Consider the following 57,671-nt stretch of genomic DNA (forward strand, 5'->3'; position numbering starts at 1 on the left):
CAGATCTTCGCTGAATGAACTTATGAAGTCCAAACTAACCGATCTTGAAGTTTCCGGGGCCAGGGTGTTATACAAAAAAACGGATATTACCGACCGTGAGGCAGTCCGTGTTTTGATGGAAAGTATACAAGATGAGTTTGGGGCTCTAAATGGGATTATCCACAGCGCAGGTGTGATCCACGATAGCTTCATCCTGAACAAGCAGACGGAAGAAGTAAGGAAGGTGATGGCCCCCAAGGTTGCTGGCACATTGTATTTGGATGAAGAAAGCCGGGAGTTTGACCTGGACTTCTTTGTCCTTTTCTCATCTGCTGCAGGCATTCTGGGAAATACTGGACAGGCTGATTATGCGATGGCCAACTTGTTTATGGACAGCTACGCTGAGTATCGGTCCACACTGGAAAATACTCGTCAGCGTAAAGGACACACATTGGTGATGGATTGGCCTTTATGGCAAGACGGAGGTATGCGTATGGATACGGATACCGAGAAGACCATGCTACAAAATACTGGCATGCAGCCAATTAGTATTCAAACCGGATTGAATATTTTTTATCAAGGTATGTCTTCAGGAAAAAAACGAATTATGGGCATTCATGGTCAGGCTTCGAAAATGAGGGCTAAACTGTTTACCTTAAAAAAAGCGAAGGCCAAGCCGATTCAGCGACTTACGCCTGCTGCTGATAGTACGGAACAACTGCTGCATAAGATACTGATGATTTTGGCGGAAGCGGTATCCAGCGTTTTGAATGTGAAAGCCCAGGATATTGATGATGACGCTGAATGGGGAGAGTATGGATTTGACTCTATTACATTAACTCAACTGGCTAATCGTCTCAACCAGGCTTATGAATTGGATATAACGCCAGCTCTCTTTTTTGAATATTCAGGCATTAGGGAATTTGCAATGTATTTGTTGCTGGAAAACCGAGATTCGTTTAAATGGCAGGCATCAGTGCAGCCGGAGCATGAAGAGGAATTGACAGAACCAGAGGAAATGAAAAATAGCGTGGAAGATTGGAAACGGGAAGAAACAGCGAGCTTCCGATCCAGACGTATACATTCCAGATTGGTTACTCATCCCTTGCAAGAGCACGCTGTTCTGGAACCAGTGGCCATCATAGGAATAAGCGGGATTTTCCCTATGGCAGAAAATGTGGATGAACTATGGAAAAATCTGATCCAAGGCAAAGACTGTATTACAAAAATTCCTCCTGAACGACGGGAGTGGGGCACGTATGATCCGGATTCGAATACGGAGGTGCCGTGGGGTGGTTTTATAAATGGAGTGGACGAATTTGATGCTCTGTTCTTTGGGATCACTCCCCGGGAAGCTGAACTTATGGATCCGCAGCAGCGTTTGTTAATGACCTACGTGTGGAAGGTTTTGGAGGATGCTGGGTATTCGGCTGGAGCGATATCGGGAACCGGTATGGGATTGTTTGTGGGAACCGGAAGAACTGGCTACAGTGAATTGCTTACAAAGTCCGGTACAGTCGTCGAAGGATACTCATCCACAGGAAAGGTGCCCTCCGTGGGACCTAACAGAATGAGTTATTTTCTTAATATTCATGGACCTAGTGAACCCATTGAAACTGCTTGTTCCAGTTCTTTGGTTGCAGTTCACAGAGCAGTTCAGGCGATCAGAAATGGGGAATGCGAAACAGCTGTGGCAGGCGGAGTTAATACGCTGCTCGGTCCGGAAGATTATAAGAGCTTTCATAAGGCAGGAATGCTCAGCAAGGATGGAAGATGTAAGACTTTTTCAGATCAAGCGAATGGTTACGTTAGAAGTGAAGGCGTCGGCATGGTGCTCCTCAAAAACCTGAAGGATGCTGAACTGGACGGTGACCATATCTACGTAGTCATACGAGGAACGGGAGAAAATCATGGAGGCCGGGCTAACTCTTTGACTGCGCCTAATCCAAAATCACAGGCGGAATTACTGAAATCTGTATATCAAAGAGCTGGGATCAGGGCTGATACAGTCGGTTATATCGAAACTCACGGCAGTGGTACTCCGTTAGGAGATCCTATTGAAGTCAATGCTCTGAAACTAGCCTTCCAAGAATTAAAGGATCAAGGTCATAACGCTAGTAAAAAATCCGGTTATTGCGGATTGGGGACTGTGAAAACCAATATCGGACATTTGGAATTGGCGGCGGGCATCGTAGGTTTAATTAAAGTCGTACTGCAGATGAAGCATCAAATGCTTGTGAAGAACCTGCATCTGGAAACTGTGAATCCGTATATCGAACTGAAGGACAGCCCCTTCTATATCGTCCAGGAGACCCGTAAGTGGGAGCCGCTGCTGGATGATGAAGGTAAGGAGTTGCCAAGAAGAGCAGGAATAAGTTCCTTTGGTTTTGGAGGAGCAAATGCACATGTACTGGTGGAGGAATACGTTCCGCAGGAGAAAAGCATGGAACATCCCACCTCTGCACCGCGCACACCCGTGATGGTGGTTCTGTCAGGCAAGGATGAGCAGCGGCTGCAAGAGCAAGTGCTCCAATTGCTTGCAGCGATGGAAAAGGGAGACTACGGTGATGACAGACTGGAGTCCATCGCGTACACCCTTCAGGTCGGGCGGGAAGCGATGGAAGAGCGGCTGGGACTGATCGTGGAATCCATCTCGGATTTAGCAGTACAGTTGAGGGAATATGCAGAGCATCCGAAAGCTGGCAGATGGTTTCGTGGAAATGTTAAACGCTTCAAGGAAACGATATCTGCCCTGGAGACGGATGAGGATATGCAGGAGACGATCCGCCAGTGGATTTATAAAGGCAAATATGCCAAGCTGCTGGATTTATGGGTTAAGGGCTTGAGCATGAACTGGCAGGCGCTGTATGGAGAGAACTTGCCGCGCCGTATCAGTTTACCCACCTATCCATTTGCGCGGAACCGGTATTGGGTTCCACAGCCGGAAGGCATGGAAGCGGCTGAACCGGGCCGGGATAACACGTATCCTCGTTTGCATCCGTTGTTGCACCGAAATACGTCGGTGCTGTCGGAGCAGCGGTACTGTTCCACCTTCACTGGGGAGGAATTTTTCCTGACGGATCACAGAGTACAAGGACATAAGATGCTACCGGGGGTAGCTTATCTGGAAATGGCACGAACAGCAGTGGAGCAGGCACTGGAGGTGAAACCGGGGGATCGGTGTATCCTTCAACTGCAGCAAGTGACGTGGATGAAACCGATCACGGTCGAAGAGCATTCGGCAGAGGTAAGTCTCCGGCTGATCCCAGGAGAAGAAGGTGACATCGGTTATGAAATATACAAGGGGCCTACGGGAGCAACGGAAGATGTGGTATACAGCCAAGGAATCGCCCGTGTGATAGCACACGTGGAAAGGGATAGCCTGCGGGAGGATATAGCGAAGCAGATGGCGGAGCACCAGGCCGCGGGCGCCCAAAAGGTGCCGATTACCGCCTGTTACGAAGCGTTTGCGGCGATGGGGATTGAATACGGAGCAGGCCACCGATCGCTAGAAAGCGTGCAGACCGGAGCGGGTCAGGTATGGGCGAGCGTGTCTTTACCTTCTAGTTTGTCGGCAACAGCCAACGATTATGTGCTTCATCCCAGCTTAATGGATGGGGCATTGCAAGCGGCCATCGGGCTGAAAATGGCAGTTCCGCAAGAGCGAACAGAGGATGCTCCGGCCCTGCCATTCAGCCTGCGGGAGCTGACCGTGTATGGACCCTGCACAAGCCGAATGTGGGTACACATTCGTGAAGAAGGGGAGCGAGCGCAGAAAGAGCGCGTGCAGAAGCTGAATCTGGACGTCTACGACGAAACGGGTAGGTTGTGTGTCCGTTTGCAGGGATTTACCTCGCGTTTGCAGGGAGGGGATTTGCGGGGTTCACATTCTTTAGCGGAGGTAGACAGGGTGAAGCCGGAAGCAGCATCTGCGGAAACTGTGATAGTAGCCCCTGTCTGGGAGCCGTATATGATCACCAAAGAAGTGAGTCCTGCTTTGTCTTCTGAGAGCGGTGTGGTTCTGATTGGAGGAACCCGGGAGCGACGGGAAGCCGTGATGGCATACTACCCGCAGGCGCAGGTTGTACCTATTCAGGCAGGAGAGCTGATGGAGGATATTCGGGGGAAACTGGAAGCTTGCGGAAGCATCCGCCATGTGATCTGGATCGGCCCGGAAGCGGGCATTCCGGCCATGGATGAGGAGCGGATTATTGAGGGACAAGAAAGCGGGGTAATCCAGTTATTCCGACTCGTAAAAAGCATGTTGCAACTGGGGTACGGGCACCGGACGCTGGAGTGGACGGTTATCACGGTGCAGGCTCAACCAGTGAACAAGTACGACGAGATTGATCCTACCCATGCCAGTGTACATGGTTTTATCGGTTCGATGGCGAAGGAATACAGCAACTGGGCGGTACGGTTAACGGATTTGGAAGCGGGAGTGGACTGGCCCTGGTCTGCGCTGCTGGCCCTGCCACCCAACGGGGAGGGAGACGCACTTGTGTACCGGGAAGGAGAATGGTACCAACAGGAGCTGGTTCCTGTCACGATGGAGGCAGGACGTCCGACGCGCTACCGCCATGGAGGCGTGTATGTGGTTATTGGCGGAGCAGGCGGATTGGGGGCGACCTGGAGTGAATATATGATCCGCACCTATCAAGCGCAGATCGTATGGATCGGGCGGAGGGGAGAGGACGAAGCCATTCGAGCCAAGCGGGAACAGTTAGCGGGGATTGGACCTGAGCCGATGTATATCGCAGGGGATGCGTCGGATGAGGTCGCCTTAGGAGAAGCGTACCGATTAGTACGTCAGGCATATGGAGATATCCATGGTGTGGTGCACTCGGCAATCGTGCTGTCAGATCGGAGTTTGGGACAGATGGAGGAGGGGGAATTCCGTCAATCGTTGCAGGCGAAGGTAGATGTGAGCGTGCACCTGGCGAGAGCATTTCAAGGAGAAGCGATGGATTTTGTATTGTTCTTCTCTTCCTTTAACGCATTCACCAAGGCAGCGGGGCAAAGCAACTATGTGTCAGGGTGTACCTTTAAGGATGCATTCGCGCACCAACTGTCAGTGGAGTGGCCCTGCGAGGTGAAGGTAGTGAACTGGGGGTATTGGGGTCAGGTCGGAGTGGTATCGGGAGAGCGATACCGCAAACAAATGGAGCGGCTAGGAATCCAATCTATACGGACGGAAGAGGGAATGCGAATACTGGAAGAGCTGATGTCGGGACAGTTAAACCAACTGGGAGTCATGCGAACGACAGATCCGCAGGGAATCAAGGAAGTGAACTGGGGCGAGTTTATTACTTTGTAGTATTGTATTGCGCGTACTGATATTTTAGCTCCTTTGGATAATTTTATGTAAATGATGAGCGGTATATTTGTGAAGTCCGTCATGCCCCACTGGCTCAGCGGAAATAAGCAGATGGAGAGATGGTCATGAAAATAACGGAACGTCTGGATTCATTTAACGAGTCGATGAACTTGATGAACACATTTCTTCTGAGATGGTTAGGCAGTCAGCTAAAACAATTAGGAGTGTACACAGACGGTAATCTGGAAACCAACGAAATATGTGCGAAGGAGAGAATCAGTGGTCTGTACACCAAGTGGCTGAACGAAAGTCTGGCTACACTGGAAAGAAACGAAGAGTACAGCTTTATTCCACTGAATGAGATTGTAAAAGAGTGGGACAAAAAAAAGAAGGAATGGATTTTGCACAATCCGGATTTGCAATCCAGAATTCATCTAGTAGAGCCGATGATGTTTCATTTGTCTGATATCCTGGTCGGGGCTTGTCCTGCTACCGATATTATGTTTCCGAATGGATCTATGAAGCTGGTGGAGAATGTTTACCAGAACAATCCTGTTGCCGACTATTTTAACGATATTTTGTCTGATCAAGTTGTTGCATATGTTACGGGGTGTATCGAACAAAACTTGTCTGCACGTATTCGTATATTGGAAATCGGGGCGGGGACAGGGGGGACCAGCGAGGCGGTGTTAAGCAGACTGGAACCTTATCAAGAATATATTCAGGAATATTGCTATACGGACATATCCAGAGCCTTCCTAATCCATGCGCAGGAGAAGTACAACTCACGAAAAATACCGATGACATACAAGCTGCTGAATATTGAAGAGCCTGTTGCAGCACAGAACATTGATGAAGGCGGTTTTGATTTGGTGATCGCCACCAATGTGCTGCACGCCACTCATAATATAAGACGGACATTGCGGAATGTAAAAGCATGCATGTCTCGGAATGGATTGCTTCTTTTAAATGAGATTACAGCTAATACCCTGTTTACGCATTTGACCTTTGGCCTGTTGGAAGGGTGGTGGATGTATGAGGATACGGCAGTACGCATTCCGGGTTGTCCTGGGCTGTATCCTGAAATGTGGGAAAAAGTGCTACATCATGAGGGGTTTCATTCGCTAGCTTTTCCTGCAGCAGGGGAGCATCGATGGGGACAACAAATTATACGGGCAGAAAGTGATGGCATTATTCGTCAAAAGAAGCGAGTGGATACATCGCTTGAGGTCAAGCAACGCGAAGAGACAGAGAACCCCGGACGGCGATTTTATCAGGAAGGGGTGGATACATCGTTGCCCCAAATTAAGGTTGACCAGTTGCGTCAAAAAAGTGAACAGTTCTTCAAAACAATAATCAGCAGGGTATTTAAAATTCCCCCTCAGCAGCTGGACAGTCATAAACCTTTGGCCGACTATGGTTTGGATTCTATTCTGGTGGTTCAGTTGACAAGTGAATTCAAAAAAATAATGAAGAATGTAAACAGCACTTTGTTTTTTGAGTACTCAACGATCCATGAATTGGCGGATCATTTTATCTGTACAAGAAAAGAAGATTTAATAGCACTTGTAGGGTTTGCAGAGGAAACGAAGGGGGAGCGGGCTATACAGAATTCTGCAACTCCAAGTTCCCTTAATGTACGAAAACGGGCAAACCCGTTTGAGAATCAACGTTTTTTACTTGGTGATTCTGATTATAAGCCGGATGACAATCCCAATCCCAATCGCAGCCGTGAAGTGGCTGTAATTGGTCTGTCTGGGCGTTACGCTCAGGCTAAAAATATTAATGATTTTTGGAGCAATATCCAAAAAGGGAAAAATTGTATTCAGAAGATTCCACAGAACCGATGGAATTGGGCGGATTATTTCAAGGGCGCGAAAGGCACGAAAGGATCAATTTATACGAAATGGGGTGGATTTATTGAAGATGCTGATAAATTCGACCCTTTATTTTTTCGTATTTCGCCTCGTGAAGCAGAATTAATGGACCCGCAGGAGCGTGTTTTTTTGGAAACCGTTTATGCCACAATCGAAGATGCGGGGTATACTCCTGCTTCACTTAGCGATCATCAAAGAGTCGGAGTGTTCGTGGGGATTATGAATGCACATTATCCGACAGGAACTTCCTACTGGTCTGTCGCAAATCGAATCTCGTATACTCTAAATTTTCGTGGACCAAGTTTAGCTGTGGATACGGCCTGCTCATCTTCGCTGACGGCCATTCATTTGGCAATAGAAAGTTTGCAAAGCGAAACGAGTGATTGTGCCATTGCAGGGGGAGTCAATTTGATTGTGAATCCCGCACATTACCTGAAGTTAACCGACATGTCCATGCTGAGCAAAGGCAACCAATGCAAGTCATTTGGTGATGAGGCAGATGGTTTTGTTGATGGTGAAGGCGTGGGTGCCGTCATTCTGAAACCTCTCCACAAAGCGGTAGCCGACGGTGATCATATTTATGGAATTATCCGAGGAAGCATGTTGAACGCCGGAGGGAAAACTAACGGCTACACGGTGCCTAATCCTAGTGCACAGTCGCAGGTTGTTTCCGATGCGTTGGAGCGCGCGGGAATTCATCCGAGGGCCGTCAGTTATGTGGAGGCGCATGGTACGGGTACAGCACTGGGTGATCCTATTGAAATAGAAGGCTTGAAGCAAGCCTATGAAAAATATACCTTTGACAAGCAATTTTGTTCTCTTGGCTCTGTCAAGTCCAACATCGGACATTGCGAAAGTGCGGCAGGTATTGCCGCTTTAACCAAAGTGTTAATGCAGATGAAGTATGGTCAATTGGCTCCAACGCTGCATTCAAAGATGCAAAACCGGGAGATTCCATTTCAGGACACTCCCTTCATACTTCAGCAGGAATTGGCAGAATGGAAACGACCTCATGTTGAAATAAATGGCATGGTAAAGGAATACCCACGTATCGCAGGCATTTCATCTTTTGGAGCCGGAGGAGCCAATGCACATGTACTGGTGGAGGAATACATTCCGCAGGAGAACAGTATGACACACCTCACCTCTGCACCGCGACCGCCCGTAATGGTTGTTCTGTCAGGCAAGGATGAGCAGCGGTTGCAGGAGCAAGTGCTCCAATTGCTTGCAGTGATGGAAAAGGGAGACTACAGTGACGACAGACTGGAGTCCATCGCCTACACCCTTCAGGTCGGGCGGGAAGCGATGGAAGAGCGGCTGGGACTGATTGCAGAATCGATATCGGATGTGGAAGCGCAGTTGAGGGAGTATGCCGAGCATCCGGATGCTGGCAAGTGGTTCCGTGGAAACGTCAAACGCTACAAGGAAACGATATCCGCTCTGGAGGCGGACGAGGATATGCAAGAGACGATTCGCCAGTGGACCCTCAAGGGGAAATATGCCAAGCTACTGGATTTATGGGTTAAGGGTCTGAGTATGAACTGGCAGGCGCTGTACCGGGAAAACAAACCGCGCCGTATCAGTTTGCCGACGTATCCATTTGCGCGGGACCGGTATTGGGTTCCACAGCCAGAAGGCACGGAAACGGCTGGTCCGGGCCTGGATAACACGTATTCCCGTTTGCATCCGTTGCTGCACCGGAATACCTCGGTGTTGTCGGAGCAGCGGTACCGTTCCACCTTCACCGGCGAGGAGTTTTTCCTGACCGATCATAGGGTGCAGGGACATAAGATGCTGCCCGGGGTAGCCTCTCTGGAAATGGCACGGGCAGCAGTGGAACAGGCGCTGGAGGTGAAACCGGGGGACCGATTCACCCTTCAGCTGCAGCAAGTGACGTGGATGAAGCCGATCACGGTCGAAGGGCAGCCGATAGAGGTAGGGATCCGGCTGATCCCGGGAGAAGAAGGTGACATCGGTTATGAAATATACGGGGGGTCTGCGGAGGCCTCAGCAGATGTGGTGTACAGTCAAGGAATGGCCCGTGTAATCGCAAACGGGGAAAGCGTGCGGGAGGATATAGTGAAGCAGACTGCGGCGCACCGGGCTGCGGGTGCGCAAGAGGTAGCCATTTCCGTCTGTTACGAGGCATTTTCAGCGATGGGGATTGAATATGGAGCAGGCCACCGATCGCTGAAAAGCGTACAGGCCGGAGCGGGTCAGGTATGGGCGAGCCTGACTCTACCATCTGGACTGTCGGGAACAGCCCACGACTATGTGCTTCATCCCAGCCTGATGGATGGGGCATTGCAAGCGGTCATCGGGCTGGAAATGGCAGTGCCGCAAGAGCGCAAAGCGGGTGCTGTGGCCCTGCCATTTAGCCTGCGGGAGCTGACCGTGTACGGTCCCTGCACAAACCGAATGTGGGTACACATTCGCGAAGAAGGAGAGGACGTGCAGGAAGAGCGCGTGCAGAAGCTGAATATGGACATCTACGACGAAACGGGTAGAATGTGCGTCCGTTTGCAGGGATTCACCTCGCGTTTGCAGGGAGGGGATTCACGGGGTTCACATTCTTCAGCGCAGGTAGACAGGGTGCAGCCGGAAGCGGAAGTGGCAGCTGCAGAGACTGTGATAGTAGCTCCCGTCTGGGAGCCGTATATGATCACCGAAGAAGTGACCTCTCCTTTGTCTGCTGAGAGCGGCATGGTTCTGATTGGAGGAACCCGGGAGCAACGGGAAGCCATGATGGAATACTACCCGCAGGGACAGGTCATGTCGGTCCAAGCCGGAGAGTCCGTGGAGGAGATCCGGCGGAAACTGGAAGCTTGCGGAAACATCAGCCACCTGATCTGGATCGGCCCGGAAGAGGGAATCCCTGGTGTGGACGAGGAGCGGATCATTGAGGGACAAGGAGCAGGAGTGATCCAGCTGTTCCGACTGGTGAAAAGCATGCTGCACCTGGGGTACGGTCATCGAACGCTGGAGTGGACGGTTATCACGGTGCAGGCCCAGCCTGTGAACAAGTACGACGAGATCGATCCGACCCATGCCAGTGTACATGGTTTTATTGGCTCGATGGCGAAGGAATACAGTAACTGGGCCGTGCGGTTAACGGATCTGGAAGCGGGAGTGGACTGGCCGTGGTCTGCGCTGCTGTCCCTGCCACCAAATGCGGAGGGAGACGCACTTGTGTACCGGGAAGGAGAATGGTACCGACAGGAGCTGGTCCCCGTCACGATGGAGGCAGGCCGTCCAACGCGCTACCGCCATGGAGGCGTGTATGTGGTCATTGGCGGAGCTGGTGGATTGGGAGCCACCTGGAGTGAATATATGATCCGCACCTATCAGGCGCAGATCGTTTGGATCGGACGGCGGGCCGAGGACGAAGTCATCCGGGCAAAACGGAAGCGGCTGGCGGAGAATGGACCCAAGCCAGTCTATATCGCGGCGGATGCGTCAGATGAACCCTCCTTGGTGGAAGCGTGCCGGGCTGTACGAGAGGAGTATGGGAATATCCATGGTGTGGTACACTCGGCGATCGTGCTGTCAGACCGGAGTTTGGGACAGATGGAGGAGGAAGAATTCCGTAAATCGTTGCAGGCGAAGGTAGATGTGAGTGTACGTCTGGCCAGAGCCTTTGATGGAGAGGCACTGGATTTTGTGTTGTTCTTTTCTTCCTTTAACGCATTCACCAAGGCAGCGGGACAAAGCAACTATGTGTCAGGCTGTACCTTTAAGGATGCATTCGCGCACCAACTGTCAGTGGAGTGGCCATGCGAGGTGAAGGTGGTGAACTGGGGGTATTGGGGTCAGGTAGGCATCGTATCGGGAGAGCGATATCGTAAGCAGATGGAGCGGATGGGAATCCAATCCATTCGGACGGAAGAGGGAATGCGAATATTGGAAGAGCTGATGTCGGGACAGCTAAACCAACTAGGAGTCATGCGAACGACAGATCCGCTGGGGATTAGAGAAATGAATTGGGAGAAGCAAATTGTATGCACTCATTAACAAGGAGGACAACCATGAAGAATGGTGGGCAATTTGACGTTTACTGTGAACAAATGAAAGCCGTAGATACACTTTTAATTCAAATATTACATGCTCAGTTACACGCCATGGGGTTACTGAACACAAAGCCAGAAGATGATCGTTCGTGGGCAGAATCCAGAGTAAAGAAGCTGTACAGGTTATGGATGAAAGAAAGTTTGGATGTCTTTGCACGTAATCCCGAGATTATTTCTAATGTACCCGATATTGTTAAACTGTGGGAGGAATGGGAACGAAATAAACGGAGTTGGACTGAAGATACTAATTTGAGAGCCCAGGTTCTACTTGTTGAAGTTACGTTAAGAGCACTGCCGGAGATTTTAACTGGTAAAATTCCCGCAACTGATATTATGTTTCCCAAAGGCTCCATGCACCTTGTCGAAGGTATTTATAAGCATAACAAGGTCGCTGACTATTTTAATGAAGTTCTCTCCGATAAGGTAGCTACTTTTTTGGAACATAGACTGAAGCAACATGGAGGGACAAGGGTACGCATTCTGGAAATTGGCGCGGGAACAGGTGGAACAACATCTATAGTCCTCGATAAACTAAAGTCATTTCAACAGGATATTGAGGAGTATTGTTACACAGATATTTCCAAGGCTTTTCTAAAGCACGGGGAACGGGTTTATGGAGACCGGTATCCTTTTCTGAAATTCGAAGTTTTAAATATTGAAGAGGCTGTAATCGAACAGGGGATCGATGTGGGGAAATACGACATCGTCATTGCAGCCAACGTACTGCATGCTACCCGTAATATTCGTCGTACCCTGCGGAACGCTAAAAGCTTGCTCTCTAATAACGGTCTAATTCTGTTAAATGAAATTTCAGACAAATCCATCTTTACCCATCTGACATTCGGTTTGTTGGAGGGATGGTGGATGTATGAGGATCCGGCGGTGCGTATTCAGGGATGTCCGGGTTTATATCCATCTAAGTGGAAGAAACTATTGGAAATCGAAGGGTATCACCATGTTAGCTTTTTGGCGGCGGAAGATACTGAGCTGGGGCAGCAGATTATTAGTGCGCAAAGTGATGGTATTGTTCAGGTCACTCGAAATATAAAGCGGGACAAAGGGAGAACAGTTTCAAGTCAACCTTCATCAGGTATCCCGTTGCAAGCCATTCCTAAATCCAATGGAACGGACATCGAAACTTATGTGAAAGAATGCATTACCAGCACATTATCAGAGTCTTTAAAAGTAATGGCTCACCTAGTTGACTATGATGATTCGTTCTCCGATTTTGGTGTCGATTCTATTACGGGGACACAACTGGTGCAGAGTATTAATCGCTTATTGCACATTGAGCTTGAAAGCACTGATTTGTTCGATTACAGCTCGGTTAACCAGCTTACAGCGTATATCCTGTCACAGTATAAGGGAGTTTTATCGGCCTCAGTCCCTTCTCGGCTATTACCTTCTTCAGAACAGGGTGTGGAGCAATTTGTAAAAGAAAATTTGCTTCAGCATTTGTCCAGTACTCTTAAAGTAGAAGTTAATATGATAGATTCTGGGGAATCTTTTTCTGATTACGGTATTGACTCTATTACGGGTGTCCAATTTATTCAAGCGATTAACGTAGCACTCGGCATTGAATTGGAAACAACTGATTTGTTTGATTACAGTTCCATCCGTCAACTGTCCGCCTACATTTTGTCGCGGCATCAGAATGCAGTCGCACGTACACGGTCTAGACAGATTCAATCTGACGGCTTGTCTCCAAAAGGGATTTCCGGCAACGTAAAAACAACAAGAGCAATGGACTATGTACAGCCACTTGCAGGAAGGAGCTCTACTTTAGAGAAAAAGACTCCTGAAGGCAGAAATCCAGTACAAGATAAAAAGTATGACATCGCCATTATTGGTATAAGCGGACGCTTTGCCGAATCGGCATCAGTTGAGGAATTGTGGGAGCACTTGGTTCATGGAAATGACTTGATTCGAGAGGTATCCCGGTGGGATCTGTCTCGTTATTATGATCAAGGGAAAGAATACTGCAACTATGGTAGCTTTATAGAAGATATTGATCAATTCGACCCTAGATTTTTTAACATTACAGGACTGGAAGCTGCATACATGGACCCGCAGCAACGGATTTTCCTGGAAGAATCGTGGAAAGCATTGGAGGATGCCGGTTATGCGGGCTCCGGGATACGTGGTAAAGACTGTGGCGTCTATGTAGGCTGTGGTCCGTCCGATTATACACAATGGATAGACGATAATCCTCCGGCTCAAGCCTTTTGGGGAAACGCAAGCTCTATTCTTCCTGCCAGAATATCCTACTACCTGGACTTGCATGGACCGGCGATTGCAGTGGATACGGCTTGTTCCAGTTCGTTGGTGGCGATTCACATGGCTTGTCAGGGGCTGTGGACGAGAGAAATAGATATGGCCTTGGCGGGCGGCATATTTATTCAGACTACTCCAAATTTTTATGTGTATTCCAACCGTGCTAATATGTTGTCCCCAACCGGTCGCTGCCACGCTTTTGATGATAGAGCGGACGGATTTGTACCGGGAGAAGGAGCAGGCGTAGTTATTCTGAAGCGTTTAGAAGAGGCCGTTGCCGATGGTGACTACATCTATGGCGTCATTAAAGGTACTGCGGTCAATCAGGATGGTTTTACTAATGGAATCACGGCACCGAGCGCAAAATCGCAGGAACGTCTGGAACAAACTGTATTCGATCGTTTTGGTATCCATCCAGAAAATATACAAATGGTTGAGGCGCATGGGACGGGCACCCAGTTAGGCGATCCTATAGAATATAAGGCCTTGAACCGGGCATTTGCTAATTATACTGATAAAAAGAGCTATTGTGCATTGGGTACTATTAAATCGAATCTTGGTCATACCCAATATGCTTCTGGTGTAGCCGGGTTGCTGAAAATCCTGCTTTCCTTGCAGCACCGACAAATGGTTCCTTCGCTCCATTATGAACATGGAAATATGAATATTAAAATGGACGATAGCCCCTTCTATGTAAATACAAGCTTCAAGGAGTGGTCTGTTCCCCAGAATATAAAACGTTGCGCTGCGATAAGTTCTTTTGGATTTAGTGGCACTAACGCTCATATGGTTATTGAGGAAGCCCCGGAAATGAAACGGCGATCAGCACCCGCTTCCGGTTATTTGATCGTTCTGTCTGCACGGACGGAAGAACAGTTGCAGCAGCAAGCCCGTCAATTGAGCGCTTATTGCAAGAAGAAGAGCGATCCGGATTTAGGAAATATGAGTTACACACTGCTGTTGGGCCGCAAGCACCTTGATTATCGGTTGGCATGCATTGTAAGTCATCCCCATGAGCTTACTACTATACTGGATCATTGGTTGGAAACGGGAAGAACAGCGCATATGTACGTTTCCGTACTCAATGGAGCTGAGGTTAAGGATGATCAGGAGTTAAAACGGCATGGAAATGAATGCATCGCGAAGTGTATAGACGAAAATAACAAGACTCTTTTTGTGAGAAATCTGTCCACTGTGGCTGAGTTGTATGTGCAGGGATATGGGCTGGATTACCATCAAATATTTGCAAATGGTGGATATTCCAGAATTCCATTGCCTACCTATCCTTTTGGAAAGGAAAGATTTTGGGTTCCTCAAAAACAGCCTGTCTCTCATGTGGTGGATACTGTTGTTCCATCATCGCTGAAAGATGGTATGAACGATCATCTCAGAACAGTGAGCCGGAAATTGGCATATACAACAAAGCAATGGGCAGAAATCCCGCTTAACGAAAGAAATGATACCGTTGGTACGGTGGCTATATTGTCTGCTCATGATACGGGAGAACTTGCAGCTTGCTTAGCAGCTTACTTTACAGATGTTCAAATTTTAGGCAAAGATGAAATTAAAGCTGATCTGTTAATGAATGACCGAATATGGAGCAAATATACAGGATGTATTGATCTGATTGGCTGTGGTCATGCTCAGGAGCCGGAAGTTGAGTACATTTCTTGGCTGCAAAAGCTTATTGAGTATGGGAATAGAGAGAATTTGATGTTGCTTTGTGTTACAAAAGACCTGGAGTCTTATCAGAATGAGAATATCAATCTATCAGGAGCTTTGAACGTTGGTTTGTATCGCATGCTGCAAAGTGAATACAGCTATATCCGTTCACGTCATATGGATGGAGAGTCTGGAATGGATGATGGATCGTTTGCAGAGCAAATTGCTGGCGAATACATGGACAATAATGAGGATACTGAAGTATCCTACCGCGGCGGACGGAGATATCGTGCGTTTTTGAGTGAAGTGAACATTCAGCAGAATCCGACTCATGAACGTAAATTCCCCGAAGATCATGTTTTATGGGTGACAGGGGGAACGAAGGGACTGGGCTTACTCTGTGCACGTCATTTTGTTCAGCATTACGGAGTGAAGAAGTTAATGCTATCGGGCAGGGAACAGTTGCCTCCGAAGGAGCAGTGGGATTCGCTTGAGACTGTTGATAGCACAACTGCTGCAAAGATACGGGCGATTCAAAGTATCGAGCGCCTTGGAGTAGAGGTATTTGTGCTGTCCGTTGAATTATCCGACGCAGAGGCTATGCGAATTACAGTGGAAACTGTCAAGCGTTTTATGGGGCCTATTGGAGGCGTCATTCATTGTGCGGGTCTGGCCGATCTGGAAAATTTGGCTTTTATAAGAAAATCCCCCGGGGTGATCGGGCAGGTATTAAATCCCAAAGTGCTTGGTTTAAATGTTATGTATCAAAGTTTCAGAAATGAGCCACTGCGCTTTTTTGTACTATTTTCTTCAGTGTCTGCTATTATTCCGGCGCTTGGCGCAGGGATAAGCGACTATGCAATGGCCAATGCATATATGGATTACTTTGCTGAGTCGGTTACGGGACCTTGTTCTGTAATGAGCATCCAGTGGCCCAGTTGGAGGGAAGTTGGCATGGGGGAAGTCACCAGCAAACCATATAAGCAGGCTGGTTTGCTCAGTATGTCTAACGAAGAGGGTTTGAATATGTTAGACAGCCTTTTGGCGAATTCTCGTCATCGAGTCATTCTTCCTGCATGGGTGAATCCGGCAGTATGGGAACCCACTCAGTTAATGAACCGTAGGCTTTCGATAGCAGAGTCCGTGAAAATGGAGAGAGAGCTTATACATGCTCCGATACAAAACCAAAAAAGTGAGCAGTTGGATAACGTTGACCTTGTAGGAAAGACACAGACATGGCTAGTTTCACTTTTCGCTAAAGAATTGAGAATTGACGAAGACGAATTTAAACCGAATACTCCATTCCAACAATATGGAATGGATTCAATTTTGCTGGCGCAAGTCATCACAAAAATGGACTATGAATTAAAAGAAGTCTCACTCGATCCGTCCATTATTTTGGAATATCCGACGATGACAAGCTTGACAGCCTATTTGACAGAGAACCACGCCGATATACTTCAGTCTTATTTTAAGATAGGAATTGAAGCTCAGAGAGTAACGAACACGGAATGTGAGCAGAATTCTGTTACTTCCTTCCCGAAAGAAAATATAAGGCCTATAGGTAAGGAAGATAATGATTTTGCTAAAAAAGATAAAATAGCGATAGTAGGATTGGATTGCCAATTTCCTGACGCGCATAACAAATATGAGTTTTGGCTTAATTTAAAAAATGGTACGGACAGTATACGTGAAGCTCCCATCTCTCGGGTGGGCCATGTTACACAAACGGTTGCAGGAAAGGCAATCAAGAGTGTGGGCGGATTTATGGATCATATTGAGGATTTTGATCCTGATTATTTTAACATTCCTCCCTCTCTTGCCATGCAAATTGATCCGTTGCAGCGTAAAATTCTCGAGTGTGGAGCAGGTGCGATTGCAGATGCTGGATATACGAAGGAAGCTTTGTGGAATAAGCAAGTGGGTGTTTTTGTAGGCGCGAGAACTAATAAATATTATCAGAAGCTGAGAGGAAACGATAAAGATACGATTATCGGCGTCGGTCAAAATTTTATAGCTGCTCATTTGGCTCATGTGTATAATCTGAAAGGCCCTAATATGATCGTCGATACGGCTTGCTCCAGTTCTTTAACTGCAATACATGTAGCCGTCAAGAGCATATTGAGCGGTGAAAGCGAGATTGCGCTGGCTGGAGGGGTGGACATTATATTGGATGGAACGATCTACCAGCTTCTAGGAGCGGCTAATATCATATCTCCTGAAGGGCGTTCCAAGGCATTCAGTGCCGATGCCAATGGTATCGGTGTAGGCGAAGGGTGTGGGGTAGTTGTTCTGAAGCGCCTTCAACAAGCCATCAAGGATAACAATAAAATCTACGGGGTTATTGATGGGTCAGCATTAAATAATGATGGGAATACCATGGGCATTACAACACCGAACCCAGAGGCCCAGAAGGAGCTTATTGAAAAGGCGATTACCGATGCTCGTATTCATCCTGAGACTATTAGTTATGTGGAAGCTCATGGAACGGGTACCCTTATTGGTGATCCTATTGAGCTAAAAGCGTTGACAACTGTGTTCTCACAGTTTACGGGGAACAAACAGTTTTGCGGAATCGGCAGTGTTAAAAGTAATATTGGGCATTTGATTAGTGCAGCCGGGGTAGCAAGCTTTATTAAGGTTTTGCTGTCCATGATTAGTGGGGAGTTGCCAGCATCACTGCATTGCAGTAATCCTAATCCTCGGTTTAATTTTAATGACTCTCCGTTCTATATTGTAAAGCAGCATTCCAAGTGGACAGGTACTGCCGGAATTTTGCGTGCAGGTATCAGTTCGTTTGGACTTGGGGGAAATAACGCCCATATCATCGTAAGTAATGAGGGGGTGCCACTTGCACTTAAGGCTGTGCTGTGTGCGGATGATGAGGGGATTCGTTTTAACCGCCGACGTTATTGGCCGGAGCCAGCCGATATTCAGGAATCTATAAAGCCGATGATACGAAAAACGGAAGAATGGAAGAAGGATTTTTTTGAGCCGATTGAGATTTATGGGAGGGGGAACGGCAATGAGTAAAGGAACAACTCCCAAAACTTATGCACAGCGGCTGACACATAATAATTTAATTGTACGGGATCATCAAGTGCACGAAATACGTACGCTCCCAGGAGTTGCTCTGCTTGATATGATCTACAGACTTGCGGATTATTATATAGGGACCCAAGCGATTGAATTGCGTAATGTCCTGTTCATGCAACCTATCATCACCTCCGAGCATTTTGACCAGCAGATTCTAGTTACTTTTATTCCGAAAAAATGGTATTGGGAAGTGAAAGTGACCAGTACAAAAGTGAAGAATGAAGAAGCTATCGATGCATCTGCTGTTAATAACATGAGTTGTTTGTTGTATGCAACTGAAAATATTTCCGTAAAACCATGGCCGGATATTGCTGACTTTGCGAATGATGCCGCAGAGCGGTGGGACATGGAGGACATGTACGAGTTGGCCCGCAGATGTAAAATTCAGCATTTCACTTTTATGAAAACACTGGGAAGCGTCTACCAGCGGGGCAACCAGGAAGTGATGAAGTTGCAGCTAAGTGAGCTGGCGAGAAATGATGCTGATTATTTTTATGCGCATGTTGCATTACTGGATGGGGCATCAATGGCAGGAATGTCTTTCTCCAAAAATGGAACGCAACATTGGGTGAACCAGGACGGTTCGCCCTATATGCCTATTTCAATTGAAAGGTTTTGCATTTATCAAAGGCTTCCGAGTACCATTTATACGTATACGGAGGAACGGGAAATTACAGATGCTCTCCTGATCAATCCGGATCTGGTCTCTCGAGATATCACTGTGTATAGCGAGACAGGAGAGGTAGCTGTTGAATTCCGCAATTTTTCGGTTAAACGTATCCGAGATGCTCAGCTGATTCAAAAACTGATGGGATCTGGATTTTCTCGGTCGGTGGAGAAAGATGAGGAGCAATTTGCTAAACAACAGCAACCTGTTTCGGAAGAGAAATATGCAGAAACAGTAGAGAGTGAATGTTCTCCTTTAACGATTAAAAACATCATTGAGAACTTTCTTCGGCAAGAGATTGCCAAGGTACTCAAGATTAATGCGGATACGATTGAAGTCTACGCAGGATTTTACGAAATTGGACTAGATTCTATCGAACTGCTTCGTCTAGTCAAGATATTGGAAGAAAAAATAAAAACAGAAATGTATCCCACTTTGTTATTCGAATTTACTACAATCGACAGCCTGACCGGGTATTTACTTGAAAATCATGCTCAAGCGTTTAATGGGGATGGAAATGTGGATGTAGGGGACGATTCCGATGTGTTCTGTGCACAGGATGAACATGCCCTTAAGGCTACTATTGAACATTATTTGCAAGAGGAAATTTCCAAGGTCATTCAAATACCTATCAATCATATTGGAATACAACAGGGGTTTTATGAGCTTGGACTTGATTCCATTGAACTTTTGAAGCTGGTAAAGGTTTTAGAAGAGAAAGTGAAAGAACCATTATACCCCACACTCTTGTTTGAGTATCCTAACATTATAGCATTAACTGAATTTTTGTTTGACCACAGCAGGACTGCATTCATAGAGGGGGAAGAGAAGCATGTAGAGCTACAAGATGCGCAAACTGCCCCTCCCCAACTGTTACTCTTTGAGCGTGTCTGGAGCCGTGAATCGATGTCAGAAATCCAAGTGCCATGCCCTGAATGCCTTCATAAGACGTTAATGTATAACGGCAATAAAAAGCTGTTATCTTGGTTCGAACAGCAAAATAACGAAGCATGGGAAATATTGGACCTAACTTCTGTTCATACACGGTCCACCGACCAATTCGAGGATTGTTTTGAACAAGTTTTGCGTATTATTCAGTCATACATTAAGCAATCGGGAAATTCGAAAATTCTGATTCAGCTTACTGCAGATGCGGATCAAGATCATAAAGCCGTATATGCACTGGAAGGCTTATTGAAAACAGCTTCTTTAGAGAATCACAAAGTACATGGCCAAATTATTATGATTAGGCATATGAATATACGGCAGGCAGAGGAGATTGAGTCTATTTTAAAAACGGAAGCCTGTCATCTCGAAGATGGTACCCGGATAGTTTTGTATCCAAACGATTCTACTGAACGCTTTGTCAATAAAATGTATGAAAAAAAGGTGCAGGAAGTAGCTCCACCGTTTAAAGAGCATGGTGTGTATGTGATTACTGGTGGTCTAGGCGGAATAGGATTTCTTGTCGCTAATCATCTTGCTAAGTGCAAGGCTAAGATAGGATTGATTGGGAGATCCGGATTAGCTGAACCACAGTACAAGAAGATACGCCAGCTGGTTCAAATGGGAGCAGAAGTCCAGTATTATCAGGTGGATGTTGGTGATCAGGACGAAACCGAAAAGATAATGGAAAATATTCGTAATCATTGGGGTTATGTAACAGGTGTGTTTCACGCGGCGGGTATCGTAAAAGATCAGTTCATAATCAATAAACCTATGCATGAAGTGCATGAGGTATTTCGACCCAAAATCAGCGGAGTCTGGAATCTGGATCAGGCAACAAAGCGAGATGCGCTGGAATGCTTCATTATTTTTTCATCTGCATCAGCCGTTACCGGAAATTTAGGGCAAGCTGATTATGCGAGCGCAAATGCATGGATGGATGCATTCGCATGGGAACGGCAAGGAAGGGTAGAACGTGGGGAGCGTTGCGGACAAACGGTAACGATAAATTGGCCATTGTGGTCTGAAGGTGGTATGCGGATCAGTGAAGATATGCAGAATCTGCTGTACACAGCCGGTGGAAGCCAAGCATTGCCCACGGCTGATGGGCTCCGTATACTGGATGCTATATTGGCAAGCAGAAGTACTCATACAGTGGTTCTATATGGCGATGCTCAAGCAATCAAAGAGCAGATGAATTCACAGATAACGATAGATCAAGGTATTTCTATTGGGCTGACTGAAATAAATGCGGGTCGGGAAAATGAAGCTGCTGCACCAGCGATTGAGCAGCAGAGTCAAGATGAAGACATCGCTATTGTAGGGTTATCCGGTAAATACCCTATGGCAGATAACTTGGAACAATTATATCTCAATTTAAAAGAGGGAAAGGATTGCATTTCCGACATTCCTGTTGAGCGTTGGCAGGATAATAAACTGTCCTATGATGTTACAGAGTTATATAATTACGGCGGTTTCATGAGTCGAATTGATGAGTTTGATCCTTTGTTTTTCAATATTTCCGCTGCGCAAGCAGAGATGATGGACCCTCAGGCAAGACTATTTTTACAGACGGCTTGGGAAGCCTGTGAAGACGCGGGATTTTCGCTTGATAAAAATCATCATCAATATCCTTCCACCAGTGATCAGAGCGTGGGTGTATTTGCAGGCGTATTTTGGAATAACTATGAGCTGTTTAGTGCGGAGATGACACAGCGCGGAACGCCGATGGCATTTGGGATTGCCGCTTCATCGATAGCCAATATGGTTTCGTATTGCCTAAATTTTCATGGGCCATCTATAGCTATAGATTCGATGTGTTCTTCTTCTCTAACAGCTATTCACTTAGCCTGTGAAAGTATTAGACAGGGGGAATGTCACTATGCTGTTGCAGGTGGTGTTAATTTAGTCACTCATCCGCAAAAATACCTTTTTTTGAAGCAAGCGAAGTTTCTCTCAACAGATGGAAGATGCCGGAGCTTCGGCAAGGATGGGGACGGGTACGTTCCCGGTGAAGGGGTTGGAGCGGTTCTTTTAACAAGTCTGTCCAAAGCGGAAAAAGAAGGTTATCCCATCTATGGAATCATTAAAGGTTCTGCAGTCAACCATGTTGGTAAAACCTCAGGAGCTACGGTACCGGATCCTGTAGCCCAATCGGAAGTCATAACAAACGCTATTATGAAATCGGGAATTGACCCTCGAACTATTGGTTATGTGGAGGCCCACGGCACAGGAACCTCATTGGGAGATCCAATAGAAATGCGTGGTCTTGAACGGGCCTTTAGCAAGTGGGGGCTTAACAAGCAACAATGTGCTATAGGGTCCATTAAATCGAATATCGGGCATCTTGAAGCTGCTTCGGGTATTGCTGGACTCACTAAGATTCTGCTCCAATTTAAACACAAGGAGCTGTTTCCGTCCCTGCATGCTGAGGAAATTAACCCCTATATTGATTTTGAAAATTCATTTTTTCGAATCCAGCAGCAACACGAAACATGGGTAGCACCCGAAATCGAAGTGAACGGAGATTACTCTTCTTTCCCTAGACGGGCTGGTATTAGTTCATTTGGCGCAAGTGGGAGCAATGCGCATCTTATTCTCGAAGAATATGCACCCTTAGTAACCAAGGGTATAAGCATGCTTTCAAACATGGGCACGTCTGTTATTGTTCCGCTGTCAGCCAAGAAAGAAGAAAATCTTAAGTGTATTGTGCAAAATTTGCTCCACTTTCTTAAGGTCCATAGCCCTACAGGGAGCGAAACAAGTTATGAAAGACTTAGGCAACTGGCCTATACGCTACAGGTTGGGCGCGAGTCCATGCCTGTACGAGTTTCTTTTGTTGCTTCTTCTATGGATGAGCTGCTTCAAAAGCTGGAGCAATTTATCATTGGAGCAGAGACTATACCAGAGAGAATATGGACTCACGCTTCAGCCGAGTTGGATCTTACTTTGGAGACATACATCAGCTCAGGTGATGTAGAAGGTATAGCTGGGTTGTGGGCAGGCGGTTTACATGTCGATTGGAACAAGTTATACGGCGAGGACAAGCCTCACCGACTTCATCTACCGACATATCCTTTTTCCAAGGAACGTTACTGGGTTCCACGAGAGACTGCCGGTTCGGCTATAGAAGCGCCTTTATCCATTTCTGCTGCCACTGCAGGCACACAATCACATCCTTTACTAAGATCCCGTTCCATGAATGTAAGACGTGGAGGCATACCAGAGAATTGCTGGAATTTCGTTGAACAGAGATGGATTTAGTTTTTTAATAAAATAAAACACAAAAAAAGCAATCTTGGGCTTCAAACCCTGATTGCTTTTTTTTGTTTGCATGGGGCTATCATACCTGCCGATCGTTCGAAACCCTGCCTGTTCTATTCAAATAACAAGGTGAAGTTTGAGAGAAACTATGGAATGTCTTGACTTTGTCGAAGCGGTTCATTAAAATCATAAAATAATGAAAATGATTTGATGACGGGACCAAGTACTCCGAACCCACAAGCGCAGAGAGGAATTTCCAGGCTGTAAAAATTCCCTTGATGAGCGGACGAATGACCTCCCCGAGAACAGGCGGCGAACAATTGAGGAATACCTACTGAAGTACATTGCAACTGTGCTGACAGTGGATAATCCTGCATAATAGCCGTACTGCGCGTTACGGGCGTTATACGTATGAGCGGAGTCAGTGTAATGCTGACGGGCAATGAGTGATTCTTACGCTGGTTGTCTGGGTAACTCCGGAATGTGGGTGGTACCACGGGTGATTTGTAAACGACAATCCCTCGTCCCTGTTAATGCTAACAGGACGAGGGATTTTTTGTTTTATATTGAAAAGTGGAGCAAGAGGAAAGCGCACAATAAGAAATACAACGACGGGGGGATACGTTAATGGCCTTTCAAAAACCGACGGGAACACAGGATTTGCTGCCGGGCAGTGTAGAAAAATGGCAATTTGTCGAGGAAAAAGCCCGTGAGATTAGCCGCCGCTTTAATTATCGTGAAATCCGTACACCGATGTTTGAGCAAACGAATTTGTTCGTTCGAGGTGTGGGTGAAACGACGGATGTGGTGGAAAAGGAAATGTACACCTTTGAGGACAAAGGGAAGCGCAGTATGACTTTACGTCCGGAAGGGACAGCAGGCGTGGTTCGCTCCTATGTGGAGAACAAGCTATACGGGGAGCCGGATGTAACGAAGCTGTATTATATCGGTCCAATGTTCCGCTATGAGCGCCCACAGGCTGGACGTCAGCGCCAGTTTCACCAATTCGGTATTGAGGCTTTTGGTGCGGTAGATCCTGCACTGGACGCAGAGGTTATCGCTTTCGGGTATCAGTTCTGCCGTGAGCTGGGTCTGAAAGGGGTAAAGGTGGAAATTAACTCAGTCGGCAATGCAGCCAGTCGTGCAGCCTACCGCCAGCATCTGGTGGACTTCCTGTTGCCGATCAAGGATACATTGACCAAGGAGAGCCAAGCGCGTATTGAGCGTAATCCGTTGCGAGTGCTGGATAGCAAGGATGACCAGGACAAATTTGGCGGTGCGCCTTCCATTTTGGATAGCTTGGACGAGGAATCCCGCACACACTTTGAGAAGGTGAAGCAAAATTTGGACGCTATGGGTGTGGAATATACAGTCAACCCGCGCTTGGTACGGGGACTGGATTATTATACGCTGACCGCGTTCGAATTCAAAGCTGAAGGGATTGGAGCCATTGACACCATCGGTGGAGGCGGACGCTATAACGGACTGGTTGGCGATCTGGGCGGACCAGATCAGCCGGGTATTGGCTTCGGTATCGGACTGGAGCGGATTCAGCTAATCTTGGAGCATCAGGGTATCGAATTGAACGAAGCCAAGCCGCTGGATGTATATATGGTGGCATTGGGTGAAGCGGCAGAAACGGAAGTGACCAGACAGCTGTTCAAGCTGCGTCAAGCCGGATTTTCCGCAGAGCGAGATTATCTGGGTCGCAAAATGAAGGCACAGATGAAATCAGCAGATCGTTTTAAAGCACGGTATACTGCGATTTTGGGCGAGGATGAGCTGGTACGTGGTGAAATTGCACTGAAAAACATGGAAACTGGCGAGCAGCGTACCGTCAAGCTGGATCAACTGGTGGAAGAGCTGGGTTAAAACCCAGACCATCTTTTATTATCATCTGTGATGCAGTAAGCACGAGAGACAACAAATATGTATTGAAGTAACCGAGTAACATTCAGTCGGGTGGAACTTCCCTCGGCTGGTCAGATAGCATCAACCACTAAAACATAAACAGGAGTGTGTATTATGAAAAGGAGTCATCAATGCGGCGCATTAACCCATGCGCATATCGGAGAAACAGTTACATTGAACGGTTGGGTACAAACCCGTCGTGACCTGGGAGGCGTACTTTTTATCGACCTGCGTGACCGCAGCGGAATTGTACAAATCGTGTTTAACCCGGCATATTCCGGTGATGCGCTGCAAATTGCGGACCGTGTTCGTAGTGAATACGTACTGGAGGTTACGGGTACAGTGGTCAAGCGTGATGCCGAAACCATTAACGCGAACCTGCCTACAGGTGAAATTGAAGTACGTATTACGGAAATTGAAGTATTGAATGCAGCCAAAACACCTCCGTTCTTTATTGAGGATGGCGTCGAAGTGGACGAGTCGCTGCGTTTGAAATACCGTTATCTGGACCTGCGTCGTCCGGAAATGCACCAGACGTTGAAACTGCGTTCCAAAGCAGCAAAAGTATTCCGTGACTTCCTGGACGGTGAAGATTTCATCGAGGTAGAAACGCCAATTTTGACGAAAAGTTCGCCGGAGGGTGCACGTGACTATTTGGTGCCAAGCCGTGTGCATGAGGGTGAGTTTTTTGCATTGCCGCAATCGCCACAACTTTACAAGCAATTGCTGATGGTGGGTGGTGTAGAACGCTACTACCAAATTGCACGTTGCTTCCGCGATGAAGACCTGCGTGCCGACCGCCAGCCTGAATTTACACAGGTCGACATTGAGACCTCCTTCATGCAACAGGATGACTTGCTGCCCATGATGGAGCAACTGATGGTGAAACTGTTCAGAGAGACGGTTGGTGTTGAACTGGAAACTCCGTTCCAACGGATTACACATGCCGATGCAATGGACAAGTACGGCTCTGACAAGCCGGATCTGCGTTTTGGCCTTGAGTTGATTCATGTCAATGATATCGTGGCAAGTAGCGGTGTGAAGGTATTTGCTTCTGTAATTGAAAAAGGCGGCGAGGTTAAGGTCCTCAATGCTAAGGGATGTGGCACATGGAGCCGCAAGGATATTGACGATCTGGGTCCTTATGCTGCACGTTACGGTGCCAAAGGTCTGGCTTGGATTCAAGTGAAAGAAGGCGAATTCAAGGGGCCTATCGTTAAATTCTTTACACCGGAAGAAATCGAAGCTCTGAGAGAGCGTACGGGAGCTGAAGAAGGCGACTTGCTGCTCTTCTCTGCGGATAATAAAAAAGTAGTCGCTGATGTATTGGGCGCGCTTCGTCTGAAAATTGGCCGTCAACTGGGTCTGATTGACGACAACGTATACAAATTTGCATGGGTTGTAGACTTCCCGCTGCTTGGCTATGATGAAGAACAAAAACGTTATGTAGCAGAACACCATCCGTTCACTCGTCCGAAGGACGAAGACCTTGCCGTCTTGGACACAGACCCAGGTCAAGTTCGTGCTCAGGCCTATGACATCGTACTGAACGGCTACGAAGTGGGCGGCGGCTCGATGCGGATTTACAAACGTGATGTTCAGGAGAAAATGTTCAAAGCTCTTGGCCTGTCGCCAGAAGTAGCTAATGAAAAATTCGGCTATCTGTTGGATGCGTTCGAATATGGTACGCCTCCACATGGTGGTATTGCCTTCGGTTTTGACCGTCTTGTGATGCTGCTTGCGGGTCGTACAAACCTGCGCGAAACCATTGCATTCCCGAAAACAGCCAATGCAACAGATTTGCTGATGGACGCACCGTCCGAAGTGGATCAAGGTCAATTGGAGCAGCTTCATATCCGTCTTGCTCCGAAGCCAGTTACTCCTAAAGCTTAAGACGAACGTTTGCTTTTACAATTGCCCTACATGGGCTTGTGAATAGTTTATAAAATGCCATGAACCCGTTACCCTCTTATGGATAATGGGTTCGTGGTTTGTATGCATGAAGTTCAAGCATAGTGTCTAAATCAGTGAGGGAGGATATATACCATATGCTGCATCAATTTTCACGAACAGAGCTGGCTATCGGGACTGAGGGTCTGGAGGTTATGAAAAATAGCACGGTAGCCGTGCTGGGTATCGGCGGCGTCGGCTCCATTGCGGTAGAAGCGCTGGCGCGGACCGGTGTTGGACGCATCATTTTGATTGATAAAGACGTCGTGGATATTACCAACATTAATCGCCAGATTCATGCGCTGACGACAACGGTAGGTCAAAAAAAGGCCGATCTGATGGTAGAGCGTGTGAAGCTGATTAACCCTGAATGTGAAGCGATTGCACTGAACATGTTTTATACGGAAGAAACGTATGAGGAGCTGTTCAAGTACGATCTGGATTATGTGCTGGATGCCTCGGATACGATTATTTATAAAATTCATTTGATCAAGGAATGTCTGAAACGAGGGATTCCGATGATCTCCAGTATGGGCGCTGCCAATAAAATGGACCCAAGCCGTTTTCAGGTGGCGGATATCTCCCAAACGAAAATGGACCCGATTGCCCGTGTAATCCGTACCAAGCTGCGTAAGGAAGGCATTACAAAAGGTGTCAAGGTCGTATACTCCGATGAGGAACCGATGAAGCCGCGTGAAGAGATTACGAAAAAAATCGTACCTGCGAACGCACCTGAGATCCGGAAGGCGAAGCAGCCGCCTGCGAGCAATGCTTTTGTACCCCCTGTGGCAGGATTGATCATGGTTAGTGTAGCTGTCAAGGATTTGTTAAACAAGGCTGGAGTGTAAGTCTGAAAATAGTAGGTACAGATCGAACAACTTGCTGGAGGGTTTTGGTATGAAGGGTGGACTATGGTCCAGAAGTCTCGGTTTCAAACCCGAGCATCATTGGAAAAAGGAAGTGGCCGCTGGTGCCATTTCCTATTTTTCCGTTGTATATATTGTAATGGTCAATGCCACCATTTTGGCAGATGCCGGGATTCCATTACAAGGGGCAATGCTGGGTACACTGCTCACGTCGATTATCGGCTGTCTGCTTATGGCCTTTGGCGGAAAGTCGCCAATGGTTGTTGTACCAGGGATGGGGATTAATGCTTTTTTCACTTATACGCTCGTACATTCTATGAAGCTGAGCTGGCAGGAAGCATTGATGGTGGTCACCATTACAGGTATTATATTCGCCGTTGTTGCATTTACGTCCTTGTACAAGCTGATTAGTCAGGCGATTCCTCATAATTTACAGCACGGAATTACGGTAGGAATTGGTTTGTTTTTGACCTTTATCGGATTGCAAAAAAGCGGCATTGTAATTGCTCATCAAACGACTTTTGTCGCGATCGGCCATTTTAATGACCCGAAGGTGATCACGGCTTGCGTAACATTGCTGCTCGCTATTGTGTTATTTGTGCGCAACGTTCAGGGAGGACTGCTAATTAGTATTTTGGCAGGAACAGGACTTGCCTACGTACTGGGGGCTGTAGAACCGACAAGTGGAGTGCGAACCTCCGAAACAGTACGGCAGTATGGGCAACTGTTTGGCGAGTTATCCTTTTCAGGTATTGTTTCGTTAGCCTTCTGGATTGCTGTTTTTTTGCTGCTGCTCATTGTTCTGTTCGAAAACATTGGGATGATTGCTGCGCAGACCAACATGATCGGAAGACCGGATACGTTCAAGAACAGCTTGCGAGTGCTGGCGGTAACCAATATTTTCGCCGGTATTTTAGGGAGCAGTCCGGCGGTAGCGGCGGCGGAATCCACGGCGGGTATTGCAGCAGGAGGCCGCTCAGGGGCTACGCCGCTGGTCACTGCCATTTTATTCGGGGCAACCTTCTTTTTCATTCCGTTACTTGCTTACATTCCTGATAGTGCCATTGCGCCCGTGCTCATCATCATTGGCGGTCTGATGGTACAAAATGTCCGTGAGATGGATTTTAGTGATTTTACCGAGGCGTTTCCTGCATTTCTGGTCATGGTGATGATGCCCTTTACGTATAGCATTGTAGACGGAATGGCATTTGGCTTTATTGCTTACCCCGTAGCCAAATTGGCAGCAGGGCGTGGCAAGGAAGTGCCTGTCGCATTGTATATCATTTCCGTATTGTTTGTGGCTAACTTTGTGCTTCATTCTCTGGTGTAGTAAACTCAAATTTAGGCTGTACTGTTCATACCCGCGCTCAGCGCGGGTGTTGTTGTTTGGACAAGAATGGTCAGACAGGAAGCGAGGTAAATGGTTTATGGAAAAGGAACATCATCTACAGCAAGATGAACAGCAGAACAGTATGAAGGAAAAGCCGGGTAAAAAACCCGATAGGGCTGGTATGGGCCGGTTTATCAAATTGATTGCAAGCGCACACCCTCCCAAGGCCATTCTCGTTATCGCCCTGATTCTGACCTTGATTCAGACAATTGCCGGTTTAATTGTACCGCTGATGACCAAGGGACTGATCGACGGTTTGACCTTTTCTTCATTGAACCGAATGGTCATTCTTGGCTTGCTTGGGGCCTTCGTGCTCCAGGCTGTGGCTTCAGCGGTGTCCATTTATATGCTGAACTATGCCGGACACAAAATTGTGGCTAATTTGCGCAAACGCTTATGGCATAAAATTTTGTCTCTTCCCATTCCGTATTTTGACCGGAATCGTTCCGGGGATACGATGAGTCGTGTCACCAATGATACAAGTCTGATTATGAACCTGATTACGGAGTATCTTGTGAATCTGATTTCTAACGTAATTGCCATTATTGGCGGTATTGCCTTGCTTTTTTATCTGGATTGGGTCATGACACTCATTATTATGGCTATCGTTCCATTAACAGCGCTGATTTTATTTCCCGTGGGCAGGAAAATGTACCGTATCTCCAAAAAGCAGCAGGATGAGATGGCTGATCTGACCTCGGTACTGAGTCAGGTTATCGGAGAGATCAGGCTGGTAAAGGCGTACGGGACGGAAAGCAGGGAAGCACAGGCCGGAGAGGATCGGATTTACCGGATGTTCCGTTTTGGCTTGCAGGAATCTCGTATTTTGGCGTTGGTAGGTCCCATTTCTACTTTCTTGCTGACCGCTGTACTGGTTATTATTTTGGGTGTAGGTGGTGTTCGCGTCGCATCGGGTGTGCTGACCGCGGGGGATTTGGTAGCTTTTATTTTGCTGCTGTTTCAGGTGATTACACCGATGGCCCAGTTCACGACCTTATATTCACGTCTGCAAAAGGTGGTAGGTGCCACGGAACGAATTCAGACTATTTTGGATCATGAAGAGGAGCCGCTGGAATTGAAGCAGGAAGCAACAAAAGAAAGCAGGGATATCGTGCTGCGTGATGTTGTCTTTTCCTATACTGAAGGTGAAGAGGTTCTTCATCATGCCAGTTTGGTCATTCCGGCTAACCGGACAACTGCATTTGTTGGACCGAGCGGAAGCGGCAAGTCCACGCTGTTTTCGTTGCTGGAGCGTTTTTATGTACCGGATACGGGAGAGATTCGTTATGGAGATGAACCGATATCGTTGTATACACTATCCTCCTGGCGCTCCAAAATTGGCTATGTGTCGCAGGAAAGCTCGATGATGACCGGAACGGTCAGAGATAATATCACGTATGGCTTGGGACGGGAAGCTGATCTGGAGGAAGTGAGACAGGCAGCCACGATGGCGTACGCGGATGCGTTTATTATGGATTTACCGCAAGGCTATGAGACTGAAGTGGGTGAGCGGGGAATGAAGCTCTCCGGCGGGCAACGTCAACGGATTGCCATTGCTCGTGCGCTTCTACGTAGCCCGGATATTCTTATGCTGGACGAGGCTACATCCAGTCTGGACAGTTCATCCGAGCATGAGGTGCAAAAAGCGCTGGCGAAATTGATGGAAGGTCGTACAACGATTGTTATCGCTCACCGTTTGTCTACTGTGGTTCATTCCGATCAAATTATTGTGTTGGACAAAGGTAAGGTAACCGGTGCAGGAACCCACGCGGAGCTGATTGAATCCCATGAGGTGTACCGAGAGCTGGCTCAGAAGCAGTTTGTGGAGATGGGGGAGAGGAGTATGGAGCATTAGTGGCCGCTCCGCGTGTGATTTGATCCTCCGATCGCTGTTGCCTCTGAATTCCTCTGATAGTAATGAGAACAGGGGGGGAATTCAGAGGCAAAGGCGAACGCTCCGCTTCTTCGGATTCAAATCACCCGCTTCGCTGATGCCGCAAAGGTTCATACTTTTATGGAAGGGCAGGGAAGGTCAATTTCACTGAACCATGAGGGGAGATGTTCACTTACAGCAGCAAGTGGAGTAGAATTTATTTTTCCAAAATCTTGATTAAAAGGTTTTATAAAGATATTCAACAAGTAATCAGGGAGTTTTTTGAAGTTGTATGACATACAACATATAGAGTTGGCTAAAATGATGCTAGACTAAAAAGTAGACACCGAGAAGCGAGAATAAAATCAATTCATTTAGCAACTGTAGCCAAGGTATGTGTCTTGATTGAGTCTGCTCACAATGGCTATACTTGAAGTACCATAAGCGTTTCGACCCATAGGGTGCGTTTTGTTTTTTGTATTGTTAAAAAGGGTTTTCGTAAGAGGACTTTTAGAAAGGAATGGGGTCAAGAATGAGCAAACCGAGAGTATTGGTTGTTGATGATGAAAACGCTGTCAGAAAATTGATTAAAACGGTTCTTGAAGGCGATGGAATGGTTGTGCTTCAGGCTGAAAACGGTATGGAAGCCATGCGGATGATTAGCGAGGAGCCATTCGATCTCGTCCTCCTGGACATTATGATGGAGAATGTTGATGGCTATGATGTGCTTGGTCAAACGCGTAATATGGGCATCCATACGCCAATCATTTTTCTGAGCGGGAAAAAAGAAGACACAGATCAGATTATTGGACTTGGACTTGGGGCAGATGCCTATATTACCAAGCCATTTAGTCCTCTTGTGCTTTGTGCTCAGGTAAAGAACCAGATTAAAAGATATCGCCAGCTTCAGGAATCAAAACAACAAGCCTTACACATTGCGTTGGGACCATTTCTATTCAATCATCATACCTATACGTTTCAAAAAAATAATCAGGAAATCGCGTTGTCATCAAAAGAATTACAACTCATGAAATTTTTTATGGAGCACCCCAATCAGGTCTTCTCGAAAGAACAGCTATATCAAAACATCTGGAAAGATACGGTTGTCGATAATAATACGATTATGGTCTATATCAGACACCTGCGGACCAAAATTGAGGAAAATCCCACTAATCCGAAATATATCAAAACCGTCTGGGGAATCGGGTATCGTTTTTCCGTTGAAAGATAGATTAACTATATACTTCTATCCAATTGTATACGTTCTCTTGAAAGCACGCCGATGGACCCGGGGGGCTTTTTTTCTACGGCTGATTATTTCTCTGGCCATCCTTAATTTAGTAATAAAAGGGAATACATAACTTTGGAGGGCGGCATCACAATGCCTCTAATAAACTTGTAGCGACTCCGCCTTAAACATACCTCGTTTGCCTACGACGTGCTCGCTTTTGTCGGAGAAATGCGGTTTAAACGGCATCTGACCGTGACGGAGATCCCCCGCACGAATAATGACCATGAACGTTTTTTAGTCAAACCAGGACGATGCACCGACGAACCAAGGGACACCGCAGTGGGAACGAACACATTCTCCGCTGCGGTGAGTTTGTCGTGTTCGTCGAGATCTTTTAGCCTACCTCAAACACGTTTGGAAACAGAGCATTTTGCATAAATCCCAAGAGCGATTTCAAATCAGCAATATATAGATCGAAACGGTTTAGTTCGTCTATATATTGTACTTACGAGCGTTGGGAATCGAATTATGCAAAATGCTGAACAAGCTGTGTTAGTAAAATGAGTCAACCGTAGTTTTTTGCATTGAAAACGCTGACATATTTTTGTCACGTGGTTCTTAAAAACATTTAAGGATTAGTCAGAATACTTTAAGATTTGCTTTTTACAATTTAGTTATCTCGAATCATCCCATGAGTGAAAACGTTTTACTATAAAGTCTTGTGAACACCTGGGCTAGCGATTGATTCGAGGATAAAACGCAGATTGATCATCTAGGAGGCGATCAAGTGGTCACTAATAATCTACAAGAAGCCGCAGAGCTTAAGCTACAGCCACGAACAGAGTCCAAATGGCAAAAGGTGTTGAATTACAAGATTGGAGGGGTCATTCCTGTAGGCCTTTACATCCCGTTTATGGCTGTTGTCTACATGCTGATGAACTCCGGAAAGCTCGGTAGTGATATGCCTGGGGCTGTATCTGTCATGGTATTGTATGGTTTTATTCTGGCGGAGATTGGAAAGCGCATCCCTATTCTGAAGGATATCGGCGGCGCTGCAATTATGGCAACGTTTGTTCCTTCTTACATGGTGTATGCTCATCTTCTCCCACAGTCAGCAATTGATTCCGTTACTGTCTTTATGGATAATACCAATTTCCTGTATGTGTACATCGCAATTGTTATCGCTGGTAGCATCCTTGGTATGAACCGGGAACTCATGATAAAAGCGGTCGTTCGATTGGCTGTCCCTTTGACGATCGGATCTATTCTCGGAACAGGCGTCGGTTTGCTTACAGGTGTGGCTTTGGGAATCCCTGCGTATGATACCTTGTTTTACATCCTTGTTCCTATCATGGCGGGAGGCGTTGGTGAAGGTGCGATTCCACTCTCTATCGGCTACGCCCAAATTTTGGGTTCGACCCAAGGTGAACAATTTGCCATGGTTATTCCTGCGGTCATGTTGGGTAGCTTGTGCGCTATTATCTTGTCCGGCTTGTTGAAAAAACTGGGGGATAGAAAACCAGAACTTACCGGTAACGGCACGCTGCTCAAAACAGGGGATAGCGATGTTTTGGGACTTGCAGAGGATAAAAACAAAAAACCGCTTGATCTTTATCAAATGGCTGCCGGAGCAATTTTAGCTATCGGATTCTTCATGGTAGGTACCTTAGCCGCTGAGTTAGTTGGTCTGCCTGGTCCGATCGTCATGCTCTTTGCGGCATTCCTGGCAAAATATTTTGGTTGGTTGCCAAAATTCCTTGAAGACGGAGCGCAACAGATGCAACGTTTCTTTGTTATCGCCGTAACGTACCCGCTCCTGCTTGCGGTAGGTGTTGCTAAAACACCATGGGAGGCACTGATTTCTGTAATTAGCCCTGCTTATTTCATCACCATTTTTGTAACTGTATTAACCGTGGTTGGGAGTGGATATTTTGCTGGTAAGTGGATGAAAATGTATCCGGTTGAAGCTGCGATTATTACTTCTACTCGATGCAGCCAAGGTGGAACAGGGGATGTTGCGATTCTTTCTGCAGCCGATAGAATGGTACTCATGCCATTTGCCCAGGTATCCACACGTCTCGGTGGTGCAGCAACGGTAACACTTGCTATTTTCCTGCTGCGATACCTTACACACTAAGATAGTGAAATCTTAAAAAAAATTAATAATTTGCCAGGATACTTTAAGATCTTGTCATTACAATGAAGTTGTCTTGAGACACCATTTAGTAGACGAACGTGAATGACTGATATAATCGGAAGCGAACTAGCCCTAGCATTAGGGCTAGGGAATGATGGGCTACTAGCTCGATGGAGATGGTAAAGCAGGATGAGATTTCAACGAGAGATACTATTTCATTATCGAAGCCATTTTTCATTCATCATTATGCTAGCGCTTCCGATTTCTTTTCTAGTTCTGCTGTGGATGGCCTACGGCTCGTATATGGACGGAGAACGTACCGTAATTGAACAGCAGCAGCAGCAATTGCTAACGATTGCCAGGTTAAACAGTACGTCTATTGAATCCTTTTTCGACGAACAAATGCACACGCTGCAAATATTGACAGGCAACCGGCAGATGTCGCTCGCCATAGCAAATAAGAATGAAGCTGTGATTGACGAAAACCTATCTGCTTATTATGCCGCCAAAAAAGATAGCATCTATCGGATTAGCCAGGTGAACCTGGAAGGGAGAGTGGTACACACTTTTCCCAAGCGCAATCGTACGGATGCGATGAAAGCCTATGAATTAATCAAGGATGATATACAAAGGGTGCTGCGAGAAAAAAAACCGTTCATCGCAAGTGCCAAGCTGGAGAAGCAAGGCCATTATATTGTGCATCTGTTTCAGCCTGTTTATCTCGATGGGAAATTTCAAGGTGCGCTTATCAGTGTGGTAAATCTAAACGCTGTGTATGAGAAGCTGTTGAAGCCGATTCGTGTGGGGACCAAGGGTTATATCCATGTCAAGGATCAGCAAGGTTACTATCTCATGCACCCGAGCGAAGCAAATATCGGGTTATCGCTCTCAGCGATTAAGGCCAAATACCCGGGGCTTGATTACCGCGACCTGGAGAAACTGTTCAAAATGCAGCTTACCCAGGAGCAGGGCTCAGCTTTCTACCATTCGTACTGGTGGGGTGACGAATTCTATACCAAGACGAAAAAAATCGAGGCATTTTCCCGTGTTCATCTCGGTGACTCGTTTTGGGTGGTTGCCGCCGCCATGAACTACGATGATGTGAGAGAACCGATTGCACAAAATCGAATTAAAACCATTGAGATTTTTTCAATGATCGTCCTGACGTTGGCTTGTGCCGTTTATATCATCATGAGGACGAAGAAAAATAAAGAGGCTCTGGAATACGAGACGAGGTATTTGCGGGAACTGAATAACAAAAACGAGCTGTTGAGAAAAAAGGATCTACAATTGCAGCACTCGCAGAAGCTGCAGTTGATCGGCACACTATCAGGGGAAATCGCCCACGATTTCAATAATTTTCTAACTCCCATCAGAGGCTACGCAGAAATCATGCTTAGCAGTATAGAACCTACTGAAGAAATTTATGATTACGTCAGTGAGATTTATGATGCTTCCGAGAAAGCAAGAGTGATAATCGAGGAAATCCTGCTATTGAGCCGGCTGGAGAGTGGGAAGGTCAAGAAAAACGCTCCGGTCAAAGTTGAAGAGCAGGTCGAAGAGGCACTGGGACTCATAAAATCCTTCCTCTCGCCCAAAGTGAATGCTGTGTTCGAAAAACGGGTAGATTCAGCCGTTATTTTTGCAAATAAAGTACAGATTCATCAAGTCATTATGAACCTGTGTAACAATGCCTATCAAGCAATGAAAACAGCCGGTGGCGAACTAAAAATCATATTGGATACCATTCCCTTGCAAGAGGTAAAAAAAATCCGCGAGAACGTCTTGGAAGTCAGCGATTACGTTACTTTATCTGTCTCGGATACGGGTAGAGGGATGAGTGACGATACCTTGCAGAAAATCTTTGATCCTTTTTTCACAACCAAACCGGCAGGAGAGGGTACGGGGCTTGGATTGTATATCGTCCAAAGCATTCTCGAAAAACATCAAGGATTTATTACCGTGGATTCGGAGCTGGGCAAGGGTAGTACGTTTACGGTATATCTGCCGAAAACGGAGTTTGTAGCAAAAGAGACAGAGATAAATATGAATCCTGTGTTTTCGGAACAAAAGCGCATTCTTTTGGTCGATGATAAACAGCGCGTATTGAAAGCGATGAGAAGAGGACTGGAATCGTATGGTTTCCACGTGGAGACAGAATCAGACAGTGTGGAAGCATTGCAGCGGTTTGAAAAGTCTCCAAACCATTACGATCTGGTCATTACGGATCAGGCAATGCCTTATCTGACTGGTACGGAATTGGCTGAACGTATCAAGGTAATCAATCCAAGTATGAAGATCATCCTGATTACCGGTTATGTCGAAGATCACGTGGTGGCATACAAGGAGAGATTGATCATTGATGAATACATGTGTAAGCCTGTAGCAGGTTCAGATATGGCACAAATGATCTATAAGGTTCTGCAATCCTGAAGATGGAGAGTATCTACCATCCAATTGGCAAAAGAGGTGTAGACATTGATTATTCAGCAAGTAGGCATGGCCGGTACACTGGAATCAAGCGATATTACGATTTCCATCGAGCCGAACGGGACGAAAGGTATTGAAATCGAGTTGAAAAGTACCGTAGAGAACCAGTTCGGGAATCAGATTCGTAAAGTGATTCTCGAAACATTACAAGGAATGGGCATTGAACATGCATATGTCCGCGCGAATGATAAAGGCGCACTGGATTGCGCCATTAGGGCTAGAGTAATGACAGCCGTAAGCAGAGTGGTCGAGGGCGACTGCCGACCATGGGAGGCGGAATAGATGCAGAAACTGAGAAGGACCATGTTGTATGTTCCAGGGAATAACCCAGGGATGATCCGGGACGCCCATATCTATGGGGCAGATTCGATTATGATCGACCTTGAGGATTCCGTTTCCCTATATGAAAAAGATGCGGCACGTTTGCTGGTTTACCAGGCTTTGAAAACCTTTGATTTCGGGGGCATCGAGGTGCTGGTCAGGGTAAACCCACTCAATACGCCGTATGGCAGAGACGATTTTGAAGCGATTGTACGAGCGAAGCCAACTGCCATTCGATTGCCGAAAACGGAGACCGCCGATGACGTGATTGAGGCGGATGAACTGATTACCGAAATTGAACAAAAGATCGGCATGGAGCATGGGACAATCAAGCTTTTTGCAGCGGTTGAGAGTGGCAAGGGCGCATTGAATGCGGCGCAAATTGCGGTTGCCAGCAAGCGGCTTATCGGCATCGCCATCGGAGCGGAGGATTTTGTCACAGACCTGAAGACAACGCGCTCGCCAGAAGGCATTGAGCTATTGACAGCACGAAGCCTTATATTATTTGCGGCAAGAGCTGCTGGCATTGCTGCTGTCGATACAGTCTACTCGGATGTAAATAATGAGGAAGGCTTTGCGAGCGAGGTAAAGCTGATCAAACAGCTAGGCTTTGATGGCAAATCCATTATTAATCCACGTCAGATCGAGATTGTAAACCGCATCTATACGCCAACAGAAGCAGAGATCAAAAAATCAAAGCGGATCATTGAGGCCAGTCTCGAAGCGGAGGCAAAAGGCTCAGGTGTGATCAGTCTCGACGGTAAAATGATTGACCGTCCGATTGTAGAACGTGCACGTAGAGTGCTTGACCTGGCGGAAGCGGCAAAAATAAACGTAGAGTAAGGTGAATGTTATGCTAAACGGTGCTGGGAGAGAAATTCCTCTAGCTATTGAGGGACTTGATGCGATAACTCCCTTTGATTGCAAATCAACTTACGGGCAATTTAAAAATATAGAGCGGTTAAAAGACCGCCAGCAAAATCCTGCCAAAAACAAAATCATGGATTCGATGGAGAAAGCCATTGAAGCTACAGGCTTGCGTAATGGGATGACGATCTCGTTCCACCACCATTTCCGCAACGGGGACTTTATCGTGAATATGGTTATGGATAAAATCGCCAAAATGGGTATTCGTGATCTTGTCCTGGCGGCCAGCTCCTTGACGGATATTCATGCTCCGTTGGTAGAGCATGTGCGAAACGGTGTCATCCGCAGAATCGAGACCAGTGGCCTTAGAGGCGAGCTGGCTCAGGCATATTCCTACGGATGGTTTGATATTCCGGTGACGATTAACTCTCACGGTGGTCGCGCAAGAGCGATTGCATCAGGGGAATGCCCGATTGACGTAGCCTTTTTGGGCGCTCCTTCTTGCGATGCATACGGCAATGCAAACGGAACTTCCAGCGTAAACGAAGCTCCATCGGCATGCGGCTCCCTGGGTTATGCCATGGTAGATGCACAGTATGCGCGCAATGTTGTGATGATCACTGACCATTTGGTCTCCTATCCGAACACTCCATTCGCCATTCCTGAAACCCAGGTGGATTATGTGGTCGTCGTGGATCGCATCGGTGATCAGAAGGGGATTGTCTCAGGGGCTACCCGTTACACGAAGAATCCGAAGGAACTGTTAATTGCCAAAAACGCGGCAGATGTGATTGAAGCATCCGGATATTTCGTGGATGGATTCTCATTGCAAACCGGCTCCGGGGGTGCTGCGCTTGCAACTACCAGATTTCTGCGGGAAAAAATGCTTGCCGCCAATATCAAAGCAAGCTTTGCGCTGGGTGGTATTACCCAACAAATCGTTGACCTGCATGAAGAAGGATTGATTGAAAAGCTTTTGGACGTGCAGAGCTTCGACCTGCGCGCCGTAGAATCGCTGAGAAAGAACAAATTCCATCAACAAATTTGTGCGGAATATTACGCAAGCCCTGAAAATATAGGCTGCGCTGCCCACCAACTGGATGTTGTTGTGCTGAGTGCGCTGGAGATTGATCTGAATTTTAATGTGAACGTAATTACCGGGTCCGATGGGGTCATCCGTGGAGCTTCCGGTGGACACTGCGACACTGCCGCAGGCGCTGCAGTATCCATCATCGTCGCTCCGCTGATTCGCGGAAGAATGCCTGCCATTCTTGATCATGTAAATACCATTATCACACCAGGTCATACGGTTGACGTACTGGTTACCGATCAGGGCATCGCTGTGAACCCTCTCCGCCAAGATCTCCTGGCTAGCTTCAAAGCCGCCAAGCTCCCTGTCTTCACGATCGAAGAGTTGCAAGAGAAGGCTACGCGGATTGTCGGCAAACCAGAGCCGATTCAATGGGAAGATAAAATTGTGGGTGTTATCAAATATCGTGATGGTTCCGTAATTGATGTAATTCGTCAAGTGAAACAAGGACGCTAAAATTATAAACCAAGAGGAGGAAGTATTGAGCAGTTGCTCAGTACAAACAAACTTATGAGTATAAAAGAAGCCGCCTTACAGGCACACCGCGTAAGAAACGGTAAGCTGGAGATTGCAGGGACAGTACCGGTCGTAAGTAAAGAGGATTTAGCGATAGCTTATACACCTGGCGTTGCCGAGCCATGCAAGGAAATCGCCAAAGATAAGAGCAAAGCCTATGAATACACGATTAAAGGGAGCACCGTGGCGATTCTGACGAATGGGACAGCAGTGCTGGGTCTGGGGGATATTGGCCCTGAGGCAGGGCTGCCTGTCATTGAGGGCAAGGCCTTGTTGCTCAAAGAATTTGGTGGGGTGAATGCGTACCCTATCTGTATCGACAGCACTGATCCAGACGAGTTTGTGCGCACGGTTGAAGTGATCGCCCCAGGTTTTGGAGGCATTCATCTTGAAGACATCAAGGCGCCAGAATGCTTCTATATTGAAGACAAATTAAAAGAAAAACTGAACATTCCGGTTTATCATGATGATCAGCATGGAACGGCAGTTGCTGTGCTTGCAGGGTTATGTAATGCCTTGAAACTTGTGGGCAAAAAAATGGAGGATGTGCGCATCCTCATCAATGGAGCAGGAGCTTCGGGTATTGCCACCGCCAAGCTATTGCTTGCTGCAGGAGCGAAGCATATGGTTCTCTGCGATATTAATGGTGCCTTGGTCGAAGGCGACACCTCTCTGAATGAACCTCAGCAGCAGATCGCCAAGCTGACGAATCGTGATAAAGAAACAGGCAGCCTTGCAGAAGTCATCAAAGGCAAGGACATCTTTATTGGCTTATCGGTTGCAGATGTGATGACAAAAGAAATGGTGCAAACCATGAGCAGTGAAAACATCATTTTTGCCCTTGCCAATCCGATTCCGGAAATTTTTCCGGAGGAAGCACACAAAGGCGGAGCAAGAATTGTTGCAACCGGCAGATCGGATTTTCACAACCAAATCAATAACCTGCTGGCATTCCCCGGTATTTTCAGAGGCGCGTTTGATGCCAAAGCCACGGACATCACGATGGAAATGAAATTAGCGGCAGCCAGAAGCATAGCAGATCTGGTAACAGACGAGGAGCTTGATGATACCTACATCGTTCCAGATGCGATTGACAAAAGAGTAAGTGCAGCAGTTAGTAAAGCAGTAAAAATCGTCGCAGAACAAAGCGGTGTTGTAAGAAAATAAAGACATTGTCTTTTCAGAACAAATAAACAGGATGCGCATCCTATCCTTTCGCTTGCAGAGTGTGGGATGCGTCATTCTACTTATTCTGACTTCCATGCAGAAAAACGGTGATAAATTATGGCTATGTGGATGGAACATTTGCGTGAAGAGATTTTAAATCCAACCTCTGAAGACGCTCAAAGAAAGCTTCGCGATTTCCTCAAGCGCCAAGGTCTTGGAATAGACGATCAAATAGAATATACGATGGAAATTGTAGATGGCAGCGACATTGCCGCTACGGGTTCCTTTTCAGGCAGTGTATTGAAGTGCATTGCTGTGGATGAAGCTTATAAAGACCAGGGGCTATCGGCACAAATTGTCAGCCATTTAGTAAATGAAGAATACAGGCGGGGAAGGGCTCACCTGTTTATTTATACAAAACCAGTAAATAAACAAATTTTCAAGGATCTTGGCTTTTATCCAATCGTGGAGGAATCCTCCAAAGCTGTCTTGTTGGAAAACCGATGGGATGGTGTCAGGCAGTATCAGCAAGAGCTTTTGCAGGAATCGGGCGATCTCGTGCCTTCGGCTGCGATTGTCATGAACTGTAATCCATTCACACTTGGACATCTGCACTTAATCGAGCATGCAGCGGCGGTTTGGGAAAAGGTGCATCTTTTTGTAGTTTTGGAGGACCGATCCATTTTTCCATCAGATGACAGATACAGACTAGTGGAAGAAGGCGTGAGACATTTGGCCAATGTGGTCTTGCACAAAGGCAAAGACTATATCATCTCGGGCGCAACGTTTCCTTCTTACTTCCTCAAAAATGATGAAGAGGCAGCAAGTACGCATATATCACTAGATTTAAAAATATTTAGCCAGTATATAGCTCCGTTGCTAAATATTCAAAAACGGTATATTGGTCAGGAGCCAAGCTGTGTCTTGACCCGCAGGTACAACACGATCATGAAAAAATTACTGCCTTCCGTTGGAATCGACGTAGAGGAAATACCGCGACTGCGATGGGAAGGGGATGCCATCAGCGCTTCTGCGGTCCGCAAATATATCCGTCTGGGTCAAATGGATAAAGTGAAGCAGCTTGTACCGGACACGACCTATCAGTTTTTATTGTCAGTGGAAGCTGGAGAAATCATCAGGCGGATCAGGGAGATGTCATAACATGTATTCGTATGAGGTTACCCTTGAAGAAATGCTACAGGCACGCGAAAACCGGGCAGATAGACAAAGACAACTGATCCGCAGGTACACGGTACCTCTGATCAGCATGACGATCAATATCCCAGGACCACAGAAGTCCTCTCCAACAAGTAAATACGTTTTTCAAGAAGGCTATCGTATCTTGATGAGTCAGCTGGCGGTGAACCCAATGACACCGCTGCACAGTGAAGCGTATGATCTGCTGACAGGCCCAGAAGCATATGTTGTCGTTCAGGCAGACGCGCGAATATTGAAAAAGTTGGTCATTGCCATTGAAGATGGGCATCCACTAGGAAGATTACTGGATCTGGATGTGATTGGACCCAATGGAAGGGCAATCTCCAGAGCTGAACTTGGCTTGGGCAAGCGAAAATGTCTCATGTGCGAGCAGGCTGCGCATGGTTGCGGACGGAGTAGAGCACATGCACTTCCCGAATTGCTGGAAGCTATCAAAGCACTGGTGGACAGTTATACGCGAAAGCATCAAGTAGTCAAATGAGCATGATCGTTCATCATCATTAAAAAATCCAGAGAAGAAGGTTGTTAGTATGTATGATTGCAACAAACCTATTAAGTGAAAGCCTTGGTCAACAAGCTGTCCTTGCGCTGCTAACAGAAGTCTCCGCCAGCCCAAAGCCGGGACTGGTAGATCGGTTTAATCGTGGTGCTCATAAGGATATGGACTTCTTTACGTTTATGTCTAGTGCGGTTGCACTTTCCAGCTATTTTGAAAGATGTACAAAGGCAGGAGGTTCCTTTCATGGAGAGGATATTCGCATACTATTTGCGAATCTACGTCCCTTGGGGCAGGAAGCCGAAAAGGCTATGTTTGCCGCAACAGGCGGGGTGAACACGCATAAAGGCCTTATTTTTTCGCTAGGAATTATTTGTGCTGCTGCTGCGTATTGTTGTACGACACGAGCAACTGCTAGCAGGCTGGATGAACAAATCATTTGTGAGACCATTGCTCAGATGACCAAAGGTTTATGTGAGAGTGAGCTTGCATTCCTGAAAAAATCAACAGGCTTAACGGTCGGCGAACGGTTGTACAAAGAGTGGGGCATGACGGGTATACGTGGTGAGGTGGAAGCAGGCTTTCCCACCGTGCGAGAGTATGCTCTGCCCGTTTATCGTGAGTTGAAGTCATCGCAACGATACCATATGAATGATATCTGTGTTCAAACCCTGTTACAACTGATGGTTGTCAACGAAGATACGAATGTCGTTGGTAGACACGATAGGGAGATGCTAACCTATGTCCAGCAATATGCCAAGCAGGTGCTAGAGGTGGGCGGTATCTTGTCAGAGAGAGGTGTCGCCATGATTCATCAAATGAACGATGATTTTGTGCAAAAGAATGTTAGTCCTGGTGGCTCCGCTGATTTACTGGCAGTCACAATCATGTTGGAAAATTTATGTCTGGCACCACCTGCAATATAACGGAAATGCGGTTCATAGCTGATCCATTTTAATAAAAAAGTGCTGCCCCCAAAGTGATATGTTCCCCTTACAACAGACAGGTTAATTCGTAAAACCTACTGCTGTAAGGGGGATTTTTTATGAAAAGAAATAATTGTGAATGAAGCTGTGTAGAAGTGAGCCTTGGTTTTTTAGAGGATTAGTGTAATCCATTGATTTGCGTGTTTAACATGAGGTCTTTCGTACGTAGAAACAGGCGTATTAGGAAATAAGGTTGGATTTTTGGGGTTTAATGTGTTACGCTTACTTTCCTTTTTTTGTGTCGGAGCAAGTGAATGGGATGCAGAAATCGAGACTTGATATTCTTAGGAGGTAACTGAAATGGAGAACGGGTTTCAAAGTGCCTATCAAGAAGAACAGCACAGGCTGTCGCTTGCTATGGAGGAAATTGATCGCAGATTGGAACGGCTTCGCAATACGCCAGTGTACACGGGGCATGATTTTACGGAGCAGGTGCTGGAATCCGGGCGGGAGGAAAAACGCCAGGCTTTGGCAAAAAGTGCGCAGGAGCCTTATTTTGGACGCATGGATTTTGACGAACGTGGCAGGGGACAGCGTAAGCCGCTCTACATCGGCAAAATCGGAGTGGAGCGCGAGGAAGCGTCTGCGTATCCGCTTGTGATTGATTGGCGCGCGCCGATTGCCAGCTTGTTTTATTCTTTTACAGGCGGTGAAGAAACCGCGTCCTACGAAGCTCCTGAGGGAACGATTGAGGGCTTGGTGTATTTAAAGCGCAACGTTGTCATTCGTAAAAGAATACTGGAACGGGTAGCCGATACGTACAACCGTGAAAGCGACGAGCCTGCGGTTTCCGATGAATTTCTCGTCTATCGTCTGGGAGAGAACAAGGATAACCGATTGCGGGATATTGTATCTACGATTCAGGCGGAGCAGGATCAAATCATCCGCGCAGCTAAAAATACAGCCCTCGTCATTCAGGGGGTAGCGGGTAGTGGCAAGACGACGGTAGCGCTGCATCGTCTCGCATTTTTGCTGTATCAATACAAGGAGCAAGTATCGGCGGACAAGATGGTTATTTTTGCACCGAACCATATGTTTCTCGACTATATTTCAGATGTACTTCCAGAGCTGGGGGTCGGAAATATTCAGCAAAGTACATTTGCGGACTGGGCACTTAACCTGTTGGGTCTGGATTTACCTATAGCTGATCCTGCTGAAACGTTAACTTATTGGTTTGAGAGCGGCAGCCTCAGAACGGAATCGATGGATGAGGCGCCAGGACGATTCAAAGGTTCGATTCACTTCATGAAGCTGCTTCAAGCTTTTGTGGAACGACTGGAGCCTGTCTCGGTCCCGGAGGGAGATTTTTCACCATGGGATGGGGCGGTGCTCCCGCGAGCCGAGATTTTGAACTGGTTCAATGAGGAATACAAGCCCTATCCGCTTGCAAAGCGAAAAGAACGCGTGCTTGCAAGAGTCCATCGCTGGATTGAAATGGAGCTGAAAAAGTCGCCCTCGGCGGTTGCGCTCAAGGAACGCAAGAAAAAAGCGGGACCCCGGGAAAAGGCATATGCTAAAAAATGGCCCCAATACGACGCGCTGACGCTTTACAAGCAGCTTTTTCAGGCAGCAAAAGGATTACCCGCAGACACGGCTGCGGAGTTGAAGGCTTCTTTGCCTGCTGCTATTTTTAAGACCACACAGTCGGACCTGCGTAAACAGATTATCCGCGAAGAGGATCTTACTGCGTTGGTATATCTTCACGTGCTGATTCATGAGGTAGAATCGTCGCAACGTTTTGACCATGTGGTCATTGATGAAGCGCAGGATTTTTCACCTTTTCATATCGCACTATTGGATTTGTTCGTTAAAGGGCATTCATTCACGATATTGGGTGATCTGTCGCAGGGTATTCACGAATACCGTGGCGTACATGCCTGGGAAGAAATGAGTTCTCTGTTTGCGCCGGAACATACGGGGTATTTTGCACTTACCCGCAGCTACAGATCAACGCTGGAAATTATAGAGTTTTCAAATACGATTTTGGAGCAAGGGGTTCGCGGCGGCATTACGGCAGTTCCGGTATTCCGTAGCGGCGATCCGGTGCGTACCCTGCCATATGGTACATCGGGGCGTGAACAGAGTTTGCTGACCGCTCTGCAAGAGCTTTCTTCCAAGGAATACCGCACTGTATCTGTGCTGACACGTACCTTGAAGGAGGCTGTGGAGCTGTATGAGGCTTTTACGAATGCAGGGTTAAATGTGAATCTGATTGACGGCGGTAAAAAGCAATACGAAGGCGGCTTGTCCGTTCTGCCTGTGTACCTGTCCAAAGGGCTGGAGTTCGACGCAGTCATTGTAGCAGATGCCGACCGAGAACATTATGGAGAGCTGGCATGGGATGCCAAGCTGCTGTATGTGGGCTGTACCCGTGCGCTGCATGAGCTGTGGCTGTTACATGAGGGTACGCTTCCGAGTTATGTACAGGAGCAGGCGAAGTAACTGCTTAAGCTACCATAATGGTGAACATCATGGGAGTCATATGTCATATCAGTAATAAGAACAGCCACGAAATTCATCTTTCGTTCGGCTGTTCTTTCTTTTGCTTGCCAGGTTGCAGGTATGTAAATATATAGCCATGCCGTGACTGTGCTATCTGCAACTTGTCTGCGGGTATGGTAGAATAAAAGGCGGTTCATACCGTTTTTAGGATAATAGATCGCTTGAAATTTCAAGGTTTCAACCGCATGAGCGAACGCGATGTATATGGACCCCACAGGGGTAGAGTGTTCCCTCATATCACCATAAGGAAGTGAATGAAATGGACTTATTTTCATATTCCCAAGAGTCGACGCCAAGCAATCGGTTGCTTGCTGACCGACTGCGTCCGACTTCGCTGGACGAATATATTGGACAGGAGCATGTCGTCGGTCCGGGCAAGCTACTGCGAAGAGCTATAGAGGCAGATCAGGTTTCTTCCATCCTCCTGTACGGGCCGCCGGGATGTGGCAAGACGACGCTGGCGCATATCATTTCACAACACACGCAAGGCGAATTTGTCCGCTTGAATGCAGTGGAAGCGTCAGTGAAGGACGTGAGGGAAGTCATTGACCGCGCACAAACGAATAAATCTATGTATGGCAAAAAAACGATCCTGTTTCTCGATGAGGTACATCGTTTCAACAGCTCGCGTCAGGATGCATTGTTGCCTGCGGTGGAAAAGGGCACGATCGTGTTTATCGGCGCTACCACCGAAAACCCTTTTCACTATGTAAACGGTGCCTTGCTGAGCCGTTCTACGTTATTTCAGCTCGAATCGCTGACGCAGGAGCATTCGCTGGCAGCCATGCGCCGCGCCTTGGGCGATGCGGACAAGGGGCTCGGCTATATGCAGCTTCAGGTGGACGAAGCTGCGCTGGATCACATCGCGTCCATGGCGAACGGCGATATCCGTCGCGCCTTGAACGCGCTGGAGCTGGCGGCGCTCACGACGCCTCCGCTGGCAGACGGCACGATCCACGTGACGCTGGAAGTCGCGGAGGAATCCATTCGCCGCCCGATTGTCAAGGCAGACGAGTCCACGCAGTATGACGTGCTGTCCGCCTTTCACAAAAGCATTCGCGGCTCCAGCGACGCAGCCCTGTTCTGGTTTCTCTACGCCGTAGAGAAGCTCGGCATGGACCCGATGACCTTTCTCCGCCGCCTCATCGCGGCGAGCAGCGAGGATATTGGCCTGGCAAATCCGCAGGCGATGGTGCAGGCAGTGAGTGCGCTTGAAGCATATCGCAATAACGGCTGGCCGGAGGCCAAGCTGAACATCGCGCAGGCTATTTTGTTCGCCGTGGAGAGTCCGAAATCGAATGCTGTATATACGGCGATTTCACGGGCAATGTCGGCTATGGACGACATCAAATCTGCTGAGGTGCCGCTGCATTTGCGAGATGCACATTACAAAGGCTCGGAGAAGCTCGGTCATGTCGGTTATCAATATCCGCACAATTACCCGAACCATTATGTGAAACAGCAATATTTGCCTGATTCGATAGCAGACCGGACCTTTTACCAGGCTACAGAGCAGGGGAATGAGTCGAAAATCAGACAAAACCAGCAGTGGCGGGATTCACAATCGTAAAATATATGTAGCAGACGGATATACGTAGTGTGTAAGATCAGGTTTAGCCACTGTTATGGTTACACCATGAATACTGCAAGAGTGAAAAAGGGGATATAAAAAAAGATGAAAGACGTGCTATTCGTCGGGGCAGGTGGAGCACTCGGCACCTCTGCCCGTTACGGCATACAAACATTGCTGCCTGCGGCAGGGGCCGATTTTCCACTTGGCGTACTGTTAATTAATTGGATCGGCTGTCTGTTTCTCGGCTGGTTCTTTACGGTAACTTTGCGGTCGTGGCGGATCAAGCCTCGCTGGCGACTTGCCATCGGAACAGGCTTTACTGGGGGCTTTACAACCTTTTCCACCTTTGCAGTGGATGCTGTGCGTCTGACAGTTCATGATGGTGCGCTTACGGCTGTGTTGTATCTGTTGCTCAGTGTATGTGGAGGTCTGTTTTTGACATGGACAGGTATTCGTCTGGGCACGAAAATGACGCAAGCTGCCCCCAAGGAGGACAGCTTATGATCTGGTGGGCGGCGGCAGGTGGAATGGTCGGTACATTGGCGAGATACGGGCTTGGCATGTGGGTTGGAAAAAGGTGTGGCACCGCATTTCCGTGGGGAACGTGGATCATTAACATCAGTGGTTCATTGCTGCTCGGCTGGCTGTACGGCGAATTTACGCAGCATAATCTGTCTCCTGTACTCTGGATACTGCTAGGGACAGGTTTTTGTGGTGGCTATACCACCTTTTCAACATTCGGGTATGAATCTCTCCAACTGATCGAACGTAGAGAATATCGGCGCACGGCTGTCTATGTGCTGTCTTCCGTGGTGGTAGGAGTAACGGCGGCGGCGGCTGGATATATGATTAGTTGAACTTTATTAGTCTCCAAAATAGTCTGTAAAACGCAAAAAAAGCCTCCAAATCCCTCACGCGGCATTTTCAGCCATGAGTAAGGCTTTGAAAGCTTTTTTTATTTGGTATGTTAATAAACACATGATAGAGTACTTGCGCCTGCGAAGCTATTTTTTATCCCGTTCTTTATACAGCTCAGGCAAAAGGGATTCCAGTTCCGGTCTTGGTTCAGGATCGGACAGCTTCATTTCCTCCAGCGTTTGGACGGCAATGCGCAGCACGGTATAATCCCTGTACCAACGGTTATCTGAAGGAACGACATACCACGGAGCCTGTTTGGTTGCACTTAGCTCCAGCACGTCCTCATAGTATTGCGTATATTGCTTCCAAAATTTACGTTCCTGCAAATCACTTGGATCAAGTTTCCAGTTTTTATGTGGCTTTTCAATCCGGTCGATTAGCTTCTCCAACTGGAATTGTTTTGAAATATGTAAAAAGATTTTGACGACCTTTACACCGCTATCCAACAGCAGTTGTTCAAAATGTTTGATATGTTTAATATTTCGTTTGGCCTGCTTGTCGGATATCTGACCGTGAACACGTGTAATTAGTACATCCTCATAATAAGAACGGTTGAACGCCGCGATATATCCCCGCCCCGGAGTTACGCTGTGGGCACGCCACAGGAAGTCGTGACTTAATTCTTCGGCTGTAGGCGATTTAAAACTGTGGACAGTCACCCCCGCCGGATTGAGGTTGGAAAATACCTGCTTGATGACGCCATCTTTTCCGCTGCAATCCATACCCTGAAATACAAACAAAACAGCTTGTTTTTTCTCCGTAAATAATTTGCTTTGTAGTTCCGCGAAGCGTTCCTTCAATTGATCTGTTTCCTGCTGAATTTCTTCTTTATTTTTGATATCCTGCGTATCCTTGGGGTTCCATTCTTTTAAAGAAACTTTTTTACCCGGTGTCAGCATTCCTAATGAATCAGGCATAAAGGCACGCTCCTTTTCAATTGAATTAAGATATCTTGTCTACATCATATACCCAAATAGGGGTGTTATCAAAATTTCCTTATGTATCAGTGTTTTTTCTTGGTCTAAACGGCTACATTTTCGACTTTCTGGTCACGCTTTTGGTCACAGAATTTTTCTTCAATTTCTAGTGAATCAGATACTTCTTTTTTACTCAGTAAATTACTCAATCCTACTGCTGCATCTGACTGCATGTTTTTCAATAAATGTGAATAAGTATCCAAAGTTATAGTTACACTACGATGTCCCAATCTTTCGGAAACAACTTTTGGATGTATCCCAATGGACAGCATCAACGAAGCAGAGGTATGTCTAAGATCGTGAAATCGAATAGATGGTAGTTCTAGTTCTTCTATCTTTCTTTTCATCAGCCTTGTAATTGTGTTTGGGAAAACTTGCTTTCCAATATTTGTGCAACAGACTAAATCATTGTCCACATACATTTCTTTACAGCCAGTTCTTTTTCCATAAAGACTCTTTCATGTTGCTTCTGCAACACTTCAATTACTTCGTCTGATATATCAATCGAACATTGAGATTTCTAAATATGGCCTGATTTTTACGATTGAAGTATTTTAGAAGTAAGCGATCTAAACCTGAAATTTTTATGAAGCCTTGAGCTTCAAAAAGCGTATATTGAGCCTGAAACAGAGCTATAAACTTACATTTCAAGTAGGAATAAAGAATCAAATTGATGTCGAATTATGAAATATTTTGTTTAAATGGTAGATTGTTGTAAAATTAAACTGTATATTAATAGTGGAAATGTCCAAATAAAAGGGAGGATTGAGTTGAAAACAAAATAAAATCTCAATGACTCTAGTTGTAGTGTCTTTAAAACTGGTGATGCGTTTGGACTTAGTAGTGTAGCAAGTGCTGCCAATGATTTAGTGGTTTTCTGTTGCGTCAGGAATGATAATAAGATTTCCAAATTTCCTAAAAGGGGTGCTAACCTTGAAAAGACTATTAGCTTCCAAGAAAAAACTTTTTTCCATGGTCGGAATATTATCTATTGCCGTGATTTCTATTAGTTCCACTTCTTTTGCAACTAGCTTTACCGGAGGGAGAAGCTCAGCCAATTTTAATGCATATTATGATTCCTCTGTTTCTACGAATGGCTATACCAGTGCCTATGATACCGCACGTTCTGATTGGAGCGCTGCGTCTGGATCAGTAAACATCGGTAAAACTACATCGACGAGTGGGACTCCAGACAAATATTATGTTGGTTCTACAGCTACTTCTGGTTTATTGGGAGTAACGACTCCTTATAACACATCTGGTGGTGTAGCAGGTGTAAGCGATAGATGGGCATTTGCTACTGTGGCAATTTATCATAATCAGATGGAGGCTTACGGTATGAATTCCGCACAAAAAACCTCCAACGCAACCCATGAGATTGGCCATACGTTATCTCAAGCGCATCCATCAACTTCTAGTAGCTCTGTTATGAAACAAGGTATTCAGTCTATCGGTGTTCAAGCATATGACAAGCAATCCTTAATTGCCAAGTGGGGAAACTAATTAGCGTAATAACTAATTTAGGGAAGGGGCACTATTATGACTTTTAATAAAAAAATAAAGTTGGGTATTTCTGTATTAGCGGTAGGGGGACTGATTGCTTCAGGGAGTCTTTTTTTTACATCCACGAATGCTTCTCCAAAATTTTCAGAATTAAATACTCCAAAAATCTCGTTAGAAGCTTCTTATATTGAATACGGAACGGCAGACGAGTTGGACTCCAATGCAGAACTTATTGTGATAGGGACTCCTTTACAGGGTTTTGACGATCGTCAACATATCGTTACGAGCTTTGATGATGGCACTATACAAGATTTTTACACACTTACTAATGTAAAAATTGACAAGGTAATTAAGTCACCCGAAGGTGTAGCACTGAACGCAGAAGAACCTTTGTCTATAGTCGAACCGATTTCTTATATTAAAGATGCTGGGGGCAAGAAAAAAATAGCTTATGAGGATTATACTGAATTGAAGCAAAATGAAAAAAGTATTATTTTTCTCAAGAAAAATACACAAGGACAGTATAGCGTAATCAATATGGATCTCGGAAAGTTTGCTATTGAACCTTCTTCTCAATCCCCTAGTATTTCGGGGGAAAAACAAGATTCAAAAGAAAAATTCCGAAAATCAGTATTGGAAAAATATGATTTGAAATAAAATCAAAAAAAGGTCTGTTCTTTATTTAAACAAAAGAACAGACCTTTTTAGCTAATCTTTAATTCTCTCAAGTAATTTATTTATCGAATTTGTGGAGTTGACTGATATCTTGTACGCAGTATGAGTATCGTCCTTATTCACATACATAGCATTGCTGGTTGGATCGTTATGGTTAATCCATAAATAATAAGAATCTTTTGTTTCATCTTTTTGGAATGTAACTTCGTAATTTGGAGAATCCGTATTAACTGTACCTGATATCTTTTCTGATTCCTTAATTGCATTGATAAATATCATAGTGTCCGAAGTATCATTAAATGTAGCAATTACATCTTTTTTTGTTTGTTGTTGCAGTGTTGCGTCCTTCTGTAGTTTGTAGACTATTATTTTCTCCTGCCCCTTCCCGCTTTGAGAAATAACTATTTTTTCAGCGTTAGAGCTACAAGCTGTTATTAGCAACAACACGATAATCAAAAACAATATTCCATTCTTTCGCATAATAGAACAAATCCCCTTTCTGAATTTTACTCTATAGACGATCAGAATTGGTGAAATGTTTCAGTTTAAAGAATAATTTTGTTTTAATGTATAAAAATAGATAATAGTGTGGGAAGAATTTTACAATGGAATATGAACGCAGCTATTAAATCAGGTAACTTTGTATTGCTTAAGATGTCCTCTGGTTTTCCACCATAAACGATACATAAGCAAAATGTGGGTACTCTTAATCAAGAAATCTTTGTAAACAATCCGAAAAGGTATCTAAAGTAAATAACTGAAAGGTATATGATTTTATTCCAAAATGCGGTACAATCAATAAGGATACCAAATCTTCATTTTCTAGTTTATTAACCACATGTTAATTAATGTGGAATCATATGACGAGTTCACGCTGAAAGGGTGGTTTATCCATGGAAATCACACCTACGATACGGGCAGAATTAGACAGATACCTAAAACAAGAGGGTTTGAGCATAGCACAATTCGGGAATCTTTCAGGCATTAATAGGGGGATAGTAAGTGGTATTGTGACAGGAAATAAGTCTATGTCTGTTAACCAGCTTGACCGAATTACTGAGGCCATGGGTTTACCAGAAGGCTACTATTATGACTTATTTGTAGAAAACTACATCATCGACTTCCCCCCGAATATGAGACGAATCGAGCCATTTTTGTATCGCAGTGCGGAGTTGAACAAGCTGGATGCGATCCGTCGAGTGATGGGAGCCATCATGGACAATCTACTCTATTCGCTTAAACTATTTGACATTGCAGAAGCACTATTTACACAGGGTCGGCATGCTGCTGCGTTGTTACTCTTTGAGGGGATTGCAGAAGCGGAAAAGTACCAGCACTCCGAAAGATTGGCAGTCTGTCAATATCGTATATTCACGATTCAGATTGGAGACGATCAAAGCCGAAACCTCAGGGGATCTGCGATATTTGAAGCTTTTGTAGAGCGCCTGAATGAAATAGACCAGCTTGATGCATTAAAGGATTTGGCAAACGTGTACAGGTCCTTGCGTAAATGGGACAAGGTTGACGAAATGGCAAGGAAAATGAGAGGAAAAGCGGAAGTCCAATATTCAATGAAGCATCAGCAAAAGAATCGAAAGAACAGGGAGCATGAAAAGGGAACCAGGGGGCCGTTATTTGGATATATTGCTTATGCTGACTTATTGTGTGCCAGTGTTTGTGAAGCCCAAGGCGATTATCAGCAAGCTCTACAATATACATACGCCTACGCAGACTTGGATTGGGTCAAAGAGACTGACGAGGATACAAAACACTGGGTAAACTTATTCAAAGATTGGGCAGAAGGTAATACGTATGTAAATAAGCTCCTGTCTGGAGATACGAGTGTGCTTCCAGAGTACGTTGAATATATAGTAGTGACATCAATCGCCAACAATAATGAGAAGCTCTCCAAGCTGTTGAACGTTATGATAGCAGCTAACCGATATGGAATAGATGTGGATGATGTCCTTTTACGTTTTGAAACGGACATTAATTCTTTTTCTCATCTCCCAGCTTCTACAGATATATATACCCAACAAGTGATACCAGACTATTTTGCATGGTTTGGTTACGAAATGGCTCATTACTATTTACATCGAGGTGTGTACAGTGATGGTTTTAAATATTTGATGAATGCAATGGTAAAAGCGAATATACTAAATAACGAGACATATTTTATAAATTGTATGGGCTTATTTTTACATTTTCAGGATTATGCGGTTCCTGAAACTAAAGCAGGTTTTTTTAATCTTATTGAAAAGGTGTGGTTAAGTAATGTTAAAAAAAATGGCACTGCTAATCGTTGCGAGTAGCTTTTTGTTTTTTGTAGCCGTACCCGCTCAGACGCACAATCATGATCAGGGGATTCAGACCCTTGTACAGATTGGTGGATTTTAAATGTGTAACAAATTGAGAGTTCGTTCAAAAATGCACTCCTAAAATGGGTTGTTGGAGAGAACCAACAGGTTCAGCCAATGAAATTTTGGGGTGCATTTTTTATATATGAGTAATCAATATACAAATGAAAAGGCAACCCCAAATAATTTTGGTTTGGTAAAGACTCAAACTGACATTGCCCAAAAGTTAAATATTAATACCTGAATTACAGAATATGCTTGAAGAACAAGATATGAAAGCGACGATTGCTATATCCTAACTAAGGCATCATCTAACAGGGATACACACTACTTTAGACATAGTAAATCTGTTTATATCAGTTCATTTGTCAACGATTCTTTCAGGACTTCCAAAGATCACAACAATCCATGAGTGTGACGCTTGAACGATTATCGACAGTAGCACAGGAACTTATTTTTATCTCAAAAAACTTCACACAGGTGGACGGAGAAAAGGTAGTATTGGATGTACCGGGGAATGGTGCACCTATTAAAACGGCATCCAGCGATGAAGGCTGGCTACATAAAATTTTTGAACAAATTGGACAAGCTGAGATCACCAAGGCTGAAACCCAGATGGAAGCTAGCAAGCTTCAAGGAGAAATTTTATGGGATACTGTTCAAGGAGCAAAAGGAGCCATTCAGGAAGATTTAACCTTGGGGATGTTGCCTGATAAAGAACGGGACTATGATCATCCAATGGCAGCTAAAGTAGGTGAAATTCTCGGTCATGTAGCTACGACATTGCAGGGGGCTGGTGAGGTAATAGTTGGAACAGGTGGAGAAGGATTATCAGTTGCTGTTTCATCTACAGGCGTTGGTAGTATAATCGGAATACCGGGATTGATTGGCTCAGCGGCTTTAGCGGCACATGGAGGTACAACCGCAGTTAAAAGTGCAAGTGGAATAGGGAAAAACTCAGCGGAATTGTGGCAGATGGTGAAGGGAGAAGGTGGAGGTTCATCTAAACAAACACTTACTTCCAATAAGGGAACGTCGATAGATGTTACTCCTTCATCTAATCATACTAGTACAACAACGAACCCGCATCCAGATAAAGGTGAACCCAGCTCTTCTGTTGATATTCTGGATAAAAATACAGGTGAGATAAAAACAAGAAGATATTATGATGAAAATGGAAGAGCTACACGCGATGTAGACTATACGAATCATGGAAATTCAAAGCAGCATCCAGAGTGGCCTCATGAACATGTTTTTGAATGGAAAGAAGATGGGACATTTAAAAGAGTTAACAAGAAGTAGGAGGGATTGTTTTGGAATACAATGAATTGGTGGAACGTTTTGAAATGGGGGAAGAGTTTCAATTCTACTATAAAAACGATAGCTATTGGATTAGCCAGAATGAAGAAGAGTACTTTCTTACTCGTGAAAGAGACAGTTTTTCGCAGTCGTTTGAATCAGCAAGAGAGTTGTTTGCTAATGGGAAGATTGCTGACAAGACTATTTTAGAATTGTGGGATAACATAGTGATTTGAAAAAGTACAATTTCAGCTTGCCCTTTAACAATAAAAAGGGGCGAGCTTTTTTGCATAGTTAGCCTATCTGAATAAAGGGGATGTAATTTGCATACACCTTATTATGGATACCCTTCAGCTAATGGTGATTCGATATGACTAGATGAAAAGTAATGAGCGAAAAGCATTGATACAATAAGGTTTTTTGAGGTTTAATGAAACTAGATGAGAAGCTTATTGATAGCTTGTCTACATAATATGCCCAAATGGAGAAAAGAGCATCTTTTCATAAAAAAAGGCGTCCCTCCATAATTAGGAGAGACGCCCTTTATTTAAGTATTTATGCCACGTCAAACGTATATTCATTTAAACCGTTTCAGGCTGGAGCTTTTCAACCTTGTCAATGGTTCCGCCACCCAGACACCGTTCGCCATCGTAAAATACGACAGCTTGTCCGGGCGTAATAGCCTTTTGATGTACGTCGAATACGACGTGTACGGTTCCGTCCTCAAGCCATTGTAAAGTCACTTGTTGATCAGGCTGGCGATAACGGAACTTGGCTGTACAACGAAATTCACCGGAAGGACGCGTATCCGTGCCCGCTATCCAGTTTACGTCGGTTGCGATCAGGCTGGTGGAATACAGGCTATGGTGACGGTCACCCTGTACCACATACAAAATATTCTTTTCCAGATCCTTGTCAGCTACGAACCACGGTTCGCCTGAACCGGAGCCGCCAATACCCAAGCCTTGCCGTTGGCCGAGTGTATAGTACATCAGACCATCATGGCGTCCTTTGACTTCACCTGTAGCGATATCCACCATGTCTCCGCCCTTAGCAGGCAGATACCCGCTCAGAAACTCCTTAAAATTACGCTCGCCGATGAAGCATACGCCTGTACTGTCCTTCTTCTTGGCTGTATACAGTCCCGCAGCTTCCGCGATCTTGCGGACTTCCGGCTTCGGCAAATGCCCGATAGGGAACATCGCCCGAGACAATTGCTTTTGGCTCAATGCATTCAGGAAATAGGTCTGATCCTTGTTGCTGTCCACACCGCGAAGCAAGGTAAAACGACCGTCTTCCTCCACAACCCGGGCGTAATGTCCTGTAGCAACATAATCTGCACCCAAATCCAGCGCTTTATTGAGGAATTCGCCGAATTTAATTTCGCGGTTGCACATGACATCCGGGTTTGGAGTACGTCCAGCCTTATATTCATCAAGAAAATACGAGAATACTTTATCGAAGTATTCTTTTTCAAAATTGACGGTATAGTAAGGAATGTCGATCTGCTCGCAGACACGGCGTACATCCTCCGCATCCTCCTCAGCCGTACAACGGCCAAATTCATCCGTGTCATCCCAGTTCTTCATGAAGATGCCGATTACGTCATAGCCCTGCTCCTTCAGCAGCAGCGCGGTAACGGATGAGTCGACGCCCCCGGACATACCGACGACGACACGGGTTTCATGATTGGCTTTAGCCATGGTCATCACCCAATTCTTTCAATATTGTTGTAGAACCCTCCTATTGTAACATAAATGATAACAAGTTACGATGGCTGGGCGATCCAACGACACGGAGAACGATGGGAGAAAGCTCCATAAAATGGGCCAAAGCCGTTCCAAATCGCCTGAAAACAACTTTTTTTAAGATTGTTACCGTAATGTTTCCCTTTACCTGCCCTAATATGTTAACATAAGCTGAGGGTTAAGATCGGAATAGAGAGGTATATAACACCAGTTATTCCGCGTGTTTAACGGAATTGTTACTATAAGTGAGGTGGCACAATTGAAAATATCAACAAAAGGCCGTTACGGCCTGACGATTATGATGGAACTTGCAGCCAGGTTTGGCGAAGGTCCGACGTCATTGAAAAGTATTGCCGAGAAAAATCAGCTCTCCGAGCATTATCTGGAGCAGCTTATTGCGCCTTTGCGCAATGCAGGTTTGGTAAAAAGTATCCGTGGTGCTTACGGTGGTTATATTCTGGC

Annotated in this window: 32 protein-coding genes and 3 pseudogenes (2 of these 35 cut by a window edge); 31 read left to right on the forward strand and 4 right to left on the reverse strand. The window is 46.0% G+C overall.

Going from position 1 to position 57,671, the window contains the following annotated elements; all coding sequences use genetic code 11:
* The 25 genes and pseudogenes from ACWXW9_RS10735 to crcB (ACWXW9_RS10855) form a co-directional block, all read left to right on the forward strand.
* Positions 1-901, forward strand: a pseudogene (locus tag ACWXW9_RS10735) (SDR family NAD(P)-dependent oxidoreductase) (its annotated part extends 4,673 nt beyond the left edge of the window); the annotation flags it as partial.
* A 204-nt stretch (positions 902-1,105) separates the two neighbouring features.
* A pseudogene (locus ACWXW9_RS10740) lies at positions 1,106-2,662 on the forward strand (type I polyketide synthase); the annotation flags it as partial.
* A 324-nt stretch (positions 2,663-2,986) separates the two neighbouring features.
* Positions 2,987-5,296 (forward strand): annotated as a pseudogene (locus ACWXW9_RS10745) (SDR family oxidoreductase); the annotation flags it as partial.
* A 125-nt stretch (positions 5,297-5,421) separates the two neighbouring features.
* Positions 5,422-11,184 (forward strand): SDR family NAD(P)-dependent oxidoreductase, encoded by a 5,763-nt coding sequence (locus tag ACWXW9_RS10750; RefSeq protein WP_494929385.1) that lies wholly within the window; start codon positions 5,422-5,424, stop codon positions 11,182-11,184.
* A gap of 14 nt (positions 11,185-11,198) precedes the next feature.
* Positions 11,199-18,209, forward strand: coding sequence for a beta-ketoacyl synthase N-terminal-like domain-containing protein (locus ACWXW9_RS10755; protein WP_494929386.1), 7,011 nt, complete (start codon positions 11,199-11,201; stop codon positions 18,207-18,209).
* Positions 18,202-23,148 carry a type I polyketide synthase gene (locus ACWXW9_RS10760; RefSeq protein ID WP_494929387.1) on the forward strand — a complete coding sequence of 1,649 codons (4,947 nt, stop codon included), beginning with the start codon at positions 18,202-18,204 and terminating at the stop codon, positions 23,146-23,148. The genes ACWXW9_RS10755 and ACWXW9_RS10760 overlap by 8 nt, the downstream gene beginning before the upstream one ends.
* Before the next feature lie 627 nt (positions 23,149-23,775).
* A complete protein-coding gene (gene hisS / locus ACWXW9_RS10765; protein WP_134913066.1) occupies positions 23,776-25,020 on the forward strand; it encodes a histidine--tRNA ligase in 1,245 nt (414 codons plus the stop codon).
* A 153-nt stretch (positions 25,021-25,173) separates the two neighbouring features.
* Complete coding sequence (aspS, locus tag ACWXW9_RS10770) at positions 25,174-26,952, forward strand: aspartate--tRNA ligase (RefSeq protein WP_134913067.1); 1,779 nt, start codon at positions 25,174-25,176, stop codon at positions 26,950-26,952.
* Between the two features lie 155 nt (positions 26,953-27,107).
* The gene (locus tag ACWXW9_RS10775) at positions 27,108-27,857 is read left to right on the forward strand and encodes a tRNA threonylcarbamoyladenosine dehydratase (protein ID WP_134913068.1); all 750 of its coding nucleotides are present in this window, start codon (positions 27,108-27,110) and stop codon (positions 27,855-27,857) included.
* Between the two features lie 49 nt (positions 27,858-27,906).
* Positions 27,907-29,205, forward strand: coding sequence for an NCS2 family permease (locus ACWXW9_RS10780; protein ID WP_494929388.1), 1,299 nt, complete (start codon positions 27,907-27,909; stop codon positions 29,203-29,205).
* 97 nt (positions 29,206-29,302) lie between these two features.
* A complete protein-coding gene (locus tag ACWXW9_RS10785; RefSeq protein ID WP_494929389.1) occupies positions 29,303-31,120 on the forward strand; it encodes an ABC transporter ATP-binding protein in 1,818 nt (605 codons plus the stop codon).
* Positions 31,121-31,670: 550 nt separating this feature from the next.
* Positions 31,671-32,369: a response regulator transcription factor gene (locus ACWXW9_RS10790; protein WP_494929390.1), complete on the forward strand. Its 699-nt coding sequence runs from the start codon at positions 31,671-31,673 to the stop codon at positions 32,367-32,369.
* A 787-nt stretch (positions 32,370-33,156) separates the two neighbouring features.
* On the forward strand, positions 33,157-34,506 hold the full coding sequence (locus ACWXW9_RS10795) for a 2-hydroxycarboxylate transporter family protein (RefSeq protein ID WP_494929391.1): 1,350 nt from the start codon (positions 33,157-33,159) through the stop codon (positions 34,504-34,506).
* Positions 34,507-34,695: 189 nt separating this feature from the next.
* Positions 34,696-36,939, forward strand: coding sequence for an ATP-binding protein (locus tag ACWXW9_RS10800; protein ID WP_494929392.1), 2,244 nt, complete (start codon positions 34,696-34,698; stop codon positions 36,937-36,939).
* Positions 36,940-36,984: 45 nt separating this feature from the next.
* Positions 36,985-37,278, forward strand: a complete 294-nt coding sequence (gene citD, locus ACWXW9_RS10805; protein WP_494929393.1) for a citrate lyase acyl carrier protein — start codon at positions 36,985-36,987, stop codon at positions 37,276-37,278.
* Entirely contained in the window at positions 37,279-38,160 is an 882-nt protein-coding gene (gene citE, locus ACWXW9_RS10810) for a citrate (pro-3S)-lyase subunit beta (RefSeq protein ID WP_494929394.1), read from the forward strand. It begins immediately after the preceding gene.
* Positions 38,161-38,170: 10 nt separating this feature from the next.
* Positions 38,171-39,730 (forward strand): citrate lyase subunit alpha, encoded by a 1,560-nt coding sequence (citF, locus tag ACWXW9_RS10815; RefSeq protein WP_494929395.1) that lies wholly within the window; start codon positions 38,171-38,173, stop codon positions 39,728-39,730.
* 54 nt (positions 39,731-39,784) lie between these two features.
* The gene (locus tag ACWXW9_RS10820) at positions 39,785-40,957 is read left to right on the forward strand and encodes an NAD(P)-dependent malic enzyme (protein ID WP_494929396.1); all 1,173 of its coding nucleotides are present in this window, start codon (positions 39,785-39,787) and stop codon (positions 40,955-40,957) included.
* A gap of 117 nt (positions 40,958-41,074) precedes the next feature.
* Positions 41,075-42,118 (forward strand): [citrate (pro-3S)-lyase] ligase, encoded by a 1,044-nt coding sequence (gene citC / locus ACWXW9_RS10825; protein WP_494929397.1) that lies wholly within the window; start codon positions 41,075-41,077, stop codon positions 42,116-42,118.
* 1 nt (position 42,119) lies between these two features.
* The gene (gene citX, locus ACWXW9_RS10830; RefSeq protein ID WP_494929398.1) at positions 42,120-42,656 is read left to right on the forward strand and encodes a citrate lyase holo-[acyl-carrier protein] synthase; all 537 of its coding nucleotides are present in this window, start codon (positions 42,120-42,122) and stop codon (positions 42,654-42,656) included.
* 53 nt (positions 42,657-42,709) lie between these two features.
* Positions 42,710-43,597, forward strand: a complete 888-nt coding sequence (gene citG / locus ACWXW9_RS10835) for a triphosphoribosyl-dephospho-CoA synthase CitG (RefSeq protein ID WP_494929399.1) — start codon at positions 42,710-42,712, stop codon at positions 43,595-43,597.
* A 360-nt stretch (positions 43,598-43,957) separates the two neighbouring features.
* Positions 43,958-46,099, forward strand: a complete 2,142-nt coding sequence (locus ACWXW9_RS10840) for a HelD family protein (protein WP_494929400.1) — start codon at positions 43,958-43,960, stop codon at positions 46,097-46,099.
* Positions 46,100-46,418: 319 nt separating this feature from the next.
* A complete protein-coding gene (locus ACWXW9_RS10845) occupies positions 46,419-47,729 on the forward strand; it encodes a replication-associated recombination protein A (RefSeq protein WP_149093694.1) in 1,311 nt (436 codons plus the stop codon).
* 105 nt (positions 47,730-47,834) lie between these two features.
* Positions 47,835-48,236 (forward strand): fluoride efflux transporter CrcB, encoded by a 402-nt coding sequence (gene crcB / locus ACWXW9_RS10850; RefSeq protein WP_494929401.1) that lies wholly within the window; start codon positions 47,835-47,837, stop codon positions 48,234-48,236.
* A complete protein-coding gene (crcB, locus tag ACWXW9_RS10855; protein ID WP_494929402.1) occupies positions 48,233-48,589 on the forward strand; it encodes a fluoride efflux transporter CrcB in 357 nt (118 codons plus the stop codon). The genes crcB (ACWXW9_RS10850) and crcB (ACWXW9_RS10855) overlap by 4 nt, the downstream gene beginning before the upstream one ends.
* Before the next feature lie 147 nt (positions 48,590-48,736).
* Here the strand turns inward: crcB (ACWXW9_RS10855) and ACWXW9_RS10860 are convergent, their stop codons facing one another.
* Positions 48,737-49,567 carry a PPK2 family polyphosphate kinase gene (locus tag ACWXW9_RS10860; RefSeq protein WP_494929403.1) on the reverse strand — a complete coding sequence of 277 codons (831 nt, stop codon included), beginning with the start codon at positions 49,565-49,567 and terminating at the stop codon, positions 48,737-48,739.
* Between the two features lie 104 nt (positions 49,568-49,671).
* Positions 49,672-50,043, reverse strand: coding sequence for a tyrosine-type recombinase/integrase (locus tag ACWXW9_RS10865; protein WP_494929404.1), 372 nt, complete (start codon positions 50,041-50,043; stop codon positions 49,672-49,674).
* 508 nt (positions 50,044-50,551) lie between these two features.
* Between ACWXW9_RS10865 and ACWXW9_RS10870 the strand changes: the two genes are divergently transcribed.
* Together ACWXW9_RS10870 and ACWXW9_RS10875 are read left to right on the forward strand one after the other, a co-directional pair.
* Positions 50,552-51,130: a hypothetical protein gene (locus ACWXW9_RS10870; protein WP_223264366.1), complete on the forward strand. Its 579-nt coding sequence runs from the start codon at positions 50,552-50,554 to the stop codon at positions 51,128-51,130.
* A gap of 36 nt (positions 51,131-51,166) precedes the next feature.
* Positions 51,167-51,787 (forward strand): hypothetical protein, encoded by a 621-nt coding sequence (locus tag ACWXW9_RS10875; protein ID WP_192511989.1) that lies wholly within the window; start codon positions 51,167-51,169, stop codon positions 51,785-51,787.
* A gap of 51 nt (positions 51,788-51,838) precedes the next feature.
* Here ACWXW9_RS10875 and ACWXW9_RS10880 read toward each other — a convergent pair whose 3' ends face one another.
* The gene (locus ACWXW9_RS10880) at positions 51,839-52,285 is read right to left on the reverse strand and encodes a YhfM domain-containing protein (protein ID WP_494929405.1); all 447 of its coding nucleotides are present in this window, start codon (positions 52,283-52,285) and stop codon (positions 51,839-51,841) included.
* Between the two features lie 413 nt (positions 52,286-52,698).
* On the opposite strand from ACWXW9_RS10880, the gene ACWXW9_RS10885 reads away from it, so the two are divergent.
* From ACWXW9_RS10885 to ACWXW9_RS10895, 3 genes are all read left to right on the forward strand, one after another.
* Positions 52,699-54,117 (forward strand): transcriptional regulator, encoded by a 1,419-nt coding sequence (locus ACWXW9_RS10885; RefSeq protein ID WP_494929406.1) that lies wholly within the window; start codon positions 52,699-52,701, stop codon positions 54,115-54,117.
* 390 nt (positions 54,118-54,507) lie between these two features.
* The gene (locus ACWXW9_RS10890) at positions 54,508-55,464 is read left to right on the forward strand and encodes a WXG100 family type VII secretion target (RefSeq protein WP_494929488.1); all 957 of its coding nucleotides are present in this window, start codon (positions 54,508-54,510) and stop codon (positions 55,462-55,464) included.
* Positions 55,465-55,475: 11 nt separating this feature from the next.
* Positions 55,476-55,697: a hypothetical protein gene (locus ACWXW9_RS10895; protein WP_044648694.1), complete on the forward strand. Its 222-nt coding sequence runs from the start codon at positions 55,476-55,478 to the stop codon at positions 55,695-55,697.
* A 345-nt stretch (positions 55,698-56,042) separates the two neighbouring features.
* Here ACWXW9_RS10895 and mnmA read toward each other — a convergent pair whose 3' ends face one another.
* Positions 56,043-57,164 (reverse strand): tRNA 2-thiouridine(34) synthase MnmA, encoded by a 1,122-nt coding sequence (gene mnmA, locus ACWXW9_RS10900; protein WP_494929407.1) that lies wholly within the window; start codon positions 57,162-57,164, stop codon positions 56,043-56,045.
* A gap of 304 nt (positions 57,165-57,468) precedes the next feature.
* On the opposite strand from mnmA, the gene cymR reads away from it, so the two are divergent.
* Positions 57,469-57,671 carry the 5' end (the start) of a cysteine metabolism transcriptional regulator CymR gene (gene cymR / locus ACWXW9_RS10905; protein WP_014282941.1) on the forward strand. The gene runs 217 nt beyond the window's last position, so only the first 203 of its 420 coding nucleotides appear in the window; it begins with the start codon at positions 57,469-57,471; its stop codon lies beyond the right edge, outside the window.

The organism is Paenibacillus sp. LT-B23, assembly GCF_059417685.1.

Excerpts from the sequence above, each read along its gene's own strand:
- ACWXW9_RS10760 (WP_494929387.1), top strand. The coding sequence starts at position 18,202 with ATGAGTAAAGGAACAACTCCCAAAACTTATGCACAGCGGCTGACACAT.
- ACWXW9_RS10875 (WP_192511989.1), top strand. The coding sequence starts at position 51,167 with ATGACTTTTAATAAAAAAATAAAGTTGGGTATTTCTGTATTAGCGGTA.
- ACWXW9_RS10785 (WP_494929389.1), top strand. The coding sequence starts at position 29,303 with ATGGAAAAGGAACATCATCTACAGCAAGATGAACAGCAGAACAGTATG.
- citC (WP_494929397.1), top strand. The coding sequence starts at position 41,075 with ATGGCTATGTGGATGGAACATTTGCGTGAAGAGATTTTAAATCCAACC.
- ACWXW9_RS10755 (WP_494929386.1), top strand. The coding sequence starts at position 11,199 with ATGAAGAATGGTGGGCAATTTGACGTTTACTGTGAACAAATGAAAGCC.
- mnmA (WP_494929407.1), bottom strand. The coding sequence starts at position 57,164 with ATGGCTAAAGCCAATCATGAAACCCGTGTCGTCGTCGGTATGTCCGGG.
- ACWXW9_RS10845 (WP_149093694.1), top strand. The coding sequence starts at position 46,419 with ATGGACTTATTTTCATATTCCCAAGAGTCGACGCCAAGCAATCGGTTG.
- citF (WP_494929395.1), top strand. The coding sequence starts at position 38,171 with ATGCTAAACGGTGCTGGGAGAGAAATTCCTCTAGCTATTGAGGGACTT.
- crcB (WP_494929401.1), top strand. The coding sequence starts at position 47,835 with ATGAAAGACGTGCTATTCGTCGGGGCAGGTGGAGCACTCGGCACCTCT.
- ACWXW9_RS10860 (WP_494929403.1), bottom strand. The coding sequence starts at position 49,567 with ATGCCTGATTCATTAGGAATGCTGACACCGGGTAAAAAAGTTTCTTTA.
- ACWXW9_RS10790 (WP_494929390.1), top strand. The coding sequence starts at position 31,671 with ATGAGCAAACCGAGAGTATTGGTTGTTGATGATGAAAACGCTGTCAGA.
- crcB (WP_494929402.1), top strand. The coding sequence starts at position 48,233 with ATGATCTGGTGGGCGGCGGCAGGTGGAATGGTCGGTACATTGGCGAGA.
- ACWXW9_RS10820 (WP_494929396.1), top strand. The coding sequence starts at position 39,785 with ATGAGTATAAAAGAAGCCGCCTTACAGGCACACCGCGTAAGAAACGGT.
- ACWXW9_RS10800 (WP_494929392.1), top strand. The coding sequence starts at position 34,696 with ATGAGATTTCAACGAGAGATACTATTTCATTATCGAAGCCATTTTTCA.
- ACWXW9_RS10885 (WP_494929406.1), top strand. The coding sequence starts at position 52,699 with ATGGAAATCACACCTACGATACGGGCAGAATTAGACAGATACCTAAAA.
- citG (WP_494929399.1), top strand. The coding sequence starts at position 42,710 with ATGATTGCAACAAACCTATTAAGTGAAAGCCTTGGTCAACAAGCTGTC.
- ACWXW9_RS10840 (WP_494929400.1), top strand. The coding sequence starts at position 43,958 with ATGGAGAACGGGTTTCAAAGTGCCTATCAAGAAGAACAGCACAGGCTG.
- ACWXW9_RS10780 (WP_494929388.1), top strand. The coding sequence starts at position 27,907 with ATGAAGGGTGGACTATGGTCCAGAAGTCTCGGTTTCAAACCCGAGCAT.
- citE (WP_494929394.1), top strand. The coding sequence starts at position 37,279 with ATGCAGAAACTGAGAAGGACCATGTTGTATGTTCCAGGGAATAACCCA.
- ACWXW9_RS10775 (WP_134913068.1), top strand. The coding sequence starts at position 27,108 with ATGCTGCATCAATTTTCACGAACAGAGCTGGCTATCGGGACTGAGGGT.
- aspS (WP_134913067.1), top strand. The coding sequence starts at position 25,174 with ATGAAAAGGAGTCATCAATGCGGCGCATTAACCCATGCGCATATCGGA.
- ACWXW9_RS10880 (WP_494929405.1), bottom strand. The coding sequence starts at position 52,285 with ATGCGAAAGAATGGAATATTGTTTTTGATTATCGTGTTGTTGCTAATA.
- hisS (WP_134913066.1), top strand. The coding sequence starts at position 23,776 with ATGGCCTTTCAAAAACCGACGGGAACACAGGATTTGCTGCCGGGCAGT.
- citX (WP_494929398.1), top strand. The coding sequence starts at position 42,120 with ATGTATTCGTATGAGGTTACCCTTGAAGAAATGCTACAGGCACGCGAA.
- ACWXW9_RS10750 (WP_494929385.1), top strand. The coding sequence starts at position 5,422 with ATGAAAATAACGGAACGTCTGGATTCATTTAACGAGTCGATGAACTTG.